Origin of the sequence: Mangrovicoccus sp. HB161399 (assembly GCF_013184745.1) — a bacterium.
GTDB lineage: Bacteria > Pseudomonadota > Alphaproteobacteria > Rhodobacterales > Rhodobacteraceae > Mangrovicoccus.
Genome location: NZ_JAATVU010000043.1, coordinates 1 through 49,251, shown reverse-complemented (window position 1 = coordinate 49,251; position 49,251 = coordinate 1). Strand labels below are relative to the sequence as shown.

At 71.9% G+C, this 49,251-nt stretch carries 36 protein-coding genes and 1 pseudogene; 9 read left to right on the top strand and 28 right to left on the bottom strand.

Going from position 1 to position 49,251, the window contains the following annotated elements:
- Window positions 1-503: 503 nt before the first annotated feature.
- Window positions 504-821: a hypothetical protein gene (locus HCC78_RS20845; RefSeq protein WP_172330729.1), complete on the bottom strand. Its 318-nt coding sequence runs from the start codon at window positions 819-821 to the stop codon at window positions 504-506.
- 237 nt (window positions 822-1,058) lie between these two features.
- On the opposite strand from HCC78_RS20845, the gene HCC78_RS20840 reads away from it, so the two are divergent.
- Both HCC78_RS20840 and HCC78_RS20835 read left to right on the top strand, forming a co-directional pair.
- A complete protein-coding gene (locus tag HCC78_RS20840) occupies window positions 1,059-1,727 on the top strand; it encodes a transposase (protein ID WP_172330728.1) in 669 nt (222 codons plus the stop codon).
- Window positions 1,681-2,148 (top strand): hypothetical protein, encoded by a 468-nt coding sequence (locus tag HCC78_RS20835; RefSeq protein WP_172330727.1) that lies wholly within the window; start codon window positions 1,681-1,683, stop codon window positions 2,146-2,148. The genes HCC78_RS20840 and HCC78_RS20835 overlap by 47 nt, the downstream gene beginning before the upstream one ends.
- A 117-nt stretch (window positions 2,149-2,265) precedes the next feature.
- Here HCC78_RS20835 and HCC78_RS34925 read toward each other — a convergent pair.
- From HCC78_RS34925 to HCC78_RS20725, 23 genes and pseudogenes are all read right to left on the bottom strand, one after another.
- Window positions 2,266-2,459, bottom strand: a pseudogene (locus HCC78_RS34925) (hypothetical protein); the annotation flags it as partial.
- Between the two features lie 418 nt (window positions 2,460-2,877).
- A complete protein-coding gene (locus HCC78_RS20830; protein ID WP_172330726.1) occupies window positions 2,878-3,393 on the bottom strand; it encodes a hypothetical protein in 516 nt (171 codons plus the stop codon).
- Window positions 3,390-5,324: an ATP-binding protein gene (locus HCC78_RS20825; protein ID WP_172330725.1), complete on the bottom strand. Its 1,935-nt coding sequence runs from the start codon at window positions 5,322-5,324 to the stop codon at window positions 3,390-3,392. Before HCC78_RS20825 ends, HCC78_RS20830 begins: the two co-directional genes overlap by 4 nt.
- A gap of 1 nt (window position 5,325) precedes the next feature.
- Window positions 5,326-7,245, bottom strand: a complete 1,920-nt coding sequence (locus tag HCC78_RS20820) for a hypothetical protein (protein WP_172330724.1) — start codon at window positions 7,243-7,245, stop codon at window positions 5,326-5,328.
- Window positions 7,246-7,282: 37 nt separating this feature from the next.
- Window positions 7,283-11,083: a hypothetical protein gene (locus tag HCC78_RS20815; RefSeq protein ID WP_172330723.1), complete on the bottom strand. Its 3,801-nt coding sequence runs from the start codon at window positions 11,081-11,083 to the stop codon at window positions 7,283-7,285.
- A 1-nt stretch (window position 11,084) separates the two neighbouring features.
- On the bottom strand, window positions 11,085-13,610 hold the full coding sequence (locus HCC78_RS20810; RefSeq protein ID WP_172330695.1) for a hypothetical protein: 2,526 nt from the start codon (window positions 13,608-13,610) through the stop codon (window positions 11,085-11,087).
- Window positions 13,611-13,612: 2 nt separating this feature from the next.
- A complete protein-coding gene (locus HCC78_RS20805; RefSeq protein WP_172330722.1) occupies window positions 13,613-14,491 on the bottom strand; it encodes a hypothetical protein in 879 nt (292 codons plus the stop codon).
- Entirely contained in the window at window positions 14,488-16,839 is a 2,352-nt protein-coding gene (locus HCC78_RS20800) for a phage tail protein (RefSeq protein WP_172330721.1), read from the bottom strand. The genes HCC78_RS20805 and HCC78_RS20800 overlap by 4 nt, the downstream gene beginning before the upstream one ends.
- Window positions 16,839-19,061, bottom strand: a complete 2,223-nt coding sequence (locus HCC78_RS34920; protein ID WP_172330720.1) for a putative baseplate assembly protein — start codon at window positions 19,059-19,061, stop codon at window positions 16,839-16,841. The genes HCC78_RS20800 and HCC78_RS34920 overlap by 1 nt, the downstream gene beginning before the upstream one ends.
- 4 nt (window positions 19,062-19,065) lie before the next feature.
- Window positions 19,066-19,488 carry a GPW/gp25 family protein gene (locus HCC78_RS20790; protein WP_172330719.1) on the bottom strand — a complete coding sequence of 141 codons (423 nt, stop codon included), beginning with the start codon at window positions 19,486-19,488 and terminating at the stop codon, window positions 19,066-19,068.
- The gene (locus HCC78_RS20785; RefSeq protein ID WP_172330718.1) at window positions 19,485-21,035 is read right to left on the bottom strand and encodes a hypothetical protein; all 1,551 of its coding nucleotides are present in this window, start codon (window positions 21,033-21,035) and stop codon (window positions 19,485-19,487) included. Before HCC78_RS20785 ends, HCC78_RS20790 begins: the two co-directional genes overlap by 4 nt.
- Window positions 21,029-21,706: a phage baseplate assembly protein V gene (locus HCC78_RS20780; RefSeq protein ID WP_172330717.1), complete on the bottom strand. Its 678-nt coding sequence runs from the start codon at window positions 21,704-21,706 to the stop codon at window positions 21,029-21,031. Before HCC78_RS20780 ends, HCC78_RS20785 begins: the two co-directional genes overlap by 7 nt.
- Window positions 21,707-21,708: 2 nt before the next feature.
- Window positions 21,709-22,800, bottom strand: coding sequence for a phage late control D family protein (locus HCC78_RS20775; RefSeq protein WP_172330716.1), 1,092 nt, complete (start codon window positions 22,798-22,800; stop codon window positions 21,709-21,711).
- 9 nt (window positions 22,801-22,809) lie between these two features.
- On the bottom strand, window positions 22,810-22,980 hold the full coding sequence (locus HCC78_RS20770; protein WP_172330715.1) for a hypothetical protein: 171 nt from the start codon (window positions 22,978-22,980) through the stop codon (window positions 22,810-22,812).
- Between the two features lie 3 nt (window positions 22,981-22,983).
- Entirely contained in the window at window positions 22,984-24,117 is a 1,134-nt protein-coding gene (locus tag HCC78_RS20765) for a hypothetical protein (protein WP_172330714.1), read from the bottom strand.
- A complete protein-coding gene (locus HCC78_RS20760) occupies window positions 24,114-24,617 on the bottom strand; it encodes a phage tail protein (protein ID WP_172330713.1) in 504 nt (167 codons plus the stop codon). The genes HCC78_RS20765 and HCC78_RS20760 overlap by 4 nt, the downstream gene beginning before the upstream one ends.
- On the bottom strand, window positions 24,614-26,554 hold the full coding sequence (locus HCC78_RS20755; protein ID WP_172330712.1) for a hypothetical protein: 1,941 nt from the start codon (window positions 26,552-26,554) through the stop codon (window positions 24,614-24,616). The genes HCC78_RS20760 and HCC78_RS20755 overlap by 4 nt, the downstream gene beginning before the upstream one ends.
- Before the next feature lie 8 nt (window positions 26,555-26,562).
- Window positions 26,563-27,021 (bottom strand): phage tail protein, encoded by a 459-nt coding sequence (locus tag HCC78_RS20750; protein WP_172330711.1) that lies wholly within the window; start codon window positions 27,019-27,021, stop codon window positions 26,563-26,565.
- 12 nt (window positions 27,022-27,033) lie between these two features.
- The gene (locus HCC78_RS20745; protein WP_172330710.1) at window positions 27,034-29,097 is read right to left on the bottom strand and encodes a phage tail sheath subtilisin-like domain-containing protein; all 2,064 of its coding nucleotides are present in this window, start codon (window positions 29,095-29,097) and stop codon (window positions 27,034-27,036) included.
- Window positions 29,098-29,111: 14 nt separating this feature from the next.
- Window positions 29,112-29,939, bottom strand: coding sequence for a hypothetical protein (locus HCC78_RS20740; protein WP_172330709.1), 828 nt, complete (start codon window positions 29,937-29,939; stop codon window positions 29,112-29,114).
- Window positions 29,936-30,526, bottom strand: coding sequence for a DUF4255 domain-containing protein (locus tag HCC78_RS20735; protein WP_172330708.1), 591 nt, complete (start codon window positions 30,524-30,526; stop codon window positions 29,936-29,938). Before HCC78_RS20735 ends, HCC78_RS20740 begins: the two co-directional genes overlap by 4 nt.
- Window positions 30,526-30,804 carry a hypothetical protein gene (locus HCC78_RS20730; RefSeq protein ID WP_172330707.1) on the bottom strand — a complete coding sequence of 93 codons (279 nt, stop codon included), beginning with the start codon at window positions 30,802-30,804 and terminating at the stop codon, window positions 30,526-30,528. The genes HCC78_RS20735 and HCC78_RS20730 overlap by 1 nt, the downstream gene beginning before the upstream one ends.
- 194 nt (window positions 30,805-30,998) lie before the next feature.
- Window positions 30,999-31,886, bottom strand: coding sequence for a BTAD domain-containing putative transcriptional regulator (locus HCC78_RS20725; protein WP_172330706.1), 888 nt, complete (start codon window positions 31,884-31,886; stop codon window positions 30,999-31,001).
- A gap of 644 nt (window positions 31,887-32,530) precedes the next feature.
- Here HCC78_RS20725 and HCC78_RS20720 point away from each other — a divergent pair.
- Both HCC78_RS20720 and HCC78_RS20715 read left to right on the top strand, forming a co-directional pair.
- Window positions 32,531-37,456, top strand: a complete 4,926-nt coding sequence (locus HCC78_RS20720; RefSeq protein ID WP_172330705.1) for a DUF4157 domain-containing protein — start codon at window positions 32,531-32,533, stop codon at window positions 37,454-37,456.
- A 75-nt stretch (window positions 37,457-37,531) separates the two neighbouring features.
- Window positions 37,532-37,807: a hypothetical protein gene (locus HCC78_RS20715; RefSeq protein ID WP_172330704.1), complete on the top strand. Its 276-nt coding sequence runs from the start codon at window positions 37,532-37,534 to the stop codon at window positions 37,805-37,807.
- A gap of 24 nt (window positions 37,808-37,831) precedes the next feature.
- On the opposite strand, the gene speB is transcribed toward HCC78_RS20715, so the two are convergent.
- On the bottom strand, window positions 37,832-38,794 hold the full coding sequence (gene speB / locus HCC78_RS20710) for an agmatinase (protein ID WP_371743875.1): 963 nt from the start codon (window positions 38,792-38,794) through the stop codon (window positions 37,832-37,834).
- 6 nt (window positions 38,795-38,800) lie between these two features.
- On the bottom strand, window positions 38,801-39,172 hold the full coding sequence (locus HCC78_RS20705; protein ID WP_172330703.1) for a cupin domain-containing protein: 372 nt from the start codon (window positions 39,170-39,172) through the stop codon (window positions 38,801-38,803).
- A gap of 135 nt (window positions 39,173-39,307) precedes the next feature.
- On the opposite strand from HCC78_RS20705, the gene HCC78_RS20700 reads away from it, so the two are divergent.
- The gene (locus tag HCC78_RS20700) at window positions 39,308-40,219 is read left to right on the top strand and encodes a LysR family transcriptional regulator (RefSeq protein WP_172330702.1); all 912 of its coding nucleotides are present in this window, start codon (window positions 39,308-39,310) and stop codon (window positions 40,217-40,219) included.
- A gap of 4 nt (window positions 40,220-40,223) precedes the next feature.
- Here HCC78_RS20700 and HCC78_RS20695 read toward each other — a convergent pair whose 3' ends face one another.
- Window positions 40,224-41,621, bottom strand: coding sequence for an FAD-binding oxidoreductase (locus tag HCC78_RS20695; RefSeq protein ID WP_172330701.1), 1,398 nt, complete (start codon window positions 41,619-41,621; stop codon window positions 40,224-40,226).
- Between the two features lie 221 nt (window positions 41,622-41,842).
- Between HCC78_RS20695 and HCC78_RS20690 the strand changes: the two genes are divergently transcribed.
- The 4 genes from HCC78_RS20690 to HCC78_RS20675 all read left to right on the top strand — a co-directional run bounded on the left by HCC78_RS20690 (window position 41,843) and on the right by HCC78_RS20675 (window position 46,883).
- A complete protein-coding gene (locus HCC78_RS20690; RefSeq protein WP_172330700.1) occupies window positions 41,843-43,303 on the top strand; it encodes an aldehyde dehydrogenase family protein in 1,461 nt (486 codons plus the stop codon).
- 43 nt (window positions 43,304-43,346) lie between these two features.
- A complete protein-coding gene (locus HCC78_RS20685; RefSeq protein ID WP_172330699.1) occupies window positions 43,347-44,819 on the top strand; it encodes a biotin carboxylase in 1,473 nt (490 codons plus the stop codon).
- A gap of 96 nt (window positions 44,820-44,915) precedes the next feature.
- Window positions 44,916-45,974 (top strand): C45 family autoproteolytic acyltransferase/hydolase, encoded by a 1,059-nt coding sequence (locus tag HCC78_RS20680; protein WP_172330698.1) that lies wholly within the window; start codon window positions 44,916-44,918, stop codon window positions 45,972-45,974.
- Window positions 45,975-46,028: 54 nt separating this feature from the next.
- The gene (locus HCC78_RS20675; protein ID WP_172330697.1) at window positions 46,029-46,883 is read left to right on the top strand and encodes a carbon-nitrogen hydrolase family protein; all 855 of its coding nucleotides are present in this window, start codon (window positions 46,029-46,031) and stop codon (window positions 46,881-46,883) included.
- A gap of 76 nt (window positions 46,884-46,959) precedes the next feature.
- On the opposite strand, the gene HCC78_RS20670 is transcribed toward HCC78_RS20675, so the two are convergent.
- On the bottom strand, window positions 46,960-48,615 hold the full coding sequence (locus HCC78_RS20670; RefSeq protein ID WP_172330696.1) for a hypothetical protein: 1,656 nt from the start codon (window positions 48,613-48,615) through the stop codon (window positions 46,960-46,962).
- Window positions 48,616-49,251: the final 636 nt, after the last annotated feature.

Genomic DNA, 49,251 nt, shown 5'->3' with positions numbered 1-49,251 from the left:
AGACCGGGTCCGAAGCCCGCACGGGGATCGGCAGGTGGATCGTTCGGCATCTCTCTCGGACGGATCGCGTTCGACGCCTCACTCTGCAACACCCAGCGTCCGCATTCGGCGATCGGAGGACGGACACCCGTCGAGGTCCACGAGGGCCCCGGCATGAAGGCGGCGGCATGATCAACAGGCAAGCTTAGCGCCGCCGAGAAACTGTCCGGGAAATAGGGACCACCTCAAATATCGCCGCAGAATCGCTGCATGGAGCTTGCGCCGCCCCTCGCCGCGAGTCGGGACAGCAAAGACGATGCCGGCTCGAACGCAGCATGCGGCACAGTCAGCGGCAACTGAGGGAAGGTATTTCCGGGGATGGCAGGGAGGCTCTTGGCCAAACGAGACTTCCGGGATCAGACAAAGGCAGGAATGTCCTGACTTTACGATCGCGAGTTCAACTGGGCAACGCCACTCCGCATTCTGGAAGTTCCGCCTGCGGGGTCAGGCATCTGACATGAAAGTCAGTTTTGCCTGACACCCCACACGCGGACCGCTTCCGCGCCGGCCGCGCCCGTCTTCCCCCGCCTGGCATGCGGCTGCGCATGGGTCGGCGGCATCAGCCGCACCTCGCGGCCGCGCCCGGCCGGGTCCCGCGCCCGGCGATGTGCGCCCGGACAGGCCTCCATTCCGGCCATGCACGGCTCGGGCCGCCCGGAGAACCCGGGCACCTGCGACCGGCGCAACCGGCGGCGGAGGGCGGCCCGCCGGTCCGCAGCGGCGCCGCGAACCTGGAACGCGCCCTTGGCCGGATCGAGGCCGATGGCGACAGGCTGCTCCATGGATGGCTCCTCTCGGCGAAAGGCTCCGCAGCTCCCGCCTCGGCACATCGCGATGCCGCTGCAGGGGCCATCCACACCGTCAATGGCGGATAACGGCTCGCTAGCTGTGCCAGTTGGCGGTCTTGCAGGTCGTCTTCGGAGGTCTGCCAGACTACACGACACCGGTTGATTTGGGGGGGCGGCGATCGGCGGAAGGGAGTCTCCTGACGGACTCGACCTCGCCAAAGGAACGGCCCGTTGAATATCCGCGCTCTCGCCGATCTGCAGAAGACGCTAGCCCCGCATGTCCCGCTGGGCAAGTCCCGCCTCGAAACCCTCAGCCGCATCCTTCTGGGCATGATCGGCGCCTGGACGGTGAACCTCACGCATGTCGCCTCCGAGCGGCCAGGTCGCGCCAAGGCTGCATCGACCTACCGCCGGCTGCAGCGTTTCTTTCAGCACGTCGAGCGGCCCGATGACTGGACGGTCGGTCTCGTCGTGGCACTGATCGGCAACCCGCGGCCGTGGCATCTCTGTCTCGACCGGACCAACTGGAAGATCGGCAGGGCGGACGTCAACGTCCTGGTCCTGGCCGTGGTCACCACGCGGTTCCGGGTGCCGCTGATGTGGACGCTGCTGTCCCATGCGGGCAATTCCACGACGGCGCAGCGCATCGCGCTGATGAACCGGTATCTGCAGCATTTCGATGTCTCCACGGTGCGCATGCTGATGGCCGACCGCGAGTTCGCAGGCCAGGAATGGATGGCTTTCCTCTTGGACAGGAAAATCCCCTTCGCGATCCGGATGAAGGAGGATCAGATTGTCCGCGTCGAGGGCCGCGACCTTTCCCTGCGATCCTGGCTGTCGCGCGTGCCCGGGCGTGCGGGGCTTCACCGCGGTCCTGCCCGGGCGGGACGGACATCCTGATCTCGATCTCCATTTCGGTGCCCGGCGGATCAGGGGCGGAGAGCTTCTGGTCGTCGCCTCCTCGCACCCCGGCAGCGGCGTGCGCATCCTGCGGCTCTACCGCAAGCGCTGGCTGACCGAATGTCTGTTCGCCGACAGCAAGACCCGTGGCCTGAACCTCGAGGACACACGCCTCTCGCTCGCGCGAAATTTGTGCTTGCTGATCGCCATCCTGCCGCTCGCCATCGCCCTGGTCTGCCGGACAGCGGCGGCGCTCATGGGAACGAAATTCCCCGGCAGGAAGGCTCACGGATACCTGTCGAAGTCCTGGTTCCGGACCGGCCTCGACGAGACGAGGCGATTGCTCCGGTCGCACGCTGAGATCCCGCCAAGCTTCCGGAAACTCGTCATGCCAAGGCGCCAGCGACAGGGAGTCGTGTAGTCTGGAGGTCTGCTCATGATGACCAGCTACCACGCTGGATTCACGACATTAATCCTCCTTCATTTGCGCAATGACGCCGTCTCGGTCCAGTGGCGACACGAGGACGCACTCCTTGCCCGCCGCCAAATGGAGCCAGCGCTCGTTAGTGGGGAGTTGCCAAGGTTGCGCCACCGGTTCGAGCAACCATCGGCGACGCTGATGTCGGCCAGCCCGATGCGGTTTGGTTCCACGGCCCGGCCATTCCGCCGCAACAGGTTCGGCGCGATGCCCAGGTCGTGCCGGCTGCCGGTCGTCCGCGGCACGCGGCGTCCCCGCCTCGGGGGACAGATGCTGCTTGCCATCGTCCTCGGAACAATGGCGGACAATGGCTCGCCCATTCATCGGCGTGGCCACCGTCTTCTTCGCGACCCGGATCCCTTTCCTCCTGCAGCTCGGCCAGTTCCGCGGCCTCGGCTTGCTGCTTGCGGATTGCCTCCGCCGAGCCCGGGGCGGCGAGCTCGAGCCGCCAGCCTTTCAGCTGCGACAGTGTCACGCCGAACTCGCGCGCGACGTGGGCTGCGTGGCACCTGGCTCCGAAAGGCGCGCGGCGGCCTGCTCGTTGAGCTTGGCGGTGAGGTGGCGGCGGGGCTGTCTGCTGATAAGGAGTCCCTCTCTCCGGGAGCAATGTAAGTCCAAGTCCGGTTTCCGGGGGGCAAGGTCGCCGCCGGTCCTGTTCTACTGCCCGTCCGCTCAGGGCGCCTGCGCTTCCAACTCGTCAAGCGCGCCGCACTCGGCGGCCACGGCCTCGAGGAGTTCGTCTGCCGCCGTGCCGCCCTCCTGTGCCAGCGTCTCCGCCCGGCCGAGCGCCGCCCGGGCCGCGGCGATCCGGGGATCGGGATCCGCTGCCGCCGGACCGGCATCGGCGTCATCCGCCGCCAGCGCCGCCGCAGCCTCGCGGCGCAGCGCCCGGGCGCGGCCGAGCTCCTCCCAGCCAGCCTCCGACGCGCTGTCTGCGCCTTCTGAATCCGCATCCGCATCGGGCAGCGGCGCCTTGCGGCCGATCCCGGGCGCGCCGCCTTCGGCCTCCGCTTCCTCTGTCTCCGGCCCCGGCGCGGCCGCGGCCTCGGCAGGCGACGCGCCGGTTTCCGCGCGCAGGTAGTCCGGAGTTCCGGCCGCGGCGCCGGGGCCCGGCTCGGGCGCGGCCATCTCGGGCGGTGCCTGTTCCTCGGACGGTCCGCGCCGCCGTCTCCAGGGCCTGCGTCTCATCGGTCCTTCCCTCCCAGCCTGAGCAGTTCGGCGGGCGGCGTCTGGCCGAGCTTGCGGTATTCCGAGCGCAGCCCGGCCGCGAGATGCCGCATCGCCAGCGGCGCGTCCTCCTCGGCGGCTGCAACCGCCGCGGCAAGCACCACGTTTCGGATATGCCCGCCCGCCAGATCGGCCAGCGCCGCCAGCCGGTTGAGATCGGCATCGGCCACCGCATGGCCGGTCCCCAGATGCAGCCGCCACAGCGCCCGCCGCTCCGCCGGGTCGGGCTGGCCGAAATCCACGATCGCGTCGATGCGCCGGGTGAAGGCGCTGTCGAAGCGGGTGCGGGCATTCGAGGTCATCAGCACGATGCCGGTATAGGTCTCGATGCGCTGCAGCAGGTAGTTGGTCTGGGCATTGGCGAAGCGGTCGTTGCTGTCCTGGATGTCGGTGCGCTTGCCGAACATCGAATCCGCCTCGTCGAAGAGCAGGACGACCTCCTCGCGCTCGGCCCGGGCCAATAGCTGCGACAGGTTCTTCTCGGTCTCGCCGATGTATTTCGAGGTCACCATCGACAGGTCGACGCGGTAGAGCGGCAGCTCCAGCCGGGTCGCCAGCCAGGACGCGGCCATCGTCTTGCCGGTGCCGGAGGGGCCGGTGAAGAGCGCACGGATGCCGTGCTTGTAGCGCGCCGCCATCGTGGTGCCGAGCCCGTCGGCCAGGGTCTCGCGGCGGGCGCAGCGGCCGCGCAGCAGCTCCAGCTCGCCCTGCAGCGCGGCGGGCAGGATCAGCTGGCCCGCCTCCACCCGGTCGCGGACCGGCTGGGCATAGGCGCCGATGCCCTCGCCCTCGGAGGTCCAGAGCGCCGCGGCGAGATCGCCCTGCTCCGGTCCGTCGCGCCCGCCGAAGGCGGCCTCGACGCGGGCGGTCCGGCACAGCGTCAGGATGCGCCCGGCGCGCTGCAGGTGGGTCCGGCCCAGACGCTCCGCCGCTTCCGGAGGGAAGGCGGTGCGCCAGAGCGCGGCGCGTTCCGCCGCCGCGGGCAGCGGGACCTCCCATTCGGCCAGGGCCATGCCCTCGCAGCCGGTGCTGCCCTCGGGGCCGGCCAAGGCGATCACCGGGCCGGGATAGCCGGGCAGCGGCGGCAGCTGCACGTGCTCGCCCGGACCGGCATCGGCGGCGAAGACGGGCAGCACGCCCGCGGCGGCGGCGAAGGCGCCCAGCCCGGCGCGCTCCGCGGTCTTGGGGTCGGCCAGCATCGGGATCCGGCCGAGCGCGCGGCCCAGCGTCCAGAGGATCCAGTCGCGCTCGATGCCGTCGAGATGGCGCAGCACCAGCAGCGTGGCGGGCCGCAGCGCCAGCCCCTCCGCCCGCGCCAGCACCTGCGCGCGCAGGCTGTCCGGCCAGGGCGCGCCGACCGCCGCGGGAACCGGGCGCAGGCCCTGCCAGCTGCGGCCTGTGCCGGTCAGCGCGGCGGCGAGTCCGGGGGCCAGGACCAGCATCTGCTCGGGCAGCGGCCCGGTGCCGGAAAGCCGCAGCAGCCCGTGCCCGGCGGCGGCCCCGGAGGCCAGGCCCGGCACCGTCGCGCCGAGCGCGCCGAAGGCGTTGGCCGCGAGCCCCAGCATCGGCCGCGCGCCGCCGACCGGCGCCTGCAGCCGGGCCACGGCGCGTCCGGCCATCGCGTCGGTCTCCACCGCCAGCGCCAGCGCCGCCGCGGCCAGCTGGTCCGGCGGCAGCGCCAGCGCCTCGGCGAGCGCGCCCAGCGGGTCGCCGGGATCGGGGGCGGCGCGGAACGGCGCCATCGGGTCGCCGTGCCGCGCCAGCAGGCCCAGCAGGTAGCGGTCCTCTGCGGAGCTGCCCTGCCGGTCCGGCAGCAGCCGGCCGAGCGCGGCCATTGCGGCGGCGCAATATGCGGCGGTGGCAGGATTGGAGGCGGGGCGGCCGTCGGGCATGTCAGGCTCCGTCGAAATCATAGTGGATCTGGACCGCGCGGTAGAGCCAGAGCACCCAGCCGGGATCGATGTCCAGCCCGGCCATCCGGACGGGAAGCTCGATGTCGCGCGCGGACAGCGCCAGGTCGAGATAGCCCGAGCTGACCAGCGCCAGGCCCGGCCGCCGGATCAGCGTCCGGGGGCAGAGGCCGGTGGCCGCGCGCAGGTAGCGCCGTGCCGAAAGCTCCCAGGTCAGCACCGCGCGGTCGTCGAGGCGGCCCCGTACCGGCGTGCCGCGGGCCAGCCCGGCGGGCCAGGCGCGGATCCCGTCCGGCATGCGGCCGCGCCACATGGCGAGGGTCGCCAGGTCGCGCCGGTCGCTGGCCAGCCGCCAGCCGGGCGCTCCGGCCAGGCGGCGGATCCGGAGCGGTTCGGCCGCCCAAAGCCTTCGCAGGGGCGCGGGGGCGAGGAAGTCCGCCATGGCCGGTCCCTCAGGCGGATCGCTGGCGAAGGCCTCCGCCAGCGGGTCGGCCGGACTGCCTCCGGCGCGCAGCAGCATCGAGACCAGCACGCGGCGGCCCAGTTCGGCCTCGTCGAGCAGCGGATGGGCGTCCATCGCCTCGGCGATGCCGAGCCGGGCGAGCGCGCGGATGACCCAGACCAGACCGCCCGTGGGCGTACGGCGCCACCCCTCGCGGTCCGGGTGGATCCCGGCCGGGACCGGGTCGTCTGCGTCCGCGGTCTCCTTTGCAAGCTCCGGGGCTTCGGCATCGGGCTGCAGCGTGCCGATGCGCTCGGACACCTGCGCGCGGGCCGGTTCGGGACGGGAAGGGCGATCCGATGGTGCCGCAGGGCCGGGCGCCGGCTCCGGCGGGCGCAGTGTCTCCGCGGCGGGGTTGTCCGTCCGGTCCCGGCGTGGCGGCAGCGGCCGGGGCCGTGCGGGAGAAGACGCCGGCTGCGCCGGAGCGGCGGTCTCCGGCGCGGGTTCGCGGGCGGCGGGGGACGGTCCGGCAGGACGCTCCGCCCCGGCCGTCCCGGGGGCCTGGGTTGATGGCCGTTGCGGCCGGGCCGTGCCGCGCGGCGGTCCGGCGGCTTTGGCCGGCAAGTCTGGTGGAGCCGCAGCGGGGTCGGCGGGCCGGGAAATGATATCCTGTGCGAGGCGGCGCACGGCTGCGGGCGAGGGATGCGCCCGGCCGTCGGCGGTGATGGCGGCCGCCGCGATCAGCTGCGCGACCGGTGCCGCGGCATCTGCCGGGACGGACCCGGCGCCAAGGCAGTTCTCGGCCGCGCGGATCAGCCGGATCCCGGCGGGGCCCGGCCGCGGCGCCGGCACGGCGGCAGGTGCCTCCCGCGCCGCGCCGCGCCGGGCAGGCTCCGGGTCCGGCGGAAGCGGCGAGGGCGCGGCAGGGCCGGGGCTGCGGCCGCAGACGGCCGCCGCGAGATGCCGCGCATCGGCGGGGGCGAGGCAGCCCAGCAGATCCGGCAGGCGGCCATGTTCGGCGAGGCTGGACAGCACGCGCGTGACCAGGGGGCCGAATTCCGGGCTGCGGCTGTCCGCGGCCAGCCAGGCCAGCACCGCCGGTCCGAGCGCGGTGCGCGCCGGGCGGCGGCCGAGCGCGGCCTGCAGGTACCACGGCCAGGGCGACCCTGCGAGCCGGATGGCCTCGGCCAGCAGGCTGCCCCGGTCCGGGAAGAGCACCGCCCCCGCCGTGGCGGCCTGCGGATCGGCGGGGCCCCGGGCCTGTCCGGCGGCCTCCCGCAGGTCGATCGCCCGTCCGCTTCCCAGCCGCAGCCGCGCCTCGCGCAGCACCAGGATCGCCTGCGGCGGCAGATGCGGATCGGCATCCGCCAGTGCCGCCTCCGCGGCCTGCCGCACCCGTCCGGCCCGGACCCCGGCGGGGACCGGCGCGCGCAGGCGGCGGATCTCGATCCGGTGGCTCACCGCACGCACCTCCGGCCGGTGCCGCCCCGCCGCTCCATCAGCGCAGCCCTGCGAAGCTGCCGGCCTTCGGTTCGGCGAAGGAGACCGCATCGCCGGTGGCCAGCACGGCGCCGATGCTTTCGACCGCCGCGATCCGCACCCGTGCGGTGGTGCCCGAGAGATCCTCGATTACCCCGGTCGCCCCGCCCGCGCCGAACCGCGCCGTCATGCCGATCTTCAGCACCCCGCGCGAGGCGTCGATCTCGACCAGACCGCCGGGCTTCAGTTCGGTCGTGCGCGCCGCGGTGCCCTCGACGATGGCAGCGACCGGCGCGTGGCTGGCCAGCAGCAGGCAGACCTGGATCAGCTCGGACGCGAAACTGCGCCCGTCGTCCTGCGCAAGGTCGAACTGCGACAGGATCCAGCCCGCCATCCGCTCCAGCGCGCGCCAGTCCTCGTGGGTGATCGCGTCCTGCGGGCGCAGCCGGCCCCAGCCGGGCAGGCGCTGGTAGCGGGTCAGGTCGGCCGGCGCGTCATGCACGCTGAAGGCCTCCGCCCAGGTCAGCCGAAGGTCGGCGGGCACCTGGCGGAACTGCTGGTAGAGGCAGACCGAGACGTCCTCGATCCGCTCGAAGCCCTGCCAGGCCTCGCGCGCCAGCCCCGAGCCGCCCTCGCCGGACTCCAGCAGGTCGGCGAAGGACAGATCCTCCCAGGCGCGGCGGCGCAGCTGGGTCCAGCTCAGCGGCGCGAGCTGCGCCAGGTCGAGCGCAGCGCGCGCCTTGTAGCTTTGCTGCAGCGCCGCCTGCCGCGCGTCGAGCGTCTTCCGGACCAGCCGCGCGCCGGTGCCGGTGGCGTGGGACTGCACCGGCTGGACCGCCTGGCGGCCGCGCATCAGCCCGGCGCGGCGGCGGGCGAAGTCGAACACCGCCTTCAGCCGCTCGGCGGCGTTGAGCCGGTCGATCAGCGGGCGCAGCTCTGCCAGCGTGCCCAGCGGCAGCTCCCTGAGGTTCGCCAGCATCGCCTCCAGGTCGGCGGGCGGCGGTTCGTTGTTGCGGAAGCATTGCGGCAGCGGATCGCGGAACTCGCCGTAGAGCGGCGTCGAGGGCGCCGTGGCGAAGCGGTCGGCGCTGCGCGGCCGCAGGAAGCCGAGGATGGTGACGTTCTTCTCCAGCACGTCCTGGCGGCGCGCGTTCAGCGCCAGCACCCGTGCCTCTTCCTCGTCGCGCAGGGCTTCGGCCAGGTGCAGGTCGTGGCGGGCCTCTTCCAGGTCGGCGGCGATGGCGTCCATCTCCGACTGCCAGGCCTCGGCCAGAGTGTAGGCCCCGACCAGCGCCTTGCGCATCAGGTCGAGCCAGCCGGAATAGCTGCCCAGCCGCGCCTCCACCGCATGCAGGATGTCGACCGCGGATTCCAGAACGGCGACGGCGGCGGAGAAATAGTCGGCCTCGTCGGGATTCTCGGGCTCGGGGTCGAAGGCCGAGGACTGGATCCAGCGCGGCGCATCGGCATCGCCGAGCGAGACCGCCTCCTCGCGCAGCTGGGCCAGCATCTGGGACAGCAGCGCCTGCGCGCCCGCGGACAGCTCCGCCTGCGGCAGGGCGGCGCGCAGCGCGTCGATGTCCACCGCGTCCAGATCGGGGGCGGCGACCGCCACCCGATGGGCGAGGATCACGCTCCAGGCGCGGAAGCCGTCGCTTTCCTGGTTGGGATGCGCCGCGCGGATCTCGCCGTCGATCCGCTGGAAATCGGCGCTGGCCAGCACGACCCGGCTGCCCGAGGTCGAGGGCACGGCCAGCCCGCCGAGATGGACCTCCAACTTCTGCATCGAGCGCACGATCTCGGCCTTGGTGGTGCGCGCGGCATTCATCGCCTCCTGCGCGGGCGAGGGCCGCAGCCGGTCGGCGATCGTCAGCGTGCGGTAGGGCGCGCGCGCGCCGTAGAGCAGGTTCTGCACCGCGATCTTCGACACGCTCGACTGGATGGTCTGCACGGCGATCTTGTCGGCGGCGAAGATGCCGGTCAGCGGCAGGATCGGCGTGGCGCCGATCTGCCCGATCGGCTGGCTGACCGCGGTGCCGACCGGCTGGGCCAGCGCGATCGGCAACGGCGAGATCACCGCCGGTTCGAAGGCGACCGCCCGCATGGCGAAGGTGGCTTCCGCGGGCTGCGCTGCCGCGGCCACGGCCGGGACCGATGCCTTGGAAGCCTCGAAATATTTCGACACGCGGTCATAGGCCTCGACGCTGGTCTCGGCCTCCAGCGCGATCTTGCCCACCACCGGCGAGGTCGACAGCCGCATCGCGTCGGTCTGGCCAAGCAGGTTCTTGCGCGCGCGGAAGATGTCGGTCTGCATCCGCAGGTAGGACAGGTCGAGCACGTCATTGGCGTTGCCGACGCGGGACTGGACCTCTTCGGCCAGCGGCTTCAGCCCGCGGAAGGCCGCGGCGTCCCCGGCAGGAGGCAGTCCGCGGGCATCGGCCAGCTCCTTCTCGGCGTCCGAGATGTCGAGCTCCGCCATGTCCGCCGACAGCGCGTCGAGGATCGCCATTGCGGCGGCGCGGTGGTCGGTGATGCCGTCGGACAGAACCTCGGGCACCGGCACGTCCTCGCCGTAGTCCGGCACGGTCTCCGGATCGACCAGCGCGAAGACCGCCCCGGCCATGAAGCGCATCTGGTCGCGCCGGGAGGTGTAGTCGGCCACATCGGCGGTGCTGGCGTCGATCTCCTGCTGGAAGCGCGGGCTGACCGTCTCGATCACCAGGAGCCGCGGCTCCCAGACGGCATCGGGCACCGGCACGAGGATCTCGGCCATGTCCGGGCGCGAGAGGTCGAAGGGTGCCAGAGAGGCGGCCTCGGCCAGCAGCGCCTCGAACTGCCCGGTGGTGACCGGCGCGGCGCGCAGCTGCCAGTCCGCGGGAAAGAAGCGCAGGCTGCGGGCGGCGAAATCCATCAGCCCGGGCGGCAGCACGCCCGCGGGCGGCAGGTAGCGGAAATGCGCGGCGCCGGGCGCCAGGTCCTGCCCGGCGGCGCGCAGGTCCTGCAGCTGTTCGACGAACTGGTCGAAGCGCGCCCGGCGCAGCGCCGCCCGTCCGACCGAGCCGGAGGAGGGGGCCAGCGTTTCCAGCCCGCCGCCCGCGCGCGCCACCGAGAACCGGTCGAGGAAGTCGATCGCCCCGGTCTCGGCGACATGCAGCATGCAGATCGGCAGGCCGTGGACGGTCCAGGCCGGGAAGCGTCCGGCGCGGGCCTCGGCCTCTTCCTCGCGCAGCAGCGCATCGGCCAGCAGGTTCCGCCGCCGCGCCGGCGGGGTGCCCTCGGGCGGCGTGATGTCGACCGGCGACCAGACCAGGCAGGCGCCGTCGGCCATGGTCAGGTCGGCATAGGCCAGCGCACCGGGATCCACCGGGCAGGGATCGTCGCCGCTGTCCGGGCCGGCGGCGACCGCGCGCACCGGCTTCAGCGACAGGATCACCAGCCCGCGCGGCGGCTGCCCGGCATCGGCGATGGCGCGGGCCGGGGGGATGTCCGACAGGCGGCAGCGCAGCCCGCCCTCGACCGAGATGTCCTCGCCGTCATGGCCGATCCCCGCTCCCGGAGCGACATGGATGATTGCGTCGTCCTCCAGCGGCTCGGCGCGCACCGACAGGCCGGTGACCACGCCCGGGGTCAGCGCCTGGCACAGCAGAGCGCCGCGGCGGTCGCGCTGGCGCTGCTCGGCCTGCAGCGCGGCGGCGGTCAGCGACCGGCCCGGCAGGTAGTTCAACCGCTTGAGCCAATCGCCGCCCACCTGCGGGGCGAAGCGCGGCGCGACGTCGAGGGCGCGCTCCCCGGCAATCCAGTCGAGACTCGGCATGGTCATCTCAGCCTCCCGCGGCGATCTGGTCGATGGCAGCCGCGACCGACTTCGCGGTCGCGCCGCGCGCAAGGCAGGCCTTGCGGATGCTGTCGCAGGCGGCGGCCGCCTGCCGCTTCGCCATGTCGGCGATGGCGGCGACCTGCACCGGCCGGGTGGCCTGGCCGACGAGCTCGGCGACCTGCGCGTCCTCCTTGGCGGCGGCGGGATCGCGGACGGAGGCCGCCGTGGCCGCCGGAAGCAGGACGGTCTCCACCTTCGCCAGCTTTTCCACCGTCGCGGCATCGAGCACCCTCAGCGGCGTGACCGCCCGCAGGGTCAGGCGCGCCAGCGGCTCCAGATTGGCTAGGATGGTGGTCATCGCGATCCGCGACGTGCCGACATTGCCCGCGGACATGATCTTGGCCAGCGTCTCCTGCACATTGGCGTCGGCGGGCTTGGCCTGCAGCGCCGCGATCCGCCGCGCCAGCACCGGATCGGCAATGGCGGCGGCGCTGTCAGCGGTGACGAGCCGGTCTGTCACCACCAGGCTGACCGGATCGGAGGGGCGCGTCGCGATGATCGGGCCGGAATCGCCGGTCCCGGCGGTCTTCGCCATGAACTCGTTGACCGCCCCGGCGTCGCCCTGCTCCATCAGTTCCTGAAGCTGGTCGATGGCCTTCAGCCGGTCGGTCTCGGCCATGCCGGGCAGGCGGTTGACGAAGGACGGCAGTGCCTCGCCGACGGCCAGCACGGCCAGCGTCTTGGCCTGGCGTTCGGTCACCTCGCCCGGCGCGGTGCCCAGCAGGCCGGCGCGCAGCAGCGCCCAGCCCTTCACCGGCGTGTCCGACAGGATCGCCAGCACCTGCCGCGGCGGGATCTCGGAATCCTCGGTGCGGAACAGCGCCACCGCCACCTGCAGCGGATTGTCGGCCGTCGTGCCGCTGCCGTAGTAGTCGAGCAGCGCCGCGGCGCGGTCGTCGCCGGCCTCCAGCGCCTCCTTGGCCAACTCCGCGAGATCGCCGTAGCCTTCTATCCGCCGCAGCACCAGCTCCAGCGGAGTGGGCTCCGGCACTGGCACCGGATCGCCGCCGCCGCCATCGCCGCCGCCATCGCCGTCCCCGCCGCCGCCGTCCCCGCCGCCCGGCTCCTCGACCGGTTCGGAGACGATCGGCACCAGCACGTCCTCGAGATCGAGATTGCGCACCAGTGTGCGGCGGCGGACATACCAGATGCCGACATCGCGGGCGAGCAGGTCGGCCCAGGCCGATTGCGTCGCCGAAGGCTCGGGCGGCTGGGCCGCGCGGGTCACGTCGGCCAGGCTCAGCCGGAACACGTCGATCCGCTCCAGCGGCTTGACATGTCCCCAGCCGTAGAGCGCGGCCGGACGCAGCTGGCGCTCCAGCGGCTGCAGCGCCGAGATCTCGCTGGCCAGCAGGCTGCGCGGCACCGGGACCAGCACCAGCACGCCGACATTCTCCAGCGCCTCGCCGCCGTCGAGGTCGATCGGCGCGAGGTCGAAGCTGTCGTCGAGCAGCGCGGGCAGCTCGTCCTCGGGGATCAGCGACAGCTCGACTTCCATCTCGGGCGGGAAGTAGCTCTGGGTGAAGGCGACCGGGTCGATCGCGCCGCGCGGCATGCGCCCGGCCGCCGGCAGCAGCCGGAACGCCTCGCGCGCGGCCCAGGCCGGGCTGCGGCCGGTTTCCAGGTAGCTCTGCTCCAGCTCGCGGAACACCATGTCGTACTGGTGGAAATGCGCCAGCCGCCGCTGGTCGTCGGCCAGCCCCAGCCCCAGCACGTCGCGGCGCGAGGCGGTGAGGGTGCGGCGCACCATGTGCATGTCGATCCAGTCGATCTTGCCCAGGCGCATCGCGATCATCGCGATCGGCAGGGCATGGGCCGCCAGCTGCAGGTCCTGCCCGCCGCGGAAGATCTGCCGGGCGGCGGCGGCGCGCAGCGTGCCGCTGTCGGCGGCGGGCTCGGAGACGCCGAAGGGGGTCAGCGTCACCGCCACCGCCTCGATCCGGTCGCCGTCGCGCAGGTCGCGCGTGCCGTCGGTGCCGGTCGGGTAGGAGGCGATCTTGTTGGCGGTGAATTCCACCGGGCGCAGCGACAGCACGAAGAGCCCCGAGCGGTTCTGCGCCGGGACCGCCGGGCTGGAGGAAGTGCCGAGCCTTGCATTCACCCCGTCCGCCACGGCGAGTTCCGCAAGGTCGATCTGCAGATCCTCGGCCAGCAGCAGGTGCGTGCCGCTCTTGGCGATGCCGTGCCCGGCGAGGATCTCCAGCCGCGCGCCCGCGCCATCGGCGGCGGCGGACGGATAGACCTCCAGCCCGTCGATCACCCCGCGCCCCATGCCGCGGGCCATGTCGCCCTGCCGCGTGAGGAAGTAGTTCTGCTCGCGCAGCAGGTCGCGGGCGGCAAGGAAGCGCCCGTCGAACCAGACGGGCAGCGAGCGCTCGGCATCGACCGACAGCACGCCCTGCGCGCGCAGCTCGGCCGCGGTGGCCTCGTCGATCAGCTCTCGGTCGGTCAGCGACACGTAGGTGGACATGGTCAGTCTCCTGTGGCGATCAGCGCCAGCAATTCGGCGGTCGAATAGGCGTGGTGGCGGGCGGCATTGTCGGCGGTCGGATCGATCGCCGTGTTGCGCGCGGGCGGGGTGCCGGCGGTGGCGGGCAGCATCAGCCGGGCAAGGAAGACATCCGCCGGATTGACGTCGGCGGGATGCTCGATGTCCGGCTCGACCGTGCCGTCGTCGCCGTTCCACAGCGCGTCCTCGATCCAGCCGGTCTGGCGCTTGCGCTCGCCGAGCGCGGTCAGGCGGGCGGCGAAATCGCCCTCCAGCGCGGGGCCGTGGGCGGCCCGCGGCAGCGGCGGATCGGTCTCGGCGCGCAGAACCATGGTCGCCACCGCCACCTCGCGCAGCCGCAGCGGCGAAACCGCGTCGAGCGCGTCGAAATTGCCGGTCGCGAAGGCCGGGCGCAGCGCGGTCTCGCAGTCGCGGAAGCCGAGGAACACGTCGGCCAGCACATGGTCGGGCGTGTCGCCCGCCCCGGTGCGGAAGGCCCGCATCAGCCGGGTCTGGGTGCCCGGCCCGCCGCGCTCCAGCTCTTCGGCATGCTCCGCCTGGCGGTCCTCGAACCAGCGCGACAGGGTCAGGCACAGCGCCTGCGGCGCCTCGCAGAGCCGCCCGATCCGGTCGACCGCCAGCCCCGGCGACACGGTCACCCGGGCATCGGGGCCGGTTCCGGCGGTGACGTCCAGCCCGGCCACGGTGCCGTCGCCGTGCAGGTAGCGCGCCAGCCGCGCCAGCCGCCCGCGGTGATAGGCCTGCTCGGCGCGGAAATCGGCATCGTCCAGCAGCATCCCGTTGGCATAGGCGACGCGCTCGGGGAACAGCTCGCGGCTGGGATTGTCCTGTCGAACCGTCATGGGGTCTCTCCTGGATTTGTGCGGGGGTCGAGGGCCGGGGCGGCGCGCACATGAGCCGCCTCGCCCAGAATGGTTTCGTCCACCCGGATGGCGGGCAGGCCGGGGCGCGGCCTGAGATAGGTGTCCACGGCAAGCAGGCTGTAGAGCCCCAGCCGCAGGGGCTGCGAGCCGGTGGCGAAGCGCAGCGCGACATGGGCGGGGGCGAGCTCGTCCGCGATCCGGCGGACCAGGCCGAAGGCAGCATCCGGCAGGTCGGCATGGACCAGCACCGTCACCTGGAAGGCCAGCTTCGCGAAGACGGCCGCCGCATCGAGATCGCTCTCCGCGCCGAAATAGAGCGACAGCAGCTCGGCGCGCTCCTCCTCGCCCAGCCCTCCGGACGTCCCGTCGCCGAGGAACAGCCCGGGCCCGACGATGGAATTGCCGCTTTCGACGAAGCCCGCGAGGATCGGGTCCTCGCGCCGCCCGTAATCGGCCCCGAGAATGGTGGCGAAGGTGCGGCGCAGGCGGAAATCCTCGATGATGACGATGCCGCCGCGGGTGACCTCGCCGCCAGTCGCGATGTCGAGCGCGCGGGCCATGCCTTCCAGCGTGCCGCGGCGGCGGTGCAGCCAGGTCCCGGCGGCCAGCATCTGCCGCCGCGCGGTTTCGGGCAGGCCGGGCGCCAGCGACAGGCCGATCCAGCCCGCCAGCCAGTCCATCGCCGCGGGCGGCGCGGCCTCCGGCGCGGTCAGCAGGTAGGCGGCGGCGACCTTGTCCTCGATCCGGGTCAGCTGGTGCTCGAAGAGCGCCGCGAACCGGTCGTAGAAATCGGCGCCGTCAGCGGGGCCCGCGGCCTCGGGGTCGGCGTCCTGCCGCTTGCGGAAGACCGGCGGCAGGTAGTTCTCCACCAGCGAGAAGCGCTCGGCATAGGCGCGCAGCGCGGCGATCTTCGGCGTCGCCTGGCCGGTGCCGGCCAGGGTCAGCTCGACCGCGAGGTAGCGCCCGCGCAGGGCCCGGTCGCGCATGCCGCCGCGCTGGACGAGGACCGAGAAGGCCCCCGCGCGGTCCCGTTCGGGCGCGGTGCCGAGCAGGCCGGGATGATGCGGCAGCTCCGAGGCTTCGCCCAGCCAGGCGCCCCTGGGGATGTCCGGCCCGGCTTCGGACCCGCCGAAGACATGCCGCCAGCGCGGCGCCTCCGCCAGCTCCTCCGGGCTGTCCGCCGCGGCCAGGTCGACCGCCAGCCCGCATCCCGGCGGCAGCACGGCCTCGATCACCAGCCGGTGCCATTCCGCGCCGGGGCTGCCGCAGTCGAAGGGATCGGCCAGCCGCGCGGTGCCCGAAGCGGCATAGCCGGGCAGGGACAGCGCGCGCAGCGGCACGGGCTTCTGCGGCCGGGCCTCCGCGGCCCCCGCGGTGACCGGGACCGGCCAGGACGCCCCGCGGCAGAGCCGGGCATTCTCCCGCGCCCGCAGCGGCAGCCGCGCCGGTGCCAGAGAGATCTCCTGCGGCGCCTCGCCGGGGCCGATGTCGAAGCCGAGCGCCGCGGGCGCGCCGGGATAGATCGCCGCCAGCCGCCGCGGCCCGAGCCAGCCGAGGCAGCCGGGGAAGCCGCGCTGCGGCAGTTCCAGCCGGGTCTCCGCGCCGCCCGGCGCGCGGAACACCGCATGGGCGCGGCGGGCATTCGGATGCGACAGCACCAGCACCGCCAGCATGCCCTCGGGCGAGGCCGCGGCATCGGCGATCCGCTCGTTCGGGGCCAGCCCGACCGGCGCCTGCTCGATCAGCCGGGGCGGGTCCAGGTAATCGGTCTCGGGCTGGAAGCGGCGGAAGGCGCGGAACCGCGCGGCATGGTCGGACAGCGGCATCCCGGCGAGGGCGAAGACCCGGCCGCCGGAGCGCTCCAGGACCCAGACCGCGGGACCCGAGACCGCGATCCGGTCGGGCTGCAGCCCGGGCAGGTCCAGCACGGCCGGGATCGCCCAGCGGCCGCGGCAGTCGACCAGCGCGACCCGGCCGTTCCCCTCGCTGCCGCCGCAGAGAACCAGAACGCCCTCGGGCGTCATCGCCATGTCCGAGACCGCCATGCCCCCGAGCGGATCGGAGACCAGCAGGACCGGTTCCTCGGCCACGCCCGCGGCAAGGATGTCGGTGCCGTCGGTCCAGGCGTAGTTGCCGGCCGCATCCGCGGCCACCGGCGCCATTCCGGCAAGCGCCAGCGCCTGGCTGCGCGGCTGCGCGGTCTCCGCGGCCGGGGCCGATCCGGCGAGGGCCAGCGCACGGCATCCTGCCGACCAGTGGGTGCCGGCGCCGGTCTCCAGCTGCGCGGCACGGTCGATCATCCAGAAGCGGTGGCGGTTGGCATCCATCAGCAGAGCTCCGGCACGACGGGGATGGGCTGGGCGGAGCCGCTTCCGCTTCCGCCCGATCCGGTTCCGGGCGGAAGCGGGCTGCCCGGCGCCTCGGTTGCGTCGGTCACCACCAGCACGTCGCGCAGTTCCGGCAGCTGCCAGCGTTCCAGCGCGACCGCCTGGGCGGGATGGCCGGGGGCCGAGGGCGCGACCTGCCAGCTGCCGTCGCTGCCCCGGAGGAACAGGTTCAGCCCGAAGACCGCGCGGACGCCTTCGGTGCGGGCGGCGGCGACCTCCAGCTCCAGGTTGCTCGGCGCGCGGCCGAAGGGCCAGCCCGCGCCGTCGCGCCCGCCCGGCGCGGCGGGGAAGAGGCTCAGGCGCAGCGCCTCCTCGACGCTGCGGGTCACGGTGTCGGTGGCATGCCCGGCGACCAGCCCGACCGAGACGGAGACCGCGACCGGCACGTAGTCGATGCCGACCACGTACATCTCGGTTCCGACCATGCGGCGGGCGTCGAGCCGGTCATGCACCGCCTGGATCAGGCTGCGGCTGGCGCGCGGATGCGGCGCCTTCAGCACGGCCGGGGCGGGCACCACCTGGACGGTGACCACGCCGGGCACGTCGGAGAGCCGCTGGAACGGGCGGAAGCGCGGCATCACCTGGACGCGGGCGATGTCGACGCCGGGCGTGCCGCGGGCGAGATCGGCGTAGTCGGTCTCGGTCACCGCCCGGTCCTGGTGGCGCAGCCGCGAGGGCAGGCGCTTCTCCGCCTCGTCCAGCGTCTCGGCCTCGGCGCCGCCGCGGGTGGCGAGCGGCTGCAGCGCGGACAGCCGCGGCTGCGAGATCGCCGCCAGCGTGCCGGCCGCAAGGTTCCCGGCCCTGCCGCCGCCATGGCGCATCTCGATCACCCGGACGCGGGCGCCTGCCTGCGGCACCCGTCCGCGCACGCCGTCGCCGAAGCCGATCACCCCGGCCTCGGCGTCGAGCTGGAAGGCGGAGTCGTCGCGCCCGGCGAAATGCAGGTCCTCGATGCGCCTCCACTGCTCGAAGGCGCCGTCGCCGCGCTGCACGGCCAGCACCAGGCTTGCGGGATCGACCGAGCCCGCGGGCAGCTGGAAGCGCTGGTCGGCGGATCCGTCGGACACGCCGAGCGACAGGTTGCGCAGGCTGCGGCGCTGCTCCACCTCGACCGCGTTGACGCCCGCCCAGGCCAGGGCAAGCCGCGGCGCGGTGCGGGCGGGGCGCAGCCGGATCCAGCTGACCAGCCGGGCGGCGGTTTCCGGATCGTCGATCCGCGGCGGCCGGTCGCCGACCCCGGCATCGACATCGGCATCGGGGTCGTTCTCGGGCAGGCCGAGTTCGGCGGGTTCGGGCATGACCAGCCGGACGATGCCCGCGCGGCGGAACCCGCCCGTGGTGTCGGTGCCGGTTGGCGCGAGCGTCAGATAGCCCGGCGGGCTGGCGGTGGCGCCGTCCGCGGAGGTGGCCAGGGGCATCTGCCAGACCCAGTCGCCCGCCTGCACGGCGCTGCCGAGCGGATCGTCGCTGTCTTCCTCGACGCGTTCGGCGGGGGCGAGGCCGACATTCAGCACCAGCGGTCCGCGGTCCTCGCGCGAGAAGGCGGCGCGCGCGGCTTCGCGGTCCTCGGGGACGCGGGCGAGCAGCGCGATCCACAGGCTCTGGTCGACCGCCTCGGCGGCGATGTCGACGCCCTCCGGCGTGCCGCGGCCGCCCTGGAAGAGCGGCGTGGTCACGTAGGGATCGGATCCCGAGAGGCGGTAGACCTCCTCCAGCTCGCGCTGCACCGCTGTCAGGCTGCCGGCCTCGGCATCGCTGGGGCGGCGCTTGAGGTAGCAGCGCCCGTCCAGCGGCGCGATCTGGGCCTCGGCAAGCGTCTCGAACTCCGCCGGGCCCGGCACCCGCACCCGTGCGGACACCGCGGCACGGGCGGTGTCGCGCGGGTTGGAATGGGCAAGCTGCAGCAGACCCGCGGCAGGCACCGCAGGCAGCAGCGGCATGCCGAGCAGCCGCAGGAAGGCCAGCCGCTGGCGCTCGGGCAGCAGGTTGACCCGGTAGAGCAGCCGGTCGCCCATCCAGGCGAACAGGTCGATCAGCGCGCGGCCGGGATCGCCCGGACGCGGGTTGCGCCAGTCCGGGGTATGCGCCGGGATCTGGGCGATCATCTCTGCGGCGAGGTCCTCGGCGCTGCGGTCGTGAAGGTTGTAGTACGGTATCGGCACGGGCTCAGCCTCCCATCGCCAGGTCGAACAGCATCCGGCTTCCCGAGCCGGTGCGCAGCAAACGGTAGGTCAGCTCGACCCGCAGCGTGTCGGGCCGGTCCTCCAGCTCCCAGACCTCGATGCCCTCGACCGCGATCCGCGGCTCCCACAGGGCGAGGGCGCGGGCGATCCGGTCATGGACGCGCTTGCGCGTGGTCAGGGTGTTGGGCTCGTGCAGCAGGTCGGCCAGCCCGGCCCCGAAATCGGGATGCAGCAGCATCTCGCCCGGCGCGGTCTCCAGGATGATGCGGATCTGGTCGCGCACGCTCTTCTCCAGCGCGGGATGGGCGAGGCCGCCCTCCTGCGGCTGCGGCGCGAAGGGCCAGCCGAGCGGGTCGGGCGCGGCGCCGGCCGGGCGCAGGGCGGGGGCAAGCCGGGCAGAGGTCATCCGTCGTCCTCCTCGATGGTGGGGAAGGGAATGCAGATCCGGATGAAGGGCAGCCACCAGAACAGCAGGTGGAACAGCACCAGGAAGATCTGCAGCACGATGAAGGCGCAGATCGTCAGGATCGGGATCGAGAAGCCGCAGATCATGCCGAAGCCCAGCTTCTTGCCCGGCGCGTTGCCGTCCGACAGGTCGCCGAGCTTCAGCCCGGACATGAACTGCTGGATTTCCTCGGGCACCTTGAAGGCGACGTTCGGCTTGAGCTTTCCGTAGAATCCGTCGGTCAGCCGCGGCAGTTCCACCACCGTCGGCGGGGCGTCGCCGCCCTCGTACCAGGGCACGATCTCGAAGGGCTCGGACGGCGCGCTCCAGATGGTCTTCGGCGGGCAGCCGCAGTCGCCCGCGAGGCGCAGCCAGGCCGCGACCTCGTAGCGGGCGGAGAGATCCTCGAACCGCGCCTCCACCGGCGACAGCCGCGCCCAGCGGGCCGACATGGCGGCCAGGATGTCGGCGACGATGTCCTCCTCGGCGTCCTCGGAGATCGCCGGCCAGGAATAGGGCAGGATCATCGAGCTGCGGCTGCGGGTGACGCGCAGCTCGTAGGCTTCCAGCAGCGCGTCGTAGAAGGTGACGTCCTCGTTGACTTCCTCGTCCTGCTCGGAGGGGCGCGACAGGACGGTCGCGGACAGCCGGTCGCGCAGCGCGGCGGCGCCCTCGTCGCTGAACAGCCCCGGCTCCTGCGCGAGATAGCTGACCGCCGCGGTCAGGGCCTCTGCCGCCGCGCCGGTGCTGGTGCCGTATAGCGTGCCGCCGCCCGCGGACGGCAGCTGCGCGCCGCCGGGATCGGCCATCAGCATCGCGGGCAGCCGCGCCGCGACATCCGCCGCCGAGAACGGCGCTTCCGGGGCCGGGTCGTCCTCGGAGCGCGCGTCGCTTGTCACCGGCACCATGCCGTAGAGCACCGTTCGGCCGATGCTGCCGGCAAGGGCGGGCGGCACCGCGAAGAGCGGCGCGGAATCCTCGGTCCAGCCGGAATGGGCCGGCAGGATGCGCCGCCCCTGTCGCAGCACCTTGCGGTTCAGTCCCCGGGACTGGGTGCTGCGCATCTCCGGATCGGGATCCCAGGCGGGCGGATCGCCGGTCGCCTCGCCGGGCAGGTCGCGCCAGCCCAGCACCTTTTCGCCCGCGGTCATCCAGCCCTGCACGGTCGCGTCGCTCCCGCTGCCGATCCGCCGCCGGACGCAGAGGCCGGAGGCGAGGATCTTCGCCGGGTCGAGCCGCGGCTGCCCGTCGGTCGCGCAATGCGCCTCGACCGCGGCGATGTTGAACATGCGGTGGACCGGCTGCTGCAGACGCAGGATGCTGTCGGCGCCGCGGCGCATCCGGCCGGCGCCGTCCGCCAGCACTCGGCGTCCGTCCGCATCGGCCATCCGCTTGAGGAAGGCGGCGACGAAATTCTGGTCGGCAAGCCCGATGATCACCGGCGCGGCGCCGGGATCGGCGAGGCCGGGCAGCTTCGTGCCGCGCAGGAGGGTGGCATGTCCTACCATACGTTGCCCGCTCCCGGAGTGTAGACCGAGGCCACCACGGTGGTGGTGGACAGGGTGTTGCAATGGACCACGCCAGAGAAGTCGGCGATGCCGGCGCTGACCGAGACCGATCCGGCCGAGGCCGAGATGGTCGATCCGTTCACCGTCACTGTGCCGCCGGTCTCGATCGTGATGCCCGAGCTGTCGAGCGTGACGGTCGAGCCGCCCGCGGTCAGCGTCAGGCTGCCGCCGCCGCTGTCGTCGAGCTCGGCCGAGACGCCGCCTGCGGTTTCCGCCAGCACGCGCGAGCCCGCGCTTTCGTCGAGCAGCACCTTGGTGCCCGCATGTCCCGCCAGCGCCCAGCGTTTCACCGCGCCGCCCTCAGCCGCGGTCTCGGGCGGATGGCGGTTGCCGGTGTAGAACGAACCGATCACCACCGGGCAGCGGCTGTCGCCGTCGAGGAAGGCGACCAGCACCTCGTCATCGACATCCGGCACGAAGACCGCGCCGTAGCCGCTGCCGGCGAAGGGCTGGGCGACCCGCGCCCAGCTCCGGCCCTCCTGGCCGCCGGCGCCGTTCCAGGCATGCAGCTCGATCTCCACGCGTCCCTGGCCGTCGGGATCGTCGACATTGCGCACCACGCCGAGGGTGAGCGGCTGGCTCAGGGCAACAGGATGGACGGGCATGTTCATGGTCAGCCTCCGAAATAGGCGGATTCGGCGCGGAATTCGGTGCGGTAGCCGTTTTCCTCGTCGAAGCGGTGGATGGTTTCGGTCACGGCGTAGCGGTTGGAGAAGCGCGGCCCGATGCCCGAAAGCTCCAGCGTCGCGCCGATGCGGATCGCCGGATCGCCGGTGGCGGTGCCCTCGACCGAGACGAAGCGCCGGGCGCGGCGCTGGAACAGAGTGTCGACCAGCGCCTGCGCTTCGCCGGCATCGCGCACGGCATGGGCGCCGGCATGTTCGCTGCGCTGCCCGAAGACCTCGGCGAGGACCGCGGCGCCGTCGCGGCCGCTGCCGGGACCGGTGGCGCTGCCGCTGCTTTCGGCGGTGATCCGCTCGGAGGTCGAGGGATCCCAGCCCGACCAGGTCACCGCGCCGACCTGGTCCGCCAGGTCGGCGACGGCACGCAGCTCCAGCAGCGTGTCACCATAGGCCAGCGCGACATCGCCGCGGGCCCCGGCCGCGCGCGGCGCGGCCTGCAGCACGGTGCCGACGATCTGGCAGTCGCAGTCATGCCGCCCCAGCAGGCGGCGCAGGAAGCCCAGGTCGGTCTCGTTCAGCTGCAGGTCGGGCCCGGTCTCCATGTCGAGCCCGTCGGCTTCCAGCCGCAGCCCGCTGTCGCCTGCCAGCGTCTCGGCGACGGATTGCAGCGTGCCTGCCTCGAACAGGCGGGTGCGCCGCGCCAGCCGCATCGCCATCAGCGCATCCTCGGCCATCACCGTCAGGGCGGGCGTCTTGCCGATTTCCAGCACCAGCTCCAGCGCCGAGACCGTGCCCTGGAAGATCTCCTGCGGGTCGTCCCGCGGCCCGGTGACGACGCGGATCTCCGCGCCGAGCGACAGCTGGTCGTTGGCGGAGCCTTCGAAGGCGAAATCCGCGCCGTCCGCGCTCCCGGTCGCGGCGTTCTCGAACTGCACCTCCAGCGAGGACAGCCCGCCTTCGGTCTCGCGCATCTCCAGGCGGCGCATCAGCCGGGTCGCCAGCAGGTCCTCGGACCCGGCGATCTCCATCCGGGGGCGGGCGCTGTAGACGGCGAGGTCGCTTGCGGCGGGCTGGATGGTCATCGCGCCCCCCTATTCCGCGCTCAGGCGGCGGCTGCGCCATTCCGCGCGGGCGGCGGCGCGCAGCGCGTTGCGGACGGGATCCTCGGCATCGACCGGCTCGGGACCGGGCAGCTGGGCCGGGCGGGGCCGGGCCTCCTGCGGCGGCAGTTCGGTCAGCAGCTCGTTGATGATGACAGGCATGGCTCAGTCCCCCTGATACGTGATCCGCGCGGTGCCGCGGCCGACCGGCGCGGCAAAGCTGGCCCCGGCCGAGGCGCTGGCCCGCCCACCGAGCTGGACGCCGCCGGCGGCCCCGGCAGGGGGCGGCGCGGCGGCGGATTTCGAAAAGCTGGCGGAGACCGACGGGCCGCGCACCGACAGGCCGGAGAAAGCCGCGGCGGTGCCGCCCTGCAGCCCGGCGGAGATCCCGCCGCCGAGACCCGCCGAGACGCCGCCGGAGACCCCGGCCGACAGGCCCGCGCCGCCCGACACGCCCGCGGAGAAACCCGCCGAGGCGCCGCCGGAAATGCCGCCCGAGATTCCGGCCGAAAGCCCGCCTGACACGCCGGCCGAGATCCCGCCGGAGAGGCCCGCGGAGATGCCGGCCGAGCCGCCGACCCCCGCCGACACCCCGCCGCCGATCCCGGCGGACAGCCCGGCCCCTGCGGCGGCGAAGGCGGCCGGGGGACGTCCCAGCCCGCCGCCCGGCGCGGTTTCCACCTGCGCGGCATCGGGGAAGCGGCTGTTTTCCAGCCCGTTGGCCTCCGCCGCGGCGGCATCGGCCTGGGCGCCGTCGCCGGTGGCCGGAGCGAGCGGCGAGGACGATCCGAACGGGCTGGCCCCGCCCACTGCGGCGCTTTCGGCGTTTTCCTTCGGCTTGAAGCTGCGTTCGGACTGGGTCAGCGACAGCGAGACCGAGGCCCGCAGCGGCACGCCGTTCTCGGAAAAGAAATCCAGCGATTCCGAATAGCTGTCGATATAGCCCTCGAAGGCGATGGTGCCCCATTCGAACTTGACGATCTGCGGCGCGCCCTTCTCCTTGGCATCGGCCTCGCCGGGTTCCAGGAAGGCGGCGAGCTTGCCGGTATGCTGGCGCACGTCGACGCCGGTGCCGCTGGTGTCGAAGACCAGCTCGGCCGAGAGCTGCGCGGTCGCCTCGCTGATCAGCTGCGGCGCCTGCTTGCCCTTGCCCTTCTTGAGGTTGTTTGTCAGCCGGATGTCCAGCTTCTCGGGGTTGAAATGCACCGTCACGACCTTGTCTGCGGGGGGCGGGCCGGTCAGCGGCTTGCCCTTCGCGTCGGTCGCGGGCGAGATCGTAGCCTGGACGAAGCCGGTCATGCCGCGCCTCCCGCTGCCGCCGGATGGTGCAGCTTCAGCCCCTCGTGGTTCAGGTGCAGCTCCTCGATGGCGATTTCCGATGAGGCGGCGTCGAGTCCGGCGGCCTTGTACTTGACGGGCAGCGCGTTCAGCAGCTCCCATTGCAGCACGCCGGTGGCGTGGTCGACCGGCTGCGAGGGGTCGAGCACGGTGATCAGCGCGTTCAGCCGGTAGGCATAGCTGCCGCCCGCCACCGCCTCGAACCAGTGCCACAGTCCGCGGTCCGCGCTCATGCCGCGCTTGAGAACGACGGTGGCGAAGCTGGTGCGCCCGGCACGCTGGCGGGTGCCGTAGTTCCAGCCGCCCTCCTTGATCTCGAAGCTCTCCATCGACGCCTCTAGCCCCTCGCACCCCGAGAAGGCGGCGCCGGCCACCTGCTGCGGGCTGCCGGTCTCGCCGCTGCCGAGATCGGAATCGAAGAAATCGGCACGGAAGCGGAAGCTGTGGAAATATTCCCTCATGGCGCGGCTCCTTCCGGCACCAGCGCGCCGTCGTCGCGCGCGGCGAGGCTGATGATCATGGTTTCGACCGACTGGGCCGGGGCGAGGGTGACCTGCGCGACCAGCCGTCCGGCATCGCGGTCGGCCGCCGACATGGTCGAGCCGTCGCAGACGACCGAGAAGGCCTCGGCCTCGGTGGCGCCGCGCAGCGCGCCCTCGCGCCAGATCCGGCGCAGCAGCGTGCCCAGACCATAGGCGATCTCGGCTGCCAGCCGGTCGCCGTTGCCGCGGAACACCATCGGCTCGCCCTGGCGGCGCGCGGCGCGCAGCACCAGCGCCATCAGCCGCCGCACGCCCGCCTGCACCGGGCCGGTCTCCAGCGTGAAGCTGCGGTCGCTGAGCACCTGCCAGCCGCGGGCGCGGCGGCCCAGCAGCGTCAGCTGCGCCAGCGCGCCGGCATCGGGATCGGGGGCTGGACGGGCATCCGGCAGGATGGACAGGACCCGCGGCAGGGCGCGTCCCGCGACGGTGCGCCAGGCGCCCTGTGCCAGCGTCGAGCCGGCGATGATCCCGGCCAGAAGGCCGTCGGCGGGCATCGCCGTGCCGGGATAGCCGCGGGCGAGCGGCGAGACCACCCAAGGGTAGACCACCTGCACCCGGTCGGAGGACAGCCGCGCGAAGCCGCCGCTGCCCTGCGCCATCGACGAGAGCAGCTCCGGCAGGCGGGCCGCAGCGCTGCGGTCGGGCAGGGGCAGCGCGAGAAGGCAGATGAGCTCGGGGGAGATCCGGCGCAGCTGGACATCCAGCCACTGGGCGAGCGCGGACCAGACCTGCAGCCCGGCCAGGCCCGACCGCGCCGGGGCGAGCGCCTCGGCCGCGCCCGCCTGGCCTGGGGCCGGGTCGGCGGCGCAGACCGCGAAGACCTCGGGCGGCCGGTCCGGCAGCACGGGCTGCGGCGCGGCGGGCTCCAGTTCCTGCAGCAGTTCCGGCAGGTCGGGGAACAGGACATGGGTGACGTCGGGCAGCGCGTTGAGCACGGCGCAGCCGCGCCAGTCGGCCTGGGCCATCGCCGAGGAGGCCAGCGCGGGCAGGGCCGCTCCCTGCCAATCCGCCAGCGTCGCGGCCCCGGGCAGGGCATCCGCGCCGATGCCGAGCACCAGCCGCAGCGCCGCCAGCCGTTCGGCCGCGCTGCAGACCAGCGGCGCCGGATCGCCCGTGCGGATCACCACCGCCTCGCGGCCGCCGCCCTCGAAGAAGCCGGCCACGGCCAGTTCCAGCGGACTGGCGGCGGTCCCGGCGGCATCGTGTCCTGCCACGGCGAAGCCGAGGGCGTCATTGGCGTAGACCGTCAGGCTGCCCGGCTGCCCGGTGGCGCGGCGGCGGAAGGCCAGCGCGGCGTAGCCCGTGCCCGACACCGGTTCCAGCGCCACGTCCGCCGCGCTGCCGAGCCCGGCCTGAAGGGCCGCGCGCAGATCCTCCCGCGCCATGCCGCCGGGCGGCAGCGCGATCTCCCGGTCCGTGCCGTCGACATTCACCACCGCCAGCGCGGTTGCCGCCGTGACCGTCACGGGGTCGGGAAGCGGCCGCCCCCGCACCACCGCCTGCCGGTCGGGCCGGGCGGCCACCGCGAAGATGGCGGCGAATTCGTCGAAGCTGCGCAGCCGCACCGGAATGTCGGCGATCTGCCCGCCGGTCGCCTCCAGCCGCGGCCCCCAGCCCTCGGCCTCCAGCCGCTGGCGCAGGCGGTTCAGCACGGCGTCGGCGCTCGGCACCGGCCGGCCGAGCCCGTCGAGCCGCGCCGTGCCGGTGCCGTCGTTTTCATGGAGGGCCGGGCCGTCGGGCAGGGGCAGGCCGGCCGGGGCGCGCAGCCCGGCCAGCCCGATGATGGCGGCGACATCCATCCGGTTCGGATCCGCCGTCCTGCCCTGGTTCGCCGTTTCGAAGACCAGCCCCACCATCGGATGCCTCAGGCCTCCTGCGACATCTGGATGTCGGTGACGGCGAGCGTCAGCTCCTCCATCGCGACATCGCCGCCGCCCTTCGCGTTCAGCGTCGGCGCGGTGTACTTGATCGGGAAGGCGTCGATCAGGGTCCAGCTCTGGACCACGTTCTTGTTCGCCTCGTCGCGCATCTTCACGGTGACGGTGCGCTTGCCGGACTCGAAGTCGCCGTCCTGCAGCGCCTTCAGCCAGGCGAAGAGCTTGTCGGAGTTGATCACCCCGCGCTTCAGCGTGACGTCCGAGACCTTGTACTTGCCGGGGACCTTCTGGACGACGTTGCGCTTGTCGGTGCCGGAACGGTACTCGGCGACCTCGAACTCGGTGCCGAGGCCCGAGAACTCGGCGAAGCCGGCCCCGATGCCGCCGCCATCCACGTCGACCTCGAAGTTGAACGGGTGGTAGGGATTGCCCTTGCGGTCTGCCATGTCGAGGCTCCTTTAGCTGTCGGCCGTTTTCTGGCCGATGCGGAAGATGACGAATTCGGCGGGCTTGAGCGCGGCGACGCCGATCTCGCAGATGAGCCGGCCGTTGTCGAAATCGTCCTGGGTCATGGTGGAGCGGTCGCAGCGCACGAAATAGGCCGCCTCGGGGGTGGACCCCATCAGCGCCCCGGCCCGCCACTGGCCGTAGAGGAAGGACGACACCGTCTCGCGGATGTTGGCCCAGAGCCGTTCGCCGTTCGGCTCGAACACCGCCCATTGGGTGCTGTCGTCGATCGACTTCTCGAGGAAGTTGAAATAGCGGCGGATGTTCACGTAGACCCATTCCGGATCCGAGGACATGGTGCGCGCGCCCCAGACCTGGTTGCCGCGGCCGAAGAAGCTGCGCAGGCAGTTGATGCCCTCGGGGTTCAGCACCTCCTGCTGGCCGGTATTGATGTCCCGCTCGAAGCGCAGCGCGCCGCGGACCACCTCGTTGGCCGGGGCCTTCCAGACGCCGTTCTCGAAATCGTTGCGGGCATAGATGCCGCAAATGAAGCCGGAGGGCGGCAGGGCCAGCTCCTTGGGGATGCTGTCGTCGCCGGGCCGCGCCAGCGGGTTCGGCACCATCACCCAGGGGTAGTAGAGCGCCGCATGCGAGCTGTCGAAGCGGGCCCGCACGTCGCGTGCCTCCGCCGGGCTCACGCCCTCGTCGGTGTCGAGCACCGCGATGCGGTAGCGCATCCGCTCGGCATGGCTGATCAGCGCGTTCTGCACGCCCTGGGCATCGGTGGCGTCCAGCGTCGAGCTGCCCGGCGCGGCGATGATCGAGATGTCGTCGACGGTTTCCAGCGCCAGCAGCGCGTCGCCGTAGGAGATCGAGGCATCGGTCGGGCTGGCATCGGCCGCCACAGGCGCGGAACCGTCGCCGCCGCCCGCCATGGCATAGACCGCCAGGTCGGGATCGTCGGCATCGGTCGCCGCGAACAGCGCGTCATGCAGCTGCGCCGCAGTCGGCGTGCCGGCCGGATCGAACCAGTAGGGGGTCACCATCGCCGCCGAGAGCGAGGACGGGGTTTCGGGCATCACCAGCGCCAGGCTGCGCGGATGGGCGGCGCCGAAGCCGATCTTCTCGTAGACCGTGGGGATGCCGCCGGCATCGACGGCCTCGACGTTCAGCGTCACCAGCGAGGTGTCGCCGGGAAGCGGATCGAGCGACAGCGTGTTGCCGCCGGAATCCGTCCAGGAGGCGGCGCCCTTCTCGAACAGGGTCTCGGTCATGGCATCCGTGCCGGTGACCTGCGGCCCGTTGATGCCGAGCGCGATCGAGACCGCGCCGACGAAGCGCAGCGTGCGGGTGGCGCCGGCATCGGCGGTGGTGAAGACCACCTGGTTGCCGTCGACCTCCACCAGCAGCCCGGGGATGGCTGCGGCGGTGACCGCGGCGACAACCTCGGCAGGCGTGACCGCGGCGAGATCGGCGGTGTTCCCGGCATTGAAGAGGACGTTGACCTGAGCCGCGTCGTTGACGCGGATGCCGAGCCCGGCGCCCGAGGTAAGGTCGAAGGGCCCGTCCGGGGTGCGGACCTCGGCCGGGGTGCCTGCGCTGGCAACTGCGACGCGGGCCAGCGATCCCTGCGGCGCCGTCTCCAGCGTGCGGGCGGTGGCCGGGGCAATCTTGCGGCGCAGCCGGATCACGCCGTTCAACCCGCTGCCGGGCATCCGCGCGCGGAAGGTGCCGCGCTGGTCGCCGGTCGCGGGCACCCGGGCCGAGGCCATCTCGGTGGCCGGACCGTTGAACACCCGCACCACGTAGAGCCGCGCGCCGCCATTGTCGAAATAGGCGCGCACCGCATGGGCCATGTAGTTCGGAACGTCGCCCGAGCCGAAATCGAGCGGCGCGGAGCCGCCGTAGATACGCTCGTACTCGCCGAAGCTGGTGATCACGTCCGAGGCGACGCCCTGCGGGCCGCGCCGCGTGGGGCCGACGAAGGCGGTGGTGGAGGTTCCGGCGGGCTGTATCGACTTCGTTCGGAAACTCGTTTCCTCGACGAAGACGCCTGGGGCTAGGTATTCCGGCATGTTCGCTCTCCTGTTCAGGGCAATGGCGCCAGCACGAGGCTGAGGTTTTCGGTGCTCATCCGTCCGGTTCGGAGGGACGGTTCGGGAAGGGTGCCCGAGACGGGTCCCCAGCCCTGCGGGTCGGCCAGGATGGCATCCGGATCCGGCGGCCAGGCGGGTCCGGCAGGCTCGGTCAGGATCTCGAGGCGCACCGGGACCGAGGTCAGCCCCACCGCTTCGGGATCCTCGTCCGAGGAAAAGTCGATGACCGGGATGCCGACGATCGGCACGAAGGCCTCTCCGCGGCGGTCGGCGATGCCCTGGCCCAGCTCCGCGCCGTCGGCGCGGCGCAGCACCCGCAGGAGCGCTCCGGCCAGCGGCCGGTCCGCCGGATCGGCGGCCTGGCGCGACAGCGAGGCGCGCAGTCCCGACCAGTTCGGGCCGACCGGCGCGGCGGGGGCGGGCATCATCACGATCTCCACCGGCCGCATCAGGTGGTCGGCGGGCAGCGGGTCCGCGTCGGCGGGCGAGGGCGGGCGCCGCGGCAGGCGCAGCGCGAAGCGCCGCGGCAGGTAGCGGCCCGAAGGGTCCTCGATCAGCAGCTCGAAGCTCAGCGATCCGGCCGGCGGTGCCGCCGGCGGGGCCTCGAAGGCCGCCGGGTGGGCGGCCAGCGCGCGCTCGGCCGCGGTTCTCGGCACGATGTCCAGCACCACCGCGTCGCCCGAGCGGTTGCGGCCGATCTTCAGCGCGGGATGGGTGATCCGCAGCGGCGCCTCGATGCGCAGGCCGGTGGTCCTGTCGACCAGCCGCAGCCCGGCCAGCGCCCGGCGGTCGAGCGTCTCCATGACCCGGATCCGGCTCATCGTCCCGTCTCCGTCAGCGTGCCGGGCGCCATCCGCCGCGACACCACCGGCGGCCGCACGGGCGCGGGCGGCGGATCGACATGGATCACCCGGGCGACATAGGTCGAGGACAGCCGGTACTTGGGCTCGAACACGTCCCAGAGGCGGCTCAGATCCTCCTGGCTGATGTTCGACGGGCTGATCTGCACGGTTTCCGAGGAATCCCAGCCGCCGGTCTCCATCAGCGTGGAGCGGTCGAGCACCGGGTTCCAGTGCAGCTGCGCCATCACCCAGGTCATCAGCAGCTGCTCGGTATGAGTGTTGTCGGCCCAGACCGAGACCATGAAATGCAGGTCGAGCGGCATCGCCCGAGGCTCTTCGCCCTCGCGCAGCGACGAGCCCGCCGGATGCAGGTACTGGTCGGGCAGGATGCGGTAGAGGTAGATCGAGACCGTGGTCTCGTCGAAGGGCTGGGCCTGGGCGAAATCGGCGCTTCCGGCCAGCTCGAAGCGGCAGGGATGATCGGCGCGCAGCTCCGCCGGATAGATGTTGCGGAAATACTGGGCGAGCGACTCGCCGACCGAATATACCGAAGAGAAATCAGCCATCAGAACACCTTGCGCCAGAGACGGTGGACGCATCCGCGCAGCCTGCCGCCCGCGGACCCGTCCGCGCGCTCCAGGCAGATGCCGCGGCGGCAGAGGCTGTCGCCGACCGCGTCGAGGGTCTCGCAATGCTCGACCTCGCCGCTCTCCACGTGCTGGAGCCGGATCCGCCAGCGCGGCCTTGCCTCGCCCGGCTGCGCGCCGGTCGGCAGGCAGCGGAGGAGGAATGACGTGCTGCCGGGAAGCCGGGTCTCGTCCAGTGTCGCATCCGCCTCGTCCACGCAGCCTCCCTTGCCGGGACCCGCCCGGCGCCTGCGCCGAGTCGGTCCCCCCATGCCGCCAGACTGCGCCGCCCCGGTCACGGCGCCGTCACGGGCCGGTCACCGCCGGGCGGGCGGACAAAAAAAACCGCCCCCGCGGCGGGGACGGCCTGGCCGGGAGCGGAGGAAGGCCCTCAAGGGCGGAAGGGGATGGGTCAGTCGCCGAGCATGCGGTCGAGACGTCCGGCGATCTCGCCGAGATGGATCTCCATCGCGGAGACCGCCTGGCGCAGCCGCAGCAGGTCGCGGCGGTGTCCTGAGCCGCAGGCGTCCATCTGCAGCGCCGCGGCGGCGGAGCCCTGGCGGCCGAGCCGCTCCAGCAGCGCGACGGTCTCGCGCACCGGTTCGGCACCGAGTTCCTCGCGCAGGATGTCGCGGCAGGCGTCGAACTGGCGGCGGACCAGATGCGGCCGGCCCAGCCGCGCCTGGGCGAGCATGATCCAGCGGTGCGCCTCCTCGCGCAGCGGATCGATCGCCAGAAGCGCCTGGCCATGCTGGATGGCGGGCTCGTTGCGGCCATGTTCGAGATTGGCCAGGATCAGATGCGCCAGGCACTGCTCCTTCAGGTCGTTCAGCCGCGTCCGCTCCAGCAGCACCCAATCGTCGTAATGGCCCTCCATGAGGTCGCGCGCGAAGAGGCCGAGCACGCGCTCCAGCGTGGCGATGTCCCCGCCGCCGAGCTCTGCCGCCGGGATGCCCAGGCAGCGCCTTGCCTCGGTCTCGAATTCCGCCACGTCGAGCCATAGCCGGGCGGACCGGCTGAGATGCAGCTCGCCCGAGGGGGTCGCCTGGACCAGCTCCTCGCCGCCGGGATGGCCCAGCTGCCGCCGCAGCCGCCATAGCGAGGTGGACAGCCGGGACCTTGCCTTCTCCGGCCCGGTCTCGTGCCAGAGCGTGTCGGCGAGCTTCTCCCGGGCGATCGGCCCGCCCCGGTTCAGCAGGAGATAGGACAGCAAAGTCTGTGCAGACCGCGCAATGTCGATGTCCGAACCTGAGTCCGTCACCCGCACCGCGCCGAAAAGCGTCACCGAAAGGCTAGTCATCGGGTCACCTTCTGAAGGGCAATTGAAATTGTGTGCGCGCACCAACATTAAGGTATTTTTTACGATTCCGATTATTACGAAAAACCCGCCTTTTGGGTACGATTTTCCGCTTTTGGCGCGGATAGCCATAGGAATGGCGGGGTTTCTCGGGCGGCGGCGGCAGGTTTTTCCGGACCGCGGCAAGGTCCGCCCTGTTTGGCGCTCCCGTCCCCGGCGGTGCAGGATTCTGAAATGGCTTGGCTTTCCCTGTCCGGCGATTTCTCCGCAGGGAGGCAAAAGAATGCAGCGGAGATGGGCCTTTGCGGCAGGAATTCCCGGGCCGAGGCAGCCGCTCCGCCCGGAAAACCGGCAACACCCCTCTGCGCCCGATTCTCCATAAACGGGGCGGCCCGAGATTTGCAGGGCCGCGCAGCGGGAATGGGCAGCCGCCGCATAAGAAAGCGGGAGTTCCGTCCAAGCGCTTTGGCAACGTCCGGAATTCCTGCCCCGGTCCCGACTCCGGGCGTAATTCCGGGCGGCCGAAAGCGTGCCGCGGAACGCCGTGACGGGCCGGTGACCGGGCGGTGACCGGCAGGGGCCAGTCTGGTTCCGGGCAATTCCGGACCGGGCGCCGTCCCGGCCGGCCAGTGGAGAAGCAGCAACCCATGGCAGATCTCGCCTCCGCCCGGCGCAGCGGGTCCGAATCCTCCCGTGCCCGGCCGGCCTCGCCCGAGGGGGGCGAGGCGCGGGCGGGTCTGCCCAGCTATCTCGGCGCGGGCGGCGCGGAGGCGGCAGGTCCGCTTCCGGCCTTCCTGCAGCGCAGTCCGCACGGGCCCGTGCCCGGCGGGGACGGCGCGGATGACGGCCCGCTGATCCAGCCCAAGCTCGAGATCAATGCTCCCGGCGACGCCTTCGAGGCGGAGGCGGACGGGGTTGCCGACCGGGTGTCCGGCGGGGCGGGCATGGCGGCGGCGGTCCTGGCCGGGCGGCCGGCGACGGTCCAGCGCAAGTGCAGCGCCTGCGCGGAAGCCGAGGCCGCGGGCGGGGCGGTGCCCTGTCCGGATTGCGCGGCGGAACAGGAAGGGGCGGTCCAGCGCAAGGAGACCGGCGCGGCGCCGCGGCCGAGCGCAGGCGCGGCCGATGCGGTGTCGCGGCCCGGGGCCGGCGCGCCGATGGATCCGGGGGTGCGCGCGCGGATCGAGCCGCAGCTCGGCCGCGACCTGTCGGATGTGCGGGTGCATGACGATGCGCGCTCGCGCGATGCCACCGCCTCGATCGGCGCCAAGGCCTTCACCCATCGCAACCACATCTGGCTCGGGCCGGGGCAGTCGGCCTCGGATGCCGGGCTGATGGCGCATGAGGCCACGCATACCGCCCAGCAGGCCGAGGGCGGCGCGGCGGGACCGGGCCTGATCCAGCGCGCGCCTGCCGACAACCGCCACCCGGAGGACGGCGCGGGGCCCGAATCGCGGATGAACGAGGAGATCGAGGAGGAGGTCGGCGACGAGGATCCGCCCGACCCCGACGAGCCCAAGCCGGAAATCGACGAGGCCGAGAAGGCGGCGCAGGCCGAGGCGCTGAAGGGGCCTGCCAAGCCCGATGCCGACCGTCCCGCGGCCGAGGCGCCGAAGGTCGATGCCGCCGCCGCCGAGGTCGAGGCCAAGGCCGACCAGCCCGGCGAGCCGGTGGCCGCGGGCCAGGGCGGCGGCGAGGCGGCCCCGCCGGAGGAGAAAGCAGCCGACGGCGCCGGGGCCGAGCTCAATGCCGCCCAGCAGGCGATGGCCGAGGCGGCGCAGCTGCCGGTGCCGCCCGAACCGCCGAAGATCGAGACGCCGGAGATCGTCGCGCCGGTCAATGCCGACGGCGAGGCGATGGTGCCGGATTTCGAGGGCGAGGCGCGGGTCCAGCTGCTGGCCGGCCAGCTGCAGGCGACGCAGGATGCGGCCCATGCGATGCGCCTGACCGCGCGCCAGGAGAAGGCCAATGCCGCGCTGATGCGGGGCAATATCGCGCTGGTCCAGACCCATGTGGCCGAGGCCGAAGGCGGGCTCGGCAATGCGCGCTCGCAGCTGGATTTCCGCCGCTCGGTGATCGAGCAGTCGGAATCGGCGCTCGGCACTTCCGAGGAGAAGGCCGCCACCGTGGCGGCCGAGGCGCCCGACTATGCCGCCGAGGCCGGCGAGGCTGCGGGCGAAAGCGGGCCGATGGCGTCGGAGGCGGCGGAAACCTCGGCCGAGGCGGCCTCTACGACGCCGGACGATCCGGAGGCGGCGGAATCGAACCAGGAGCAGGCCGGGCAGATGTCCTCGGTCTCGGGCGATTCCGCGACGATGGACCAGGCGGTGTCGATGACCGCGACGCGGGCCGGCGAGCTGGCCCAGGATGCCGCCGCCGCGACGGCGAAGAACGAGGAGGCGCGCGGCCAGATCGACGAGGCCTCTGCCGCCGCGGAGGCGACCGACACCCGGATCGGCGAGATGGAGGGCGAGGCCCAGACCGCCCGCGGCGCAGTGGAGGCGGTGGCCGAGAAGCCGCAGGCGATCGAGGCCGAGGCCGACCGGATGGATGCCGAGGCCGACGCGATCGGCAAGCGCGCGGCCGCCCGTGCGGCGGTGCTTGCTTCGATCCAGACCGGCTACCAGCAGGACGCCGCCCGTGTGCCGGGCACCGAGACCCTGGCCAAGGAGAACCGCGGCACCATCCAGCGCACCGAGGATCCGGCCGCGCCCGAGGGGCCGTCGCCGCTGCCGCGCGGCTACGAAGGCCGCCGCCGGGTGGATCTGCGCAGCTCGATCTTCGGCGAGCCGGAGCTGACCGAGGAGCAGCGCGCCAAGCAGGCGGAAGAGCAGCAGCGCGCGCAGGAGCGCCGCGCCGCGCGCCTGTCCCAGCTGGAGGAGGAATACGGATCCGATCTCGACGGGCTGTCGGGCCTGGACAAGGCGGGGATCGCGCTCGGGCTGATGCGCGACGACCTGTTCGGCTCGGTTTCCGAGATCGGCTGGCCGGATTTCAGCATGGAGGGCATCGGCCATGCGCTGATCGGCATCTTCGACCCGACCGGCCCGCTGGAGGGCGTGCTGTCGGGCCTTTCCAAGGTCGCCTCGGGCGCGCTCAACCTTTTCGACGGCGAGCAATGGGCCCGCGATCCGCTGGGAAACCTGCTGAAATCCGCCGCCGACATCGCCACCGGCATCACCGTGATCCTCGGATCGATCGTCGCGCTGGCGGGGGTGGTCATGGCGATCATGGCCGCGGTCATCGTCGCCACGCTGGGCTGGGCCACGCCGGTCTGCCTGCCGGTCATCACCTTCTGCGGCAACGTCATGGTCACGGTGGGCGGCTGGACGATCTCGGTCGGTCTGCTGGCGGCCTATTACCAGAGCCTGCTCTTCATCAAGAACCTGGTCGACGCGATGACCGCCCAGACCGCGGAGGAGCTGCTGGTCGAGTCCGAGCAGATGACCGAGGACACCAAGCAGGCGGGCGAGATCGCGATGCAGGTGGGCACCGCGACCCTGGCCGTGGCGGGCGGGGCGCAGATGTCCGCCGAATTGCAGGGCATCCGCGCGGTCGAGGGGGCGGCGGGACGCGCCGCGATGCGGCAGGCGGCCTTCGACATGGCCGAGACCCAGACGCTCGACGCGATCGAGGATGCGGTGATCCAGGGCGCGCTCGGCGAGGAGTGGGGCGGGATCTACGGCATCGCGCAGATGGGCCACGGGCTGCACGGCGCGATGCGCGGCGGCGGCGCCCCGCATGGCGAGGGCGGAGCGCCGCCGCCCGAAGGCGGCGCGGCCCATCCCGCCGAGGCGCCGCCGCGGACGCCGGAGACGCCGCCGCCGCATGCCGAGGTGCCCGAAGGCGGGCCGCCTCCCGGGGCCGCCGCGCCTGCCGATGCGCCGGCGCCTGCAGCGGGCCCGGAGCCTGCGCCGCGCCAGCCGGAGGCGGAGGCGCCCGCAGCCCCCGCCGAGGGTGCCGCCGCCGCGCCGGAGCCCGCGCGGGACGCGCCCGCCCCCGACAGCGGGGCGGATGTCCAGCCGGAGATGCCGCAGCGCCCGGTGGTGGCCGGGGAGGGCGCGCCGCCGCTGCCTCCCGGCCCCGAAGGCGGCCCGGCGCGGCGCCCGGATGCGGATGCCGAGGCTCCGGCCGCGCGGCCGGAAGCGGAGGCGGCCCCGGCCCGCCATGAGGCCGAGGCGCCGCGCGATCCGGCCCAGGATGCGCAGCTGCGGCAGGAAGCGGCCGGGCGCTCCGGCGAGGAGATGACTTCCGAGCACCGCGCTGCCGAGGCGGCGCAATTCGCCGAGACGCCGGCCCAGCCGGTGGAGAGCGACGCGCTGCGCGAGATGGGCTTCGAGGAGCAGCGTCCGCTCGACAACGGGCTCGACTACGTGACCAGCGACCAGCTCGGGGCTTCCTGCCGGATCGCCAACACGACCTGCGGCAGCGGCGGCGACGGCCCCGATCCCGAGCGTCCGCTGGAGAGCAACGACCTCTCCGAACAGGTCGACGCGGCCCTTTCGGGCGATCCCGCCGCAGCGGAGCCCGGCCCCGAGAGCGCCGCGCCGGAAGCTGCGGCCGACAGCCCCTCCGAGGCTGTCCCACCCGGGGAAACCCCATCGGCAAGGTCGGTTGACGGAGATGCCGAGGGCACCACGGCCGACAGGCCCGCGGAGGCGCCTGCGCCTGCGGAACCCGGCGCGCAGAGACCGGCCGATGCCGCTCCGGAAACTCCCTCCGACACTCCGGCGCCTGCTCCCGACGCAGATGCCGCGCCGGAGTCCCCGCAGCAGTCCACGTCTCCGGACAGCCAGCCGCCGGCGTCCGACCGGCCGCATCAGGAACTCAGCGACGCCGATCTTGATTCCAGGATCGCTGAGCATGATGCCGCGGCGCAAGAAGCCATGCACGGCGACGTCCGGCTGGATGCGGATGGCAACATCGATCCGGTCGCGAAGGAGCTGCGCTGGGAAAGGTACCAGCGGAGCGACGCAGATCCGAAGCAGAGCTACGACACTTGGTCGGCGGGCTACGACCGGCTGGTCGAGTCGCATGTCCGGGGAATAGCGGAAGAAAGGGCAGCCCTGTCCGAACTCGGGTTGACCAACAACAATGCCGGCACGACCGAGACCATCCGGCCCGAAGGCGAAACCCGCGGCGGCACCAGGCCCGACAGTTCGACCGGCGCGATGGTCGTCGATCCGGACGGTTCGGTCCATATCATCGACGTCAAATCCGTGTCGGGCGAGCGGATGCCGGATGGCAGCGAGCGGGTCGTCTACGATACCGACCAGATTCGCCAGCAACGCGATGCCGCCCATGGGCGCGAATACCAGCGTGACTACATGGGCGAGGGCAACACGGCAAACCAGTCCCATGCCGTGATCATAAGCAGCCCCGACCCGTCCTCCGTCCGCCCGAGCCGCCCGCTGGGCGAAGGCTCGATGGTCATCCACCGGACGCCGCCCACGGGCGAGGGCCAGACCGGGACCTACCGGGTCTGGCTTCCGGATCCGTCAACGCCGCATGGCGGCTGGTGGTCGCCCGAAATCCCGATGTCCGAGGTTCTCCGATATATCAGCCGCGGCACCTAGGATGCCGGAGCAGATTTTGCGGGATGCAAAGCGGGGCCGGGCTTGTAGTAGTTCTGCATCTGACAGGAGAGTTGAATGACGGCAGACAAGGATCGGCAGGGACCCGTCTTCGGCCGCGACCCGCTGGGGCGGCACAAGGTCGAGCTGCGCAACATCCGCCCGGCCTGGGTGCGCTACCTTCTGGCGGCCTCCGTGGTCGCCGCGATCGTGTGGATCGCCGTGCCCGGCGGCGAGGGGCCGCTGACCGACGAGGACATGGCGCCCTTCGTGCCCTGGATCGGCGGCGTGACGCTCGCGGTGCTCGGCTTCGCCCTCTGGGCCGTGCGGCGCGGCAGGCAGCGGCGGAAATAGCCCCGCCGCCCCCTTGCCCGCGGCTCAGTCCCGCGGCTTCGCGCCCGGCAGGACGCAGAGCATCTCGAACAGGATGTTCGCCGCGAGGTTCGCCGTGGCGCCGCTCTGGTCATAGGGCGGCGAGACTTCCACCAGGTCGCAGCCGACGATGTCCAGCCCGGCGCAGCCGCGGATCAGCTCGATCCCCTGGTGCGAGGTCAGCCCGCCCGGCTCGGTCGTGCCGGTGCCCGGCGCATAGGCCGGATCGAAGCTGTCGATGTCGAAGCTGACATAGACCGGCCCGTCGCCCATCTGCGCGCGAACCTCCGCCATCAGGGGCGCCAGCGACTTGTACCAGATCTCCTCGGCCTGCACGACGCGCCAGCCCTGCTGCCGGGGCCAGTCGAAATCCCCGGCCTCGTAGCCGGTGGCCCGCAGCCCGATCTGCACCACCCGGGACGGGTCCAGCAGTTCGTCCTCGAAGGAGCGCCGGAACGGCGTGCCATGGGCGATCTTCTCGCCGAACATCAGGTCGTTGATGTCGGCATGGGCATCGACATGGATCAGCCCGACCGGACCGTGCTTCTTCCGCATCGCCCGCAGGATCGGATAGGTCAGCGTGTGGTCGCCGCCGATGCCCATCGGGATGGCGCCATGCGACAGGATCTCGTCATAGGCCTCCTCGATCAGCCGGACCGAGTTCTTCAGGTCGAAGGTGTCGATGGCAATGTCGCCGATGTCGCCGATGTTCAGCGAGTCGAAGGGCGAGATCTTGGTCCACATGTTGTAGGGCCGGATCATCGCCGACTCCGCCCGCACCTGGCGCGGACCGAAGCGCGTGCCCGAGCGGTTCGAGGTGCCGATATCCATCGGGATGCCGACGAAGGCGACGTCGAGCCCCGCGGCCGAGGCGTGATGGGGCAGCCGCATCATCGTCGGCAGCCCGCCGAAGCGCGGCATCTCGTTGCCGCCGAGCGGCTTGTTGAAGGACATTCCGGTCATACCCATGGCGCGTCAGCCCAGGTAGAGCGCGTAGTACTTGCGCATGGTTTCCTCGACGCGGAAGGTCCCCTCGAAGCCCTTCGGCACGAAATAGGACTGCCCGGCGGCGAAGGTCTTCGCGTTGCCCGCGGCGTCGGTCAGCGTGACCCGGCCCGACAGGACGTGGCAGAACTCGTCGCCCGGATAGCCGTCGAAGGCCTCGGCATAGGGGGTGCTTTCCCAGACGCCGACAATGAACTTGCCGTCGGCGGATTCGTGGATCAACGCGCCCTGCTCGACGGGCGTGCCGTCGATCACGGCCTCGGGCGGAACCACGGAGCAGGGCTCCAGCGCGATGTTCTCGGCGCCTTCGGGCACGATGTGGAAGACAGTGTGGATCGACATTCGGAGTTCCTTCCGGGAGGCTGGAGTTCTGTGCGGCGCGCACTGCGGCCGGTACCGGTGAGCTACGGGCTTTGCCTCGGACGAAAAATCATGGAAGTATTCATGTCGTAGATCGACGCGAGTAGCGGTATCGCCATGCTGAAGAAGGTCCGGGACGCCGACATCCACCTGCTGAGGGTCTTCGTGGCCGTGGCGGAGAGCGGCGGCTTTGCCGCCGCGCAGGACCGGCTGAACGTCGCGGCCTCGACGATCTCGACGCAGATCTCGAACCTGGAGATCCGGCTGGGATTCCGGCTGTGCGAACGCGGCCGGTCGGGCTTCGCGCTGACCGACCAGGGCGAGGTGGTGCTGCAGTCGACCTACAAGCTGCTGCGGGATCTGGGGGATTTCATCAACCGGATCGAGGCGACCCAGGACGACCTGGTGGGCACGGTGCGGATCGCGCTGCTCGACGACATCCTGACCAATCCGCGGGCGCATCTGACGCGGGCGCTGCACCGGCTGCGCGCCGACCATCCCTACCTGCAGTTCGAGATCCACCATTTCGCGCCCGGCGCCACCGAAGGCGCGCTGCTGAAGAAGGATGCCGACATCGCGGTGTCCTGGTTCGGGACCAAGACGCCGAGCCTCTCCTACGAACATCTCTTCGACGAGGAGCACGCGGTCTATTGCGGCCTCGGCCACCCGTTCTTCGACGCGGCGCCGCACGGGGTGGACCTGTCGGCGGTGGAGGAGGCCGACTGGGTCACGCGCGGCTACACGCTGCCGCAGACGATCCGCTTCTCGGCACCGCCCACCACCTCGGCGGCCTCCTGGACAATGGAGGGGATCGCCTATTTCATTCTCGCAGGCACCCATATCGGCTACCTGCCGACGCATTATGCGCAGCGCTGGGAGGACAGCGGCCAGGTCCGGCAGATCCGCCCCGAGGAGTTCAACTATTCGCTCGACATGACGGTCGCGCTGCGCTCGGACATGGAAACCGACAAGCGGGTCTCCGCGGTGCGCGACGCCATTCTCGCGGCGCACCCGGAGCGGAGCGGCTGACCGCTCAGGACAGCGGGAAGCCCATCGCGTCCACGAGCTTCAGCCACGGCCTGCGCCAGCCGCCCTTCTCGTCGGCGGTGTCGAGCGCGTAGAGCGTGATCTTCGAGCCGATCCAGCGGAAGGGTTCCGGCAGGATCCGGTTCGGCATGGTGGTGGCGAAATCGAGCTTCAGCTCCGGCAGGTCGGCACGGTCGAGCTTCGCGAGTCCCACCCGCGCGCCGAAGCGGCTGGTGGAGATGCCGAAGCCGGAATAGCCGCCCGCCCAGATCACGTCGCCCTGGTGGTACTCCTGGAAATGCACGGCCATCCGCGTGGTCAGCGCGATCGGGCCCGACCAGGCATGGCTGAAGCGGATGTCGTCGAGCTGCGGGAAGGTCTCGTGGAACGCCTCCGCCAGCCGCAGATAGGGGTCGACCACCCGCTCGGCCGCCGGGTCGGTGTTGTTGGTGCCATCGTGATAGTAGGTCAGCCGCCCGCCGAAGATGATCCGGTTGTCCTTGGTCATCCGCGTGTAGTTCAGCTGGGTCCGGGTGTCGTAGACGCCCTGCCGGCTGTTCCATCCGATCCTTGCCAGCTGCTCTCCGCTCAGCGGCTCGGTGGCGATGATCCGGTCGCGGATGCCGGCGACCCGCTGCTTGATCTTGCGGTGGCCGGCCGCGAAGGCATTGGTGCACAGCAGCACCTTCGGCGCCCGGACCAGACCGTCATGGGTCTTGATCTCCATCGCGCCGTTCACCCGCTCGAGGCTTTCCATCGGGGTGAATTCGTGCAGCCGCACGCCCAGCTCCAGCGCCGCGCGCTTCAGCCCCCAGACCAGCCGGGCCGGATGGACGGTGCCCGAAAGCTTCCTGTTCCAGCACCCGGCGGCATAGAGCGGCGAATTCACCTGCGCCTGCACCTGGTCACGGTCGAGGAACTCGACATCGTGGCCGTGTTCGGCATGCAGCTCGTATTCGGCGCGGACATTCTCCACCTGGTCGTCGCCCACCGCGACGGTCAGTTCGCCGCCCCAGGTGTTGTGGGCGTCGATGCCGAACAGGTCGAGCGTGCCCAGCAGCCCCTGCATGTTCTCCTGCCCCAGCCGCTCCAACTCGCCGATGTCTTCCGGAAAGAGCCGCGCCGCGTTGTGCAGCCCGTGCATGATCGAGGTGGAGACGATGCCGCCCGGCCGCCCCGATGCTCCGTAGGCGACCTTGCCGGCCTCGATCAGGACGACGTCCCGGCCCGGATCGGCCTCCTTCGCCTGGATCGCCGCCCACAGCCCGGTGAAGCCGCCGCCCACGATGACGAGATCGGCGCTGGTGCGGCCGATCAGCTGCGGCTCGACCGGCGGCGCGTCGGGATTGTCGAGCCAGAACGGGAAGAAGGTGACGTCCTTCAGGGATGTCGCGGCAAAGGTCATGGTCCACTCTTGCGAATCGGGTTTCGAATTTCCCCGACCCTCGCCCATCGCGGCGCCGCGACAACCGGCGGCCCGCCGAGGTCATACGCCGGCTTTTCTCGGTGATACCGCCGCGGCAGCGCTGCATCCATCGACGCCGGTCGCGGCAACACTTCGGAGCGGCGTGATTTTTTCCGGCGGGCCCAGCCGCCATTTCCGCCGCCAGCATGACGAGGACCCCCATGACGCATCACAGCCCGATCCAGCGCGAAACTTCGATCTATTCCGGCGGCACCTGGAAGGCCGGGCGCGGGACCGGACGGCTGGCCGCCGTCGATCCCTCCACCGGCAGGGCCTTCGCGGACCTTCCCGCGGGCAATGCCGAGGACGTGCAGGAGGCCGCCGCCCATGCCGCCGCGGCCTTTCCCGGCTGGAAGGCCGCCGGCAGCGCGCGCCGCGCCGGGTTCCTGCGCGGCTTCGCCGAGGGGCTGTCGCGCCGCCGCGGGGTGCTGGTCGCGCTGCAGATGCGCGCCAACGGCAAGCCTGAGGCGGAGGCGGGGATCGACCTCGACGACGCGGTGGCGTGCTTCGCCTATTACGCGGATCTGGCAGAGGGCCTGGACGCCGCGCAGGATGCCCGCGTGGCGCATGGGGGCGGCGCGCATTTCGGCCTGGTGCGCCGCGAGCCTCTGGGTCCGGCGGGGCTGATCGTGCCGTGGAACTTCCCGCTGGTCACCAGCGCCTGGAAGATCGCCCCGGCGCTCGCCGCGGGCTGCACAGCGGTTCTGAAGACCTCGGAAATGACGCCTCTGGCCGAGCTGGCCTATGGCGACATCGCAGAGGAGATTGGCCTGCCGCCGGGCGTGCTGAACATCGTCACCGGCGGCGCCGAGGCGGGCATCGCGATGACCCGCGCGCCGGACCTGCGCAAGATCTCCTTCACCGGCTCGAACATGACCGGCGCGGCGGTGATGAAGGCGGTGGCCGCCCGCTGCCTGCCGGTGTCTCTGGAACTCGGCGGCAAGTCGGCGATCATCGTCACGGCCGATGCCGATATCGACCAGGCGGTCGAATGCATCGCCGGCGGCATCTTCTTCAATGCCGGGCAGATGTGCTCGGCCACCTCACGGCTGATCGTCGACCGGGCGATCGAGGCGCCGCTTCTCGAGGCGCTGGCCGAAGCCGCCCGCGCCATCGTCACCGGCAACCCCTTCGACGGCGCGGAGATGGGGCCGATCACCACCCGGGCGCAGTACCTCAAGGTGCTGGACTATCTCGGGGCCGCGCGCGCCGAGGGGCTGGACTGCATCGCCGGCGGCACCGCGCCGGATATGGACGGCGGCAATTTCATCGCGCCGACGATCTACCGCGGCGTGCCGCGCTCCAGCCGGATCTGGACCGAGGAGATCTTCGGCCCGGTGCTGGCGACCACGTCGGTCGGAAGCGATGCCGAGGCGCTGGCCGTCGCCAACGCCTCCGAATTCGGCCTGGCCGGCACCGTGGTCAGCGGCGACTGGGAGCGCGCCAAGCGCCTGGCCGACGGGCTGGAGGCCGGGCAGGTCTGGATCAACACCCCCCAGGCGGTCTATCCCGACAGCGCCTGGGGCGGCTTCAAGCAGAGCGGCATCGGCCGCGAGCTCGGTCCCTGGGGTCTCTCCGGCTACCAGGGCATCAAGCACATCCTTTCCCCCGCCATTTCCTGAACCGCCGCCGCGCCGCGCGGCCCGCCAACCTGCCGAGGACCCCATGGCCAAGCCCAGACCCAACGGAGGCCGCAGGAAGAAGCTCGACGGCCTGTCCGAGATCTTCACCTACCTGCGCCGCAACACCACGCCGATCTATGTCGTCACCCCTACGCCCTATTCGCTGCTGGGGCTCGACCAGTGGGTCGGCGGGCTGGAATACGTGAACTACTTCGACATTTTCGAGGGCGGCCATCCGCGCGCCTTCGTGCCCGCCCGCATCCCGCATGACGAATTCCGCTCGATGGAGGACGTGGCAAACTACCTGGTCTCTCATCCCCAGTTCCTCGACCGGATCCGCACCCGGCCGCGCGGCAAGGCGGTCTTCGTGATGTTCGACGCCGAGACCGAGCGGCTCTGCGAGGCGGCCGGGCTCGACGTGGCGCTGGCCCCGGCGGCGCTGCGCGAGCGGCTGGATTCGAAGATCGTCACCACCGAGCTGGGCAACGAGGCGGGCGTCGCATCGGCGCCCAATGTCATGGGCACCGCGGACAGCTACGAGGCGCTGCTCGCCCTCGCGGCGGAGGCCGGGCTGGGCCGCGACCTGGTGGTTCAGACGCCCTATGGCGACAGCGGAAGGACGACCTTCTTCATCCGCGCGCGCCGCGACTGGGACCGCCATGCGGCCAAGATCGTCGGCCAGGACCTGAAGGTCATGAAGCGGCTGAACCACATCCCCGGCGCGATCGAGGGCTGCGCCACGCGCCACGGCACGCTGGTCGGCCCGGTGATGACCGACATCACCGGCTTCGCCGAGGTCACCCCCTACAAGGGCGGCTGGTGCGGCAATGACGCGGCGCCCGAGCTGCTGCCCGAGGGCGTGCCGGAAAAGGCCGCCGAGATGGTGCGCAAGTTCGGCGACCGGCTCTACAGGGAGGGCTACAAGGGCGTCTTCTGCCTCGACTTCCTTCTCGATACCGACACGAACGAGGTCTATCTGGGCGAGCTGAACCCGCGCGTCTCGGGGGTGACCCCGCCGACAAACCTGATCACCTCGACCTATGGCGGCTGCCCGCTCTTCCTGTTCCACCTGCTGGAGCACCTGGATGTCGACTACCGCATCGACCTTGCCGAGGTGCAGGCGCGCTGGAGCGACTACGATACCTGGACCCAGCTGGTGCTGAAGCAGACCGAGGACAAGGTGGAGCTGATCACCGGCGCGCCGCAATCGGGCATCTGGCGGCTGCAGGAGGACGGCACGGCGGCTTTCGTTCGGCCAGCGCTCAACGTCACCTCGGTGGCGGACGAGAACGAGGCCTTCTACCTGCAGGTCTACGGTGCCGGCGACTACTGCTACCAGGGGGCGGATCTGGGATGCATCCTGGCCCGCGGGCGCATGCAGACCGGCAAGCGCAACCTGACCAAGCGCGCCAAGGCCTGGAATGCCGGGATCAAGGCGCAGTTCCAGTCGATCCCGCTGGTTCCGGCCGCCCCGGCCGCCGCTCCGGCGGAGATCGACGCCGGCAAGTGGTTCTGAGCCCGTCCCGCGCCCCGTGCCCTGCCGCCGGGGCGCGGCCTCCGGGGCGGGCCGCCGGCCCGTCCCGGCCCCGACCCCGGAATGCCGAGTGCCGCGATGACCAGCCCAGACCTTTGCCCGTCCCGGGCCTACCGGCTGCAGCGCCGGTTCCGCGCGCTCCGCGAGGACGCCCCCGGCGCCGCCTTCGGCGGGATCGTCCGGCGCGGCTGGCACGGCTGGCGCAGCTGGTTCGAGGCCCGCGGCGGCAGCCAGGACCGGTCGCCCGGTGCGGGGCTGCGCGCGCTGCGCCGCCACTTGCCCGAGATGGAGCGCCTGCTCGGCCGCCTCGCCGCCTTCCGGGAGGATGACCCGGTCTTCGCCGAATTCCTCGGCTTCTGGTGCCCGCCGCGCTACCTGGTCAGCTGCTCGCAGGCGGTGGCGGTCGATGCCGAGGGGCCGTTCCTGATCCGCAACTACGATCTCGACCCCGCCCTGAACGAGGCCGTCCTGCTGGCCACGCGCTGGCGCGGCAGGCCGGTCATGGGCATGGCCGAGGGGCTGGCCGGCCTCTCCGACGGCATGAACGCGGACGGTCTGGCGATCTCGCTGACTTTCGGCGGGCGGGTGGTGGCGGGGCGCGGCTTCGGCATCCCGCTGATCATGCGCTACGTGCTGGAAACCTGCCGCGACACGCAGGATGCGCTGGAGGCGCTGCGCCTCGTGCCCTGCCACATGTCCTACAACGTCACCGCGATCGACGCGTCGGGCCGCTGGGCCACCGCCTTCCTCGCGCCGGACCGCCCGGCGATCATCGCCCGCCAGCCCTGGGCGGCCAACCACCAGCTTGCCGTCGAATGGCCGCGCCACGGCCGGATCTCGGCGACGCTGGATCGCGCCCGGCTCTTGGCGCAGCTCGACGGCACCGGCCGCGCGGGCGCCGCCGATCTGGCCGCCGCCTTCGCCCGCCCGCCGCTGCGCTCGTCGAATTACCGCGGCGGTTTCGGCACGGTCTTCACCGCGCTCTACCGGCCCCTCCGGAAAAGCGTCGAGCTGCGCTTCGGCAGCGGCCGCGCGGGGACCTGGAGCATCGGGCGCTTCGCCCCGTCCGCCTTCGACGTCGAATACACCGATGCCGGGGCCCGTTTCCTGGGACCGGTCGCGGATGCAGCGCCCTGAGCGGCCCCGCCAATTTCCAACAGAAAGCGCGCGCAGACGCGGGAGAGCGAGGACATGAGCAAGTTTGCCGTTGCCGGCATCCAGATGCATATCGGCATGCAGGACAACATACCCGAGATGCGCAAGCGCCTGGGCATCCTGATGCATCTCTACCCCTGGGTGGAGATGGTGATCTACAGCGAGCTGGCCGCCACCGGCCCGGCGCATCACGCCGCCCAGCCCGCGGGGGGCAGCATCGAGCAGGCCTTCTGCGCCATGGCGCGGGACTACGGCGTCTGGCTGCTGCCGGGGTCGTATTTCGAGGCGCGCGGCGGCCGGGTCTACAACACCGCGCCGGTGATCGATCCTTCGGGGACGGTGATCGCGCGCTACTCCAAGATGTTTCCCTTCGCGCCCTACGAGGCCGGGGTGGAGCCGGGGACGGAGCCCTGCGTCTTCGACGTGCCGGGCGCGGGCCGCTTCGGCCTGTCGATCTGCTACGATATCTGGTTCCCTGAACTCACCCGGCAGCTGGTCTCGATGGGCGCGGAGGCGATCGTCAACCCGGTGATGGCGAGCTTCGTGGACCGCCATGCCGACATCCAGATCGCCACCGCCACCGCGCCGATGTTCCAGTGCTACGTCTTCGCGGTGAACGGGCTGCTGGCGGGGGGCAACGGCTATTCGCGGGTGATCGATCCCGCGGGCCGCATCCTGCATGACGGCTGCGTGCAGGAGGAGATGTTCCCGCTGGAGATCGATTTCGATGCCGTGCGGCGCCAGCGCCGCCGCGGCATCCTCAACATGGGCCAGCCGCTCAAGTCCTTCCGCGATTGCGGCCACCGCTTCGAGGTCTACCGGGACGGGTTCCGCTCGGACTATCTCGATGCGCTCGGGCCGCTGGAAAAGCCCGGCCGGATCCCGCGCTGATCCGGCCGGCCGGCCGGAACAAACGGAAAAGGCCACCTGCTCGCGCAGGTGGCCTTCTTCGTTGCGGCGGTCGGGATCAGGCGCGGGAATATGCGCCGCGGGACTTGCCGAAGGACAGGCCGAACCAGCCCCGCGTGTCCAGCAGGTTGCCGTCGGCATCGCACAGCGGCTTCGGCGGGGCGATGCGGGCCGTGGCCAGCGAAACCGCCACCATCAGCACGACGGAGGAGATCAGCCCCCAGATCGACGAGATGTAGAGCGCGTCCCAATGGGCCCATTCGAAATAGACGCCCTCGACGCCCGGATAGACGCCGGTATTGGCCGCCGAGGTGAGCGGAAGATAGGCGAAATAGCCAGCCAGCCAGCCGAGGAACCCGCCTGCCATCGAGGCGAGCGCGCCCCAGGCATTGGCCCGCTTCCAGAAGAAGCCCGCCGCATAGGGCACGAACATCGACACCAGCAGCAGCGTCCAGGAAGCGACCATCAGGTTGTAGATCGTCTCGAAGCACAGCGCGAGGATCAGCGACACGCCGGCCACCGCGGGCACGAAGAGCCGGGTCAGCTTCAGCGACTGGGTCTCGGAAATGCCGGGGCGGACGAATTTCGAGCCGTTGTAGCCGATGATCGCGGCCCCCGCGAGCGTCGCGGCGGCGGCCGAGGACATCAGCGCCGCGACCAGCCCGCAGGCGAAGATGATCACGATCGCAAGCGGCAGGTAGTCTGCGGCCATGACCAGCAGCAGCTTGCCCTGCACGTCTGCCAGCGAGAGGTCGGGATAGAGCTTGTAGGCGGCCATGCCGAGGATCACCGGGATCATGCCGATGACCAGGTAGACGACCGAGGAGGCGCAGGCGGAGACGACCGAGGCGTTCTCGCTCCTGGCGGACATCAGGCGCTGGTTGACGTCCTGCGCGGCGATCGAGCCGACGCCGATCGACAGGATCGCGGCCGCCCAGTAGAACCAGCCCATATGGCCGGTATAGTAGTAGAAGCCGGCATTCTGCAGCTCGGGATCGGCATGGGAGGCCGGGGTCGGCAGGAAGTCCCATTGGTTGATCCCCATCCAGTTGCTGGCCGGGCTGTTCGCGAAGATGTAGTCCCAGCCGCCGACTTCGGGCTGGCCCATGATGATGACGAGGATCGCGATCATCGAGACGGTGATGATCGACATCTGCAGCGCGTCGGTCAGGGTCACGGCATACATGCCGCCGAGATAGGTGTAGGCCACCAGCACCAGAGTCGACAGGCCGATGCCCCAGGCGATCGGGATGCCGGTGAAGAACTGGATGATCGCCCCGAACCCGACCAGCAGGGCGCCGATCCAGCCCATTTCCGCCGAGAGCATCACCAGCGCGCCAAGCCCGGCCACCTTGCGGTCATAGCGGGACTCGAAATAGTCGACCAGGGTCATGAAGCGCGAACGCCGCACCAGCCGGGCGAAGACGAGGCCCAGCAGCAGCAGGCAGAGCGCGGCCCCGAACGGGTCGAAGATCACGCCCTGGATGCCGAAGAGATAGGTCATGCCGGCCGCGCCCATCGTCGTCCCGGCGCCGTACCAGGTCGCGACCAGCGCGCCGATCATCAGCGGCACGCCCAGCCGCCGTCCGGCGACCAGGAAGTCCGCCTCGTCGGCGACCCGTTTCGAGGCCCAGTAGCCGATTCGGAGCAGCAGCCCCATGTAGACGAGCAATCCCAGGATCACCCATGGCCCGTTCGCGTATGTTTCTGTCATGTTGCCTCCCCTTCGGAGCTGATCTTGCAGGGCTCAAACCGGCGGAATTGCCCATTGCGACCTGCTAGCCCGGGAGGCGGAACCTCTGGAATGTCGCTCTCCGAACGCCATGCAACGATCATTATCCATGTTTCCGCGGTGGCGGCGCGCTGCGTGCCTGCCGGGGCAGGGCGGAACCGCGGAAACATTGGGTCCTGCGGCGGCGGCCAGCCGCGATCCGGGGCGCCGGAAAAAGGGGGGGCGTACATGGCCCGAGCGGCAAGGCGGAGGTCTCCGGCGGCCAGCGCGCAGCCATTGCCGCCGGATGGCAGCTGGACCGCGCGGGGGATCGAACCGAGGAAGCTGGCCGGTGCCGGAATGCCACGGCATCATGGCCTGTGGGATCTAGCGGGGTCCTGAGCTTAGCCGGGCCCCGACGCCGGCTGCAGAACATGGTCCGCCCGCTGCGGACCAGCGGCGGAGACGGGCATGCACGGTGCGGACCAGACGAGCGGATCGCTGTCCAGCCATGCCGATCCGGAGGCGCGCATCCGGGCGCGGCCCCCCGCTGCGGACGAACCGGCAGGCGGCGAAGCGGGCCATGGAGCCGCCGTCGGTCCGAGGCCCATGGCGAACGCGCCCGCCGGCCGCGACGGC

Excerpts from the sequence above, each read along its gene's own strand:
- HCC78_RS20675 (WP_172330697.1), top strand. The coding sequence starts at position 46,029 with ATGAGCAAGTTTGCCGTTGCCGGCATCCAGATGCATATCGGCATGCAG.
- HCC78_RS20845 (WP_172330729.1), bottom strand. The coding sequence starts at position 821 with ATGGAGCAGCCTGTCGCCATCGGCCTCGATCCGGCCAAGGGCGCGTTC.
- HCC78_RS20725 (WP_172330706.1), bottom strand. The coding sequence starts at position 31,886 with ATGACTAGCCTTTCGGTGACGCTTTTCGGCGCGGTGCGGGTGACGGAC.
- HCC78_RS20755 (WP_172330712.1), bottom strand. The coding sequence starts at position 26,554 with ATGGTGGGGCTGGTCTTCGAAACGGCGAACCAGGGCAGGACGGCGGAT.
- HCC78_RS20700 (WP_172330702.1), top strand. The coding sequence starts at position 39,308 with ATGCTGAAGAAGGTCCGGGACGCCGACATCCACCTGCTGAGGGTCTTC.
- HCC78_RS20810 (WP_172330695.1), bottom strand. The coding sequence starts at position 13,610 with ATGTCCACCTACGTGTCGCTGACCGACCGAGAGCTGATCGACGAGGCC.
- HCC78_RS20695 (WP_172330701.1), bottom strand. The coding sequence starts at position 41,621 with ATGACCTTTGCCGCGACATCCCTGAAGGACGTCACCTTCTTCCCGTTC.
- HCC78_RS20705 (WP_172330703.1), bottom strand. The coding sequence starts at position 39,172 with ATGTCGATCCACACTGTCTTCCACATCGTGCCCGAAGGCGCCGAGAAC.
- speB (WP_371743875.1), bottom strand. The coding sequence starts at position 38,794 with ATGGGTATGACCGGAATGTCCTTCAACAAGCCGCTCGGCGGCAACGAG.
- HCC78_RS20825 (WP_172330725.1), bottom strand. The coding sequence starts at position 5,324 with ATGCCCGACGGCCGCCCCGCCTCCAATCCTGCCACCGCCGCATATTGC.
- HCC78_RS20830 (WP_172330726.1), bottom strand. The coding sequence starts at position 3,393 with ATGAGACGCAGGCCCTGGAGACGGCGGCGCGGACCGTCCGAGGAACAG.
- HCC78_RS20800 (WP_172330721.1), bottom strand. The coding sequence starts at position 16,839 with ATGGATGCCAACCGCCACCGCTTCTGGATGATCGACCGTGCCGCGCAG.
- HCC78_RS20745 (WP_172330710.1), bottom strand. The coding sequence starts at position 29,097 with ATGCCGGAATACCTAGCCCCAGGCGTCTTCGTCGAGGAAACGAGTTTC.
- HCC78_RS20765 (WP_172330714.1), bottom strand. The coding sequence starts at position 24,117 with ATGACCGGCTTCGTCCAGGCTACGATCTCGCCCGCGACCGACGCGAAG.
- HCC78_RS20760 (WP_172330713.1), bottom strand. The coding sequence starts at position 24,617 with ATGAGGGAATATTTCCACAGCTTCCGCTTCCGTGCCGATTTCTTCGAT.
- HCC78_RS20770 (WP_172330715.1), bottom strand. The coding sequence starts at position 22,980 with ATGCCTGTCATCATCAACGAGCTGCTGACCGAACTGCCGCCGCAGGAG.
- HCC78_RS20785 (WP_172330718.1), bottom strand. The coding sequence starts at position 21,035 with ATGGTAGGACATGCCACCCTCCTGCGCGGCACGAAGCTGCCCGGCCTC.
- HCC78_RS20670 (WP_172330696.1), bottom strand. The coding sequence starts at position 48,615 with ATGACAGAAACATACGCGAACGGGCCATGGGTGATCCTGGGATTGCTC.
- HCC78_RS20740 (WP_172330709.1), bottom strand. The coding sequence starts at position 29,939 with ATGAGCCGGATCCGGGTCATGGAGACGCTCGACCGCCGGGCGCTGGCC.
- HCC78_RS20790 (WP_172330719.1), bottom strand. The coding sequence starts at position 19,488 with ATGACCTCTGCCCGGCTTGCCCCCGCCCTGCGCCCGGCCGGCGCCGCG.
- HCC78_RS20750 (WP_172330711.1), bottom strand. The coding sequence starts at position 27,021 with ATGGCAGACCGCAAGGGCAATCCCTACCACCCGTTCAACTTCGAGGTC.
- HCC78_RS20815 (WP_172330723.1), bottom strand. The coding sequence starts at position 11,083 with ATGACCATGCCGAGTCTCGACTGGATTGCCGGGGAGCGCGCCCTCGAC.
- HCC78_RS20715 (WP_172330704.1), top strand. The coding sequence starts at position 37,532 with ATGACGGCAGACAAGGATCGGCAGGGACCCGTCTTCGGCCGCGACCCG.
- HCC78_RS20780 (WP_172330717.1), bottom strand. The coding sequence starts at position 21,706 with ATGAACATGCCCGTCCATCCTGTTGCCCTGAGCCAGCCGCTCACCCTC.
- HCC78_RS20685 (WP_172330699.1), top strand. The coding sequence starts at position 43,347 with ATGGCCAAGCCCAGACCCAACGGAGGCCGCAGGAAGAAGCTCGACGGC.
- HCC78_RS20720 (WP_172330705.1), top strand. The coding sequence starts at position 32,531 with ATGGCAGATCTCGCCTCCGCCCGGCGCAGCGGGTCCGAATCCTCCCGT.
- HCC78_RS20775 (WP_172330716.1), bottom strand. The coding sequence starts at position 22,800 with ATGACCATCCAGCCCGCCGCAAGCGACCTCGCCGTCTACAGCGCCCGC.
- HCC78_RS20735 (WP_172330708.1), bottom strand. The coding sequence starts at position 30,526 with ATGGCTGATTTCTCTTCGGTATATTCGGTCGGCGAGTCGCTCGCCCAG.
- HCC78_RS20805 (WP_172330722.1), bottom strand. The coding sequence starts at position 14,491 with ATGACGGTTCGACAGGACAATCCCAGCCGCGAGCTGTTCCCCGAGCGC.
- HCC78_RS20680 (WP_172330698.1), top strand. The coding sequence starts at position 44,916 with ATGACCAGCCCAGACCTTTGCCCGTCCCGGGCCTACCGGCTGCAGCGC.
- HCC78_RS20690 (WP_172330700.1), top strand. The coding sequence starts at position 41,843 with ATGACGCATCACAGCCCGATCCAGCGCGAAACTTCGATCTATTCCGGC.